53 protein-coding genes (1 of these 53 cut by a window edge) are annotated in these 56,953 nt (G+C 54.8%); 22 read left to right on the top strand and 31 right to left on the bottom strand.

Going from position 1 to position 56,953, the window contains the following annotated elements; all coding sequences use genetic code 11:
• Nucleotides 1-81 precede the first annotated feature (81 nt).
• The 5 genes from RGW60_RS19405 to RGW60_RS19425 all read left to right on the top strand — a co-directional run bounded on the left by RGW60_RS19405 (nt 82) and on the right by RGW60_RS19425 (nt 3,488).
• Nucleotides 82-639 carry a hypothetical protein gene (locus RGW60_RS19405; RefSeq protein ID WP_322206098.1) on the top strand — a complete coding sequence of 186 codons (558 nt, stop codon included), beginning with the start codon at nt 82-84 and terminating at the stop codon, nt 637-639.
• A 240-nt stretch (nt 640-879) separates the two neighbouring features.
• The gene (gene purE, locus RGW60_RS19410; protein ID WP_322206099.1) at nt 880-1,371 is read left to right on the top strand and encodes a 5-(carboxyamino)imidazole ribonucleotide mutase; all 492 of its coding nucleotides are present in this window, start codon (nt 880-882) and stop codon (nt 1,369-1,371) included.
• 9 nt (nt 1,372-1,380) lie between these two features.
• On the top strand, nt 1,381-2,463 hold the full coding sequence (locus RGW60_RS19415; protein ID WP_322206100.1) for a 5-(carboxyamino)imidazole ribonucleotide synthase: 1,083 nt from the start codon (nt 1,381-1,383) through the stop codon (nt 2,461-2,463).
• A 158-nt stretch (nt 2,464-2,621) separates the two neighbouring features.
• Entirely contained in the window at nt 2,622-2,867 is a 246-nt protein-coding gene (locus tag RGW60_RS19420) for a GlsB/YeaQ/YmgE family stress response membrane protein (protein ID WP_322206101.1), read from the top strand.
• A gap of 87 nt (nt 2,868-2,954) precedes the next feature.
• Nucleotides 2,955-3,488: a DUF3299 domain-containing protein gene (locus RGW60_RS19425; RefSeq protein WP_322206102.1), complete on the top strand. Its 534-nt coding sequence runs from the start codon at nt 2,955-2,957 to the stop codon at nt 3,486-3,488.
• A gap of 8 nt (nt 3,489-3,496) precedes the next feature.
• Here RGW60_RS19425 and RGW60_RS19430 read toward each other — a convergent pair whose 3' ends face one another.
• Both RGW60_RS19430 and RGW60_RS19435 read right to left on the bottom strand, forming a co-directional pair.
• A complete protein-coding gene (locus RGW60_RS19430; RefSeq protein ID WP_322206103.1) occupies nt 3,497-4,396 on the bottom strand; it encodes a D-hexose-6-phosphate mutarotase in 900 nt (299 codons plus the stop codon).
• Nucleotides 4,397-4,478: 82 nt separating this feature from the next.
• Nucleotides 4,479-4,880 carry an acyl-CoA thioesterase gene (locus RGW60_RS19435; RefSeq protein ID WP_297839195.1) on the bottom strand — a complete coding sequence of 134 codons (402 nt, stop codon included), beginning with the start codon at nt 4,878-4,880 and terminating at the stop codon, nt 4,479-4,481.
• 430 nt (nt 4,881-5,310) lie between these two features.
• Here RGW60_RS19435 and RGW60_RS19440 point away from each other — a divergent pair, with 430 nt between their 5' ends.
• From RGW60_RS19440 to RGW60_RS19475, 8 genes are all read left to right on the top strand, one after another.
• The gene (locus tag RGW60_RS19440; RefSeq protein ID WP_322206104.1) at nt 5,311-6,600 is read left to right on the top strand and encodes an MFS transporter; all 1,290 of its coding nucleotides are present in this window, start codon (nt 5,311-5,313) and stop codon (nt 6,598-6,600) included.
• 439 nt (nt 6,601-7,039) lie between these two features.
• Nucleotides 7,040-8,041 carry a phosphate ABC transporter substrate-binding protein PstS family protein gene (locus RGW60_RS19445; RefSeq protein WP_322206105.1) on the top strand — a complete coding sequence of 334 codons (1,002 nt, stop codon included), beginning with the start codon at nt 7,040-7,042 and terminating at the stop codon, nt 8,039-8,041.
• 420 nt (nt 8,042-8,461) lie between these two features.
• Entirely contained in the window at nt 8,462-10,495 is a 2,034-nt protein-coding gene (locus tag RGW60_RS19450; protein ID WP_322206976.1) for an ABC transporter permease subunit, read from the top strand.
• Between the two features lie 9 nt (nt 10,496-10,504).
• A complete protein-coding gene (gene pstA, locus RGW60_RS19455) occupies nt 10,505-12,181 on the top strand; it encodes a phosphate ABC transporter permease PstA (protein ID WP_322206106.1) in 1,677 nt (558 codons plus the stop codon).
• 90 nt (nt 12,182-12,271) lie between these two features.
• A complete protein-coding gene (gene pstB, locus RGW60_RS19460) occupies nt 12,272-13,105 on the top strand; it encodes a phosphate ABC transporter ATP-binding protein PstB (RefSeq protein WP_322206107.1) in 834 nt (277 codons plus the stop codon).
• A 121-nt stretch (nt 13,106-13,226) separates the two neighbouring features.
• The gene (phoU, locus tag RGW60_RS19465) at nt 13,227-13,988 is read left to right on the top strand and encodes a phosphate signaling complex protein PhoU (protein WP_322166698.1); all 762 of its coding nucleotides are present in this window, start codon (nt 13,227-13,229) and stop codon (nt 13,986-13,988) included.
• A gap of 158 nt (nt 13,989-14,146) precedes the next feature.
• Nucleotides 14,147-15,052: a response regulator gene (locus tag RGW60_RS19470; RefSeq protein WP_322206108.1), complete on the top strand. Its 906-nt coding sequence runs from the start codon at nt 14,147-14,149 to the stop codon at nt 15,050-15,052.
• A gap of 228 nt (nt 15,053-15,280) precedes the next feature.
• On the top strand, nt 15,281-16,177 hold the full coding sequence (locus RGW60_RS19475; protein WP_322206109.1) for a peptidoglycan DD-metalloendopeptidase family protein: 897 nt from the start codon (nt 15,281-15,283) through the stop codon (nt 16,175-16,177).
• Nucleotides 16,178-16,222: 45 nt separating this feature from the next.
• On the opposite strand, the gene RGW60_RS19480 is transcribed toward RGW60_RS19475, so the two are convergent.
• The 3 genes from RGW60_RS19480 to phoB all read right to left on the bottom strand — a co-directional run bounded on the left by RGW60_RS19480 (nt 16,223) and on the right by phoB (nt 19,731).
• Entirely contained in the window at nt 16,223-17,563 is a 1,341-nt protein-coding gene (locus RGW60_RS19480) for a hemolysin family protein (protein ID WP_322206110.1), read from the bottom strand.
• A 111-nt stretch (nt 17,564-17,674) separates the two neighbouring features.
• The gene (gene phoR / locus RGW60_RS19485) at nt 17,675-18,976 is read right to left on the bottom strand and encodes a phosphate regulon sensor histidine kinase PhoR (RefSeq protein ID WP_322206111.1); all 1,302 of its coding nucleotides are present in this window, start codon (nt 18,974-18,976) and stop codon (nt 17,675-17,677) included.
• 65 nt (nt 18,977-19,041) lie between these two features.
• Complete coding sequence (gene phoB / locus RGW60_RS19490) at nt 19,042-19,731, bottom strand: phosphate regulon transcriptional regulator PhoB (RefSeq protein ID WP_322206112.1); 690 nt, start codon at nt 19,729-19,731, stop codon at nt 19,042-19,044.
• Between the two features lie 150 nt (nt 19,732-19,881).
• Between phoB and RGW60_RS19495 the strand changes: the two genes are divergently transcribed.
• Nucleotides 19,882-20,259, top strand: a complete 378-nt coding sequence (locus tag RGW60_RS19495; protein ID WP_322206113.1) for a hypothetical protein — start codon at nt 19,882-19,884, stop codon at nt 20,257-20,259.
• A gap of 44 nt (nt 20,260-20,303) precedes the next feature.
• On the opposite strand, the gene ubiA is transcribed toward RGW60_RS19495, so the two are convergent.
• Complete coding sequence (gene ubiA / locus RGW60_RS19500; protein ID WP_322206114.1) at nt 20,304-21,194, bottom strand: 4-hydroxybenzoate octaprenyltransferase; 891 nt, start codon at nt 21,192-21,194, stop codon at nt 20,304-20,306.
• Nucleotides 21,194-21,769, bottom strand: coding sequence for a chorismate--pyruvate lyase family protein (locus RGW60_RS19505; protein WP_322206115.1), 576 nt, complete (start codon nt 21,767-21,769; stop codon nt 21,194-21,196). Before RGW60_RS19505 ends, ubiA begins: the two co-directional genes overlap by 1 nt.
• 201 nt (nt 21,770-21,970) lie before the next feature.
• Between RGW60_RS19505 and RGW60_RS19510 the strand changes: the two genes are divergently transcribed.
• From RGW60_RS19510 to RGW60_RS19525, 4 genes are all read left to right on the top strand, one after another.
• On the top strand, nt 21,971-22,141 hold the full coding sequence (locus RGW60_RS19510; RefSeq protein ID WP_322206116.1) for a rubredoxin: 171 nt from the start codon (nt 21,971-21,973) through the stop codon (nt 22,139-22,141).
• A gap of 46 nt (nt 22,142-22,187) precedes the next feature.
• The gene (locus RGW60_RS19515) at nt 22,188-23,336 is read left to right on the top strand and encodes an NAD(P)/FAD-dependent oxidoreductase (protein WP_322206117.1); all 1,149 of its coding nucleotides are present in this window, start codon (nt 22,188-22,190) and stop codon (nt 23,334-23,336) included.
• Nucleotides 23,337-23,530: 194 nt separating this feature from the next.
• Entirely contained in the window at nt 23,531-23,806 is a 276-nt protein-coding gene (locus RGW60_RS19520) for an HU family DNA-binding protein (protein WP_003213368.1), read from the top strand.
• A gap of 132 nt (nt 23,807-23,938) precedes the next feature.
• A complete protein-coding gene (locus RGW60_RS19525) occupies nt 23,939-24,316 on the top strand; it encodes a helicase (RefSeq protein ID WP_322206118.1) in 378 nt (125 codons plus the stop codon).
• Nucleotides 24,317-24,349: 33 nt separating this feature from the next.
• Here the strand turns inward: RGW60_RS19525 and RGW60_RS19530 are convergent, their stop codons facing one another.
• The 6 genes from RGW60_RS19530 to exbB all read right to left on the bottom strand — a co-directional run bounded on the left by RGW60_RS19530 (nt 24,350) and on the right by exbB (nt 31,061).
• Nucleotides 24,350-25,747, bottom strand: a complete 1,398-nt coding sequence (locus RGW60_RS19530) for an aminoacyl-tRNA deacylase and HDOD domain-containing protein (protein ID WP_322206119.1) — start codon at nt 25,745-25,747, stop codon at nt 24,350-24,352.
• A gap of 77 nt (nt 25,748-25,824) precedes the next feature.
• A complete protein-coding gene (recG, locus tag RGW60_RS19535) occupies nt 25,825-27,900 on the bottom strand; it encodes an ATP-dependent DNA helicase RecG (RefSeq protein WP_322206120.1) in 2,076 nt (691 codons plus the stop codon).
• 8 nt (nt 27,901-27,908) lie between these two features.
• Entirely contained in the window at nt 27,909-28,832 is a 924-nt protein-coding gene (locus RGW60_RS19540; protein ID WP_322206121.1) for a hydrogen peroxide-inducible genes activator, read from the bottom strand.
• 79 nt (nt 28,833-28,911) lie between these two features.
• Nucleotides 28,912-29,667: an energy transducer TonB gene (locus RGW60_RS19545; protein WP_322206122.1), complete on the bottom strand. Its 756-nt coding sequence runs from the start codon at nt 29,665-29,667 to the stop codon at nt 28,912-28,914.
• Nucleotides 29,664-30,092, bottom strand: coding sequence for a TonB system transport protein ExbD (gene exbD / locus RGW60_RS19550; protein ID WP_322206123.1), 429 nt, complete (start codon nt 30,090-30,092; stop codon nt 29,664-29,666). Before exbD ends, RGW60_RS19545 begins: the two co-directional genes overlap by 4 nt.
• Before the next feature lie 3 nt (nt 30,093-30,095).
• Nucleotides 30,096-31,061, bottom strand: coding sequence for a tonB-system energizer ExbB (gene exbB / locus RGW60_RS19555; protein WP_322206124.1), 966 nt, complete (start codon nt 31,059-31,061; stop codon nt 30,096-30,098).
• Between the two features lie 221 nt (nt 31,062-31,282).
• Here exbB and RGW60_RS19560 point away from each other — a divergent pair, with 221 nt between their 5' ends.
• Nucleotides 31,283-32,140: an SDR family oxidoreductase gene (locus RGW60_RS19560; RefSeq protein ID WP_322206125.1), complete on the top strand. Its 858-nt coding sequence runs from the start codon at nt 31,283-31,285 to the stop codon at nt 32,138-32,140.
• Between the two features lie 70 nt (nt 32,141-32,210).
• Here RGW60_RS19560 and RGW60_RS19565 read toward each other — a convergent pair whose 3' ends face one another.
• The 6 genes from RGW60_RS19565 to RGW60_RS19590 all read right to left on the bottom strand — a co-directional run bounded on the left by RGW60_RS19565 (nt 32,211) and on the right by RGW60_RS19590 (nt 37,534).
• Complete coding sequence (locus RGW60_RS19565; RefSeq protein WP_322206126.1) at nt 32,211-32,948, bottom strand: hypothetical protein; 738 nt, start codon at nt 32,946-32,948, stop codon at nt 32,211-32,213.
• Between the two features lie 57 nt (nt 32,949-33,005).
• Nucleotides 33,006-33,386 (bottom strand): RidA family protein, encoded by a 381-nt coding sequence (locus RGW60_RS19570; RefSeq protein ID WP_322206127.1) that lies wholly within the window; start codon nt 33,384-33,386, stop codon nt 33,006-33,008.
• A 26-nt stretch (nt 33,387-33,412) separates the two neighbouring features.
• Nucleotides 33,413-35,521, bottom strand: a complete 2,109-nt coding sequence (spoT, locus tag RGW60_RS19575; protein ID WP_322206128.1) for a bifunctional GTP diphosphokinase/guanosine-3',5'-bis pyrophosphate 3'-pyrophosphohydrolase — start codon at nt 35,519-35,521, stop codon at nt 33,413-33,415.
• 60 nt (nt 35,522-35,581) lie between these two features.
• Nucleotides 35,582-35,845: a DNA-directed RNA polymerase subunit omega gene (gene rpoZ / locus RGW60_RS19580; RefSeq protein WP_322206129.1), complete on the bottom strand. Its 264-nt coding sequence runs from the start codon at nt 35,843-35,845 to the stop codon at nt 35,582-35,584.
• 192 nt (nt 35,846-36,037) lie between these two features.
• Nucleotides 36,038-36,658 (bottom strand): guanylate kinase, encoded by a 621-nt coding sequence (gene gmk, locus RGW60_RS19585; protein WP_322206130.1) that lies wholly within the window; start codon nt 36,656-36,658, stop codon nt 36,038-36,040.
• Nucleotides 36,659-36,670: 12 nt separating this feature from the next.
• Nucleotides 36,671-37,534 (bottom strand): YicC/YloC family endoribonuclease, encoded by an 864-nt coding sequence (locus RGW60_RS19590; RefSeq protein WP_322206131.1) that lies wholly within the window; start codon nt 37,532-37,534, stop codon nt 36,671-36,673.
• Nucleotides 37,535-37,808: 274 nt separating this feature from the next.
• Between RGW60_RS19590 and rph the strand changes: the two genes are divergently transcribed.
• Nucleotides 37,809-38,531: a ribonuclease PH gene (rph, locus tag RGW60_RS19595; protein WP_322206132.1), complete on the top strand. Its 723-nt coding sequence runs from the start codon at nt 37,809-37,811 to the stop codon at nt 38,529-38,531.
• A gap of 89 nt (nt 38,532-38,620) precedes the next feature.
• Here the strand turns inward: rph and RGW60_RS19600 are convergent, their stop codons facing one another.
• Complete coding sequence (locus RGW60_RS19600; RefSeq protein WP_219063057.1) at nt 38,621-39,400, bottom strand: exodeoxyribonuclease III; 780 nt, start codon at nt 39,398-39,400, stop codon at nt 38,621-38,623.
• Nucleotides 39,401-39,482: 82 nt separating this feature from the next.
• Between RGW60_RS19600 and pyrE the strand changes: the two genes are divergently transcribed.
• The gene (pyrE, locus tag RGW60_RS19605) at nt 39,483-40,124 is read left to right on the top strand and encodes an orotate phosphoribosyltransferase (RefSeq protein WP_322206133.1); all 642 of its coding nucleotides are present in this window, start codon (nt 39,483-39,485) and stop codon (nt 40,122-40,124) included.
• Nucleotides 40,125-40,137: 13 nt separating this feature from the next.
• On the top strand, nt 40,138-40,728 hold the full coding sequence (locus RGW60_RS19610; RefSeq protein WP_322206134.1) for a DUF4124 domain-containing protein: 591 nt from the start codon (nt 40,138-40,140) through the stop codon (nt 40,726-40,728).
• A 96-nt stretch (nt 40,729-40,824) separates the two neighbouring features.
• Here the strand turns inward: RGW60_RS19610 and RGW60_RS19615 are convergent, their stop codons facing one another.
• From RGW60_RS19615 to dut, 11 genes are all read right to left on the bottom strand, one after another.
• A complete protein-coding gene (locus RGW60_RS19615; RefSeq protein WP_322206135.1) occupies nt 40,825-41,574 on the bottom strand; it encodes a hypothetical protein in 750 nt (249 codons plus the stop codon).
• A 119-nt stretch (nt 41,575-41,693) separates the two neighbouring features.
• Entirely contained in the window at nt 41,694-42,356 is a 663-nt protein-coding gene (locus tag RGW60_RS19620; protein WP_322206136.1) for a hypothetical protein, read from the bottom strand.
• 397 nt (nt 42,357-42,753) lie between these two features.
• Nucleotides 42,754-43,137 (bottom strand): hypothetical protein, encoded by a 384-nt coding sequence (locus RGW60_RS19625; protein WP_322206137.1) that lies wholly within the window; start codon nt 43,135-43,137, stop codon nt 42,754-42,756.
• A 1-nt stretch (nt 43,138) separates the two neighbouring features.
• A complete protein-coding gene (locus tag RGW60_RS19630; protein WP_322206138.1) occupies nt 43,139-45,889 on the bottom strand; it encodes a hypothetical protein in 2,751 nt (916 codons plus the stop codon).
• Nucleotides 45,890-45,921: 32 nt separating this feature from the next.
• A complete protein-coding gene (locus tag RGW60_RS19635) occupies nt 45,922-46,671 on the bottom strand; it encodes a hypothetical protein (protein ID WP_322206139.1) in 750 nt (249 codons plus the stop codon).
• Between the two features lie 2 nt (nt 46,672-46,673).
• Nucleotides 46,674-50,084, bottom strand: a complete 3,411-nt coding sequence (locus RGW60_RS19640) for a T6SS effector BTH_I2691 family protein (RefSeq protein WP_322206140.1) — start codon at nt 50,082-50,084, stop codon at nt 46,674-46,676.
• Nucleotides 50,074-50,955 carry a DUF4123 domain-containing protein gene (locus tag RGW60_RS19645; RefSeq protein WP_322206141.1) on the bottom strand — a complete coding sequence of 294 codons (882 nt, stop codon included), beginning with the start codon at nt 50,953-50,955 and terminating at the stop codon, nt 50,074-50,076. The genes RGW60_RS19640 and RGW60_RS19645 overlap by 11 nt, the downstream gene beginning before the upstream one ends.
• Nucleotides 50,952-53,036 carry a type VI secretion system tip protein TssI/VgrG gene (gene tssI / locus RGW60_RS19650; RefSeq protein ID WP_322206142.1) on the bottom strand — a complete coding sequence of 695 codons (2,085 nt, stop codon included), beginning with the start codon at nt 53,034-53,036 and terminating at the stop codon, nt 50,952-50,954. The genes RGW60_RS19645 and tssI overlap by 4 nt, the downstream gene beginning before the upstream one ends.
• A gap of 194 nt (nt 53,037-53,230) precedes the next feature.
• On the bottom strand, nt 53,231-54,136 hold the full coding sequence (argB, locus tag RGW60_RS19655) for an acetylglutamate kinase (RefSeq protein ID WP_322206143.1): 906 nt from the start codon (nt 54,134-54,136) through the stop codon (nt 53,231-53,233).
• A 28-nt stretch (nt 54,137-54,164) separates the two neighbouring features.
• Nucleotides 54,165-56,768 carry a phosphomannomutase/phosphoglucomutase gene (locus RGW60_RS19660; protein ID WP_407074124.1) on the bottom strand — a complete coding sequence of 868 codons (2,604 nt, stop codon included), beginning with the start codon at nt 56,766-56,768 and terminating at the stop codon, nt 54,165-54,167.
• A gap of 114 nt (nt 56,769-56,882) precedes the next feature.
• Nucleotides 56,883-56,953, bottom strand: partial view of a dUTP diphosphatase gene (gene dut, locus RGW60_RS19665; RefSeq protein WP_322206145.1) — the final stretch only. It continues 385 nt past the right edge of the window; only the last 71 of its 456 coding nucleotides appear in the window; its start codon lies beyond the right edge, outside the window; the stop codon is at nt 56,883-56,885.

Raw genomic sequence — 56,953 nt, forward strand, 5'->3', positions numbered from 1 at the left:
TAACTTTTAGGGAGAGGGTTAATGCCCTCGACCCTACGCCAGTCATGATGATAGGCGATTAAATTTAAAAGGACTTATATAATGTCAACCACCAAGCAGCCCATTTGGTTATTTGTTTTTTTCCACGATGATGTCGATGCCGCCACACAACGTATTGTTCCCCGCAACTACCTGAAAGACTGCATTATTGAAATCCAGAAAATCACCGGGCGTGAATGCATCATCGAGTACAAGCGTTCCATCGCTGGCGTGACCGACATCAACTACAAGGGCGACGCTAAAGCGGCGTTGGACAGTTGGTCCGCCAGTGTGGGGTCCTACGTTGTCCAGAATGGCCTCAGTTGGAGTAAAACCTACAGGTATCTACTGGTCACAATGCACAGTTTGGATGAGACGGTCCTGGGCGTAGCCCGGCATGGAGGAAATTGTTTAATCGCTTCCCTGGTGACGTATCAAACTATTGGCCATGAGTTAGGGCATAGTTTTAGTGCCACCCACGAAGATGCAGAGCTGGGTTACAATTCTTTTGGTATTCTCAGTGAATCCTTTTTATATCCGCATATGAGTACCGCCCGAGGCAATCTCTACCGATACAGCGCGAAGAATCGCGAACGCATCGCTAATTTTTTCAGTGAATAAGCGCAATAAATGGGTGGTTGCGTCAGATATTTGGTCGTCTACGATCTCAAAACCGCGGTTGTAAAACCACTGCGGACGGATGGTCACTAAGGGGGCTGTCTTCCCGTCGCTTTACGGTATACTGCGCGGCCTTTGGCCGGTTCGACCGGTCATTATTCGTACAACAAGCCACGCCGGCCCTCCCGCGTGGCTTGTTGTTTTTTGACGCGCTTGCGGGCGCCCAATAGAAGAGGCACGACGATGAGCGCACTGGTTGGCGTGATCATGGGCTCTAAGTCCGATTGGTCCACCCTTAGCCACACCGCCGATATGCTGGAAAAGCTAGGCATTCCTTACGAAGTCAAAGTGGTGTCAGCTCATCGGACCCCGGACCTACTGTTCCAGTACGCCGAGCAGGCCGAAGCGCGCGGCATTGAAGTCATCATTGCCGGTGCCGGTGGCGCTGCTCACTTGCCGGGCATGTGTGCAGCGAAGACTCATTTGCCCGTCTTGGGCGTTCCCGTGCAGTCGTCGATGCTGTCGGGTGTCGACTCCTTGCTGTCGATTGTCCAAATGCCTGCCGGGATCCCCGTGGCTACGTTGGCGATTGGCAAAGCCGGCGCAATCAACGCTGCGTTGCTGTCGGCCAGCATCCTTGGCGCCAAGCACCCCCAATTCCATACAGTGCTGAAAAAATTCCGCGCTGAGCAGACAGACAGTGTCCTGGATAATCCAGATCCGCGCGACGCCTGAGGTTTTTCCATGAAAATCGGTGTAATCGGTGGCGGCCAGTTGGGCCGCATGTTGGCTCTCGCGGGTACGCCGCTGGGAATGAACTTCGCTTTCCTTGACCCCGCCCCAGACGCTTGTGCGGCTGCGCTGGGCGAGCATTTGCGTGCCGATTATGGCGATCAGGATCACTTGCGTCAGTTGGCCGATGAAGTTGATCTGGTTACCTTTGAATTCGAAAGCGTTCCGGCAGAAACCGTGGCTTTCTTGTCGCAGTTCGTCCCGGTATACCCCAGCGCCGAAGCCCTGCGGATTGCCCGTGATCGCCTGTTCGAAAAGAGCATGTTCAAAGACCTCGGCATTCCGACCCCAGCGTTCGCCGATATCCAGTCGCAAACCGATCTGGATGCAGCAATCGCTGTTATCGGTCTGCCTGCGGTGTTAAAAACCCGTACTCTCGGTTATGACGGCAAGGGCCAAAAAGTCCTGCGCACTTCGGCAGACGTGCTCAACACCTTTGCTGAACTGGGCAGCGTAGCCTGCTTGCTGGAAGGTTTCGTACCCTTCACTGGCGAAGTGTCGCTAATCGCCGTGCGTGGTCGAGATGGCGAGACACGTTTTTACCCGTTGGTTCACAACACCCATGACAACGGCATTCTGCGCCTGTCGATTGCCAGCACGAACCATCCGTTGCAGACCTTGGCCGAAGATTACGCCGGTCGCGTGCTTAAGCAGCTCGATTACGTTGGTGTGTTAGCGTTCGAATATTTCGAGGTTGATGGTGGGCTGAAAGCCAACGAAATTGCACCGCGGGTTCACAACTCCGGGCATTGGACCACCGAAGGTGCCGAATGCAGTCAATTCGAAAATCACCTTCGAGCGGTGGCGGGTTTGCCGCTGGGTTCGACGGCCAAGATCGGTGAGAGCGCGATGCTCAATTTCATTGGTGAAGTGCCAGCCGTTGATAAGGTCATGGCCATTAACGATTGCCACCTTCACCACTATGGCAAGGCGTTCAAGGTCGGGCGTAAAGTCGGGCATGCAACCTTGCGTTGCGTTGATCGGGCGACCCTCGACCAGCAGATCAAGAAGGTTGAAGCACTGATCAAGGCCTGATCCCAGGCCTACTTCATTTATCGTTTAGCGTGCCAGACGCTACGATTGTTTGGCTTCCCCCGCTTCCCAAGGAACCAATAGCGCTCATTGCTCTCAGATGGCAGGATGCCGACGCCTTATCAGGCTCGGCATATCCAGTTCATACAGAGGGAAATGGCATGGGAATTATTGGAACCATCTTTATCGGCCTGATTGTTGGCCTATTGGCGCGATTCATTAAGCCAGGCGATGACAGCATGGGTTGGATCATGACCATTTTGCTGGGTATCGGTGGCTCGCTAGCGGCGACTTACGGTGGTCAGGCACTGGGCATCTATCAAGCGGGCCAAGGTGCTGGCTTCTTGGGTGCATTGGTGGGTGCGGTCATCCTGCTCGTTATTTATGGCATGCTCAAAAAAGACTGACAGTAATTCATCAGCCCTCTGCGCTAATGCAGCGTAGGGGGCTAGAATGTCCGGCATTATTTATTACGTTATGTTGCCGAGCCAATTATGCGTCGCCTGCTCCTAATCACAGTTTTGTTGTCTTGCGGGCTTGCTCACGCCGAATTGCCAGAAACCGATTGGCTCGAATTGATGCCGAAGTCGGATCAAAAAGCCCTCGAAGCCATGCCTGAAATCGACCATAACTCCCCGGAAGCTCAGGGAACGTTTGACAGCAAAGGCGGCTTGAAACAAAGCAAGGGTCTGCCCGCCGTGATGTATTCGGCCAAGACTGTGGCGGCCATGAACGGCAAGGATATTCGTATCGGTGGTTATCCCGTGCCGCTGGAGACGGATGCGAAAGGCCGCAGCACGCTGTTTTTCCTCGTTCCGTACCCAGGCGCTTGCATCCATGTGCCGCCACCGCCACCCAATCAACTGGTACTGGTGCGCTACCCCAAAGGTTTAAAACTCAACGATATCTACACGCCGCTATGGGTGGTGGGTACGTTGAAAGTCGAGAAGGTCAGTAATGACATGGCCGATGCGGCTTATGCGTTGGATGCTTTGAAGGTCCGCGTTGTAGTGGAAGCGGACCTATAGGCCGAACCTTAGAGGGGTTCGCTGCAGATGCTTACCGTCAATCGATGCGAAGCGTCGGGTGCAAGCGTTACGACATCACCCATGACGTTGGCAGTTTCTACACAGACCATATCTTGCCAGCCGTCATTGGCCATATCGCTGAAGCCTTTCGCACGCTCGGTCCAGGGGTTCCAGACCACCGTGGACCTCGAGCCTCGGGTGTTGACGACGATGCGACGATTCCAGCCTGGGTCAACCACGCTCAAATGATTCGGCGTATTGAGGTAGATGCGATCGGTTTCACTGGCGAAATGCAGGGCGCCCGACTGAATGGCCTCCTGCCACCCATGCGCAGTGTCGATATAACGCAGCCCGTCCAGACCGTCTACGCTGACATGGCGCACATCACTCACCGCGAAATAACTGTGCAGCGCTTGGCTTAGCGTGACGTCCTCAGGACCATTGTTGTGGCTGATAAGGCTGACGTGAAGCTGAGTGTCCAAGCGAATACTCAATTTAAGCGCGACGCTGTGGGGCCAGCCGGGCAATTGGCCTTCGGCTTCTGGCAGCACAAATTCTACTAATAGAGCTTCACCGTCATTACTGATTCCTAGCAGCTCCCAGTCTAGGGCACGAACTTCGCCATGGGCCTTTGCCGGTTCAGCGCTTTGACGCATGGCCTGCACGCTGTCGGGATTACGTTCAAAATTGCCAAACCACGGCCAGCAGATCGGAATCCCGGTACGAATCGGCTTGCCCTGTTTGAACGTAGCCTGTTTGTTCAACCAGATCAGCGGCTGCTCGCCCTCTATCTGATAACTCAGGATGTGTGCACCTTGCTGGGCGACAAGTAACTCGGCCCGGCCGTGACGGATGCGCCAGCAGTCCAGTTCATCGAGTTTGATGGTTTCAACGTTGGGCGTTGGCATGCGAGGGCTCTCACTTAAGGACAGTGATAAAAGTAGACCGTGTTGTGGCCAACGAGTTTACCTCGACATGCCTAACCCCGGATTAACGCCGTGCGGGCACCGAACGAGTGCGGCCGCTACCATCGATGGCAACGAACACAAATACCGCTTCGGTGACTTTGCGCCATTCACTGGACAAGGGGTCATCGCTCCATACTTCGACCATCATCTGGATTGAGCTGCGGCCAATTTCCAATGCCTGCGTATAGAACGACAGCTGCGCGCCGACGGCTACCGGAACTAGAAACGTCATGCGGTCAATGGCCACGGTTGCGACGCGGCCGCCAGCGACTTTGCTCGCCATGGCCGTGCCCGCCAAGTCCATCTGCGAGACCAGCCAGCCGCCAAAAATATCGCCGAAACCGTTGGTTTCACGGGGCAACGCCGTAATTTGCAACGCAAGGTCGCCTTGTGGAATCGGATCTTCTTGTTCGAGTTCGATCATGCCTAGGGTGCCTCTGACCCATGACTCTCATTATTTTTTGCCGCGGTGAAAAGACATTAAAAACGCAGATTGTGAACAGACTATGTCCACACGTTTTAGCGCGTCTTATAGGGAAACTCTGCGAAAACGGCTGTTTAAAGCAGCAGCGACTTCGCACAGCACCCCGCAGCTTGTCTTTAGCGGTCCGCGAGTATATCGGGCGATGCGTCACACGACGACCGTTCGGTTCTCATTTCGACAACGTAAACCTTCTTGCTGTGTGCTTTTTTAAGAGTTTGCTATCTTGCCGGACCTAGACAGCTTTGGATCGTCCTGTCTGTCAGGCAATTTTGATGCCTGCGTCAGAGTTTTCTTTAGCGTATGAGTGTGCAGTCCGTCAGGTATTGGCCAGCGTTGCTAATGCCCACCCATCTCAAGAGAAGTCCTTGTTATGTCCACCGTGCCTTCAAATACCGCGCAGGCCTCGCGCCAGTTGACTCGTAACGACTATAAAACCTTGTCGTTATCTGCATTGGGCGGTGCGTTGGAATTTTACGACTTCATCATTTTTGTATTTTTCGCCACTGTGGTTGGCAAATTATTTTTCCCGGCGGACATGCCGGAGTGGCTGCGGCTGATGCAAACCTTCGGTATTTTCGCCGCCGGTTACCTGGCCCGGCCGTTGGGCGGCATCGTCATGGCGCACTTTGGCGACCTTTTGGGGCGCAAGAAGATGTTCACCCTGAGCATTTTTCTGATGGCTGTGCCAACGCTGCTCATGGGTTTACTACCGACTTACGCGCAGATTGGCCTTCTGGCGCCAATGCTGCTGCTATTGATGCGGATTATTCAGGGTGCGGCGATTGGCGGCGAAGTGCCCGGTGCTTGGGTGTTTGTGTCCGAGCATGTGCCTGCGCGCAGCATCGGTTACGCCTGCGGAACCCTAACTGCTGGCCTAACGGCAGGTATCCTGCTGGGCTCACTGGTCGCAACGCTGATCAATAGTCTCTATAACGCGCAGGAAATGCTCGACTACGCATGGCGAATTCCATTCTTACTGGGCGGCGTGTTTGGTCTGCTGTCTGTCTACCTGCGCCGCTGGCTGCACGAAACCCCGGTGTTTGCCGAGCTTCAACTGCGCAAAGCGTTGGCAGAAGAAGTGCCGCTCAAGGCTGTGCTACGCGATCATCGTGGGCCGATTGTGCTGTCAATGCTGCTGACCTGGATGCTCTCGGCGGCCATCATCGTCGTGATTTTGATGACCCCAACCGTGCTGCAAACGGTTTATGGCTTCTCACCGGCGACCGCACTGAAAGCCAACAGCCTGGCAATCGTCTGCCTAAGCCTGGGCTGCGTCGGTGCGGGATGGCTGACGGATCGTTTCGGCGCAGGTTGGGTATTTATTTTCGGTTGCTTAGGTCTGCTGGTCAGCTCGTGGACTTTCTATCACACCCTTCAAGCCCACCCAGATGCGTTGTTTCCGATGTACGCGATAACTGGATTGTTCGTCGGCGTGGTCGGCGCTGTTCCGTTTGTTATGGTCCTTGCGTTTCCTGCTGTCGTGCGGTTTTCAGGGTTGTCGTTTTCTTACAACCTCGCTTACGCAATCTTCGGCGGCCTGACACCGATGGTCGTCACGCTAATGCTCAAGAACAGCCCAATGGGGCCGGCTTGGTATGTAGCGGCTCTGTGTGTGATGGGAATGTTGATTGGGGTGTATTTGTTGCGTAAGCGCGCCTAACTGGATTCGCTTTTGAAGCAGAGGCTGGGCTGGTCGCTAAAGGAGATCTTGAACGCGATCTTGGTGCGCGGCTTGAATAACTAGAGCTGCTGACTCGACTGCATTGGGCGATGTGCTTAGCCACACTTTAGGCGCAGTGACGATGGGAGATGTGGCGAGCAGATAAAAGATCGCCACGACCAAGGCTGCGATGAATTGGACGGCCTATTTTCCATTCAAGCAGCAGGCAAAAATGAATGTCTATTTGTTACGAAAAACCTTGCTGTTGCTGTCCATAAAACCGCTGAGCGCCAATCCCTTCAAAGCCTCCAGCTATTTGCCGCCAATATTAAATCTGCCGATGGTCAGTCATTTTTTTGTCATATTGCTTTCATAGAGTAGTCACCCGGCATTTAGATGAGGCCGATTTAGTACCTATAAAATTTTGCAGGAGCAAGGTATGACTTTTAAGCGATTGATGGCGGTTTTGACTTTCGTCGCCGCAGGCGTAGCCACTGCCCATGCCGTTGCAGCGGTTGACCCCTCAATTCCGGCTTACACCAAGACTTCCGGCGTTTCCGGTAACTTGTCCAGCGTTGGCTCCGATACCTTGGCTAACCTGATGACCTTGTGGGCTGAGGCCTACAAGAAAGAATACCCGAGCGTGAATATTCAGATTCAGGCCGCTGGTTCAGCAACTGCACCGCCTGCGTTGACTGAGGGCACCTCGAACCTGGGGCCGATGAGCCGCAAGATGAAAGACACCGAACTGGCGGCTTTCGAACAGAAATACGGCTACAAGCCCACCGCTATCCCGGTCGCGGTCGATGCGTTGGCTATTTTCGTGCATAAAGACAACCCGATTCAGCACCTGACCATGGAACAAGTAGACGCGATTTTTTCGGCGACCCGTCTGTGCGGCGCCAAGACCGAAGCAAAAACCTGGGGTGAAGTGGGTGTGACCGGCGATTTGGCAAATAAGCCGATTCAGCTTTTTGGTCGTAACTCGGTGTCTGGCACTTACGGTTACTTTAAGGAAGAAGCGCTATGCAAAGGCGACTTCCGCGCTAACGTTAACGAGCAACCTGGATCGGCCTCGGTCGTTAGCTCAATCAGCAGCTCGCTGAACGGTATTGGCTATTCGGGCATAGGTTACAAAACCTCCAGCGTCAAGACCGTAGCCCTGTCGAAGAAGGGCGGCACTGAGTTCATTGAAGACAGCGAAGAAAACGCGCTCAACGGCAAATACCCGCTGTCGCGCTTCCTGTTCATCTATGTGAACAAAGCGCCGAATAAACCGCTAGCACCACTGGAAGCGGAGTTCGTGAAAATGGTCTTGTCGAAACAGGGTCAAGAAGTCGTCATAAAAGACGGGTACATTCCATTGCCAGCCAGAGTTGTCGCTAAAGCACTGGCTGACTTGGGTCTGCAAGAAGGCACTCCCGGTGTAGCGGGCAAGTAGGTAGGGTTGGGCAGATGCTGATCTGCCCTGATTAAAGTCATTAAGCGAAACCCGGTAGACCGGTTTCGTTTCAGGTTTAGTAGTCCGCTGCCAGAAGGTTTGGGCGGCGGATTTTTTGCGTCTCAGAATTGTAATGTTTTTGTCATAAAGGACGGCTAGGGTGAGCGCATGAATGATTTGTCGAACTCCACCATGACCCAAAAGTCACCCCCTGAGCGCATTGATTTCAACACGCCCGACATGAAGCGTAAGCGCCGTGTCCGCGCGTTGAAAGACAAGTTGACCCAGTGGTATGTATTTGTCGGTGGCTTGGCCGTGCTAGCTGCCATTACTTTAATTTTTTTCTACCTCGCTTATGTAGTCGCGCCACTGTTTCAAGGCGCTAAATTGACCGCCCAAACGGCGCTTAGCCCTGCGTGGATGCAGGACGCGGGCAAGCCATTGCTGCTATCTATCGAAGAGCAAAACCAGGTCGCCCTTAGGGTTTCCGACAAAGGTGAGGCGATATTCTTCCGTGTTGAAGACGGCACCGAACTAAAGCGTGTTGTCTTGCCGGTTCCGGTCGGCGCGACCGTAACGTCTATCGGTGAAGATCAGCCGGGCACCCCATTGATGGTGCTGGGTCTGTCCAACGGCCAAGCGCTGGTGTTCAAACACAATTATCTGATCACTTATCCAGACAACAAAAAGACAATCACCCCGACCATCAGCTATCCCTATGGCGAGGCCGCGCTGAGCGTCGATGAGGATGGTCGGCCGCTGGAACACGTCAGCCTTAATGCCACAGATAAAGCGCTGGTGCTGGCGGGCGCAACGGGCGCCCAACTGCATGTTCTGTCCCTGACTCAGGAAGAGAACATGATGACTGGCGAAATTATCCGCGGGCAGACGCGTATAGAACTTCCGCGCATGACCGAGGTGGTCAAAGCGATCTTTATCGATCCTCGTCAGCAATGGTTGTATGTGATCAATGGTCGTGCTCAAGCGGATGTTTTTAACCTGCGTAATCGAAGCCTCAACGGCCGTTATAAATTGCTTGAAGATGCGAATGCTGAAGTGTCTGCCAGTACTCAGCTGGTGGGAGGTGTGTCATTGATTGTCGGTAGTTCCAAGGGGGGGTTGGCCCAATGGTTCATGGCCCGAGATACCGACTCAGAGATGCGCTTCCAGCACATCCGCGATTTTCAGATGGGCTCCGCGCCGATTGTGCGTATCACTGCGGAGCAGCGGCGCAAAGGTTTTGTCGCGCTTGACGCCTCGGGCAAACTCGGCGTGTTTCACAGCACTGCGCACCGCACATTGCTGATCGACCAAGCGGTCGGCGGTCCTGGTATTTTGGCACTGTCGCCACGAGCCGATGAAATCATTATTGAGCAGGGCGGCAAATTGCTGCCAATGACCCTTTCCAACCCACACCCGGAAGTATCGTGGAGCGCGTTGTGGGGCAAGGTCTGGTATGAGAACTATGACTCGCCGCAATATGTCTGGCAGTCCACGGCCTCCAATACCGACTTCGAACCCAAACTGAGTCTGGCGCCGCTGACCTACGGCACCTTGAAAGCCGCTTTCTACGCCATGTTGTTGGCTGCGCCACTGGCCATTGCGGCGGCGATCTATACCGCTTACTTCATGGCACCGAGAATGCGTCGCAAGGTCAAGCCGGTGATCGAACTGATGGAAGCGATGCCAACGGTCATTCTTGGCTTCTTCGCCGGTCTATTTTTAGCGCCGTATCTGGAAGGACATTTGCCTGGAGTTTTTAGCCTGCTGTTGCTGACCCCCTTGGGTATTTTGCTGGCGGGCTTCTTGTGGACCCGCTTACCTGAGTCGATCCGCTTGCGGGTACCGGACGGTTGGGAGTCGGCCATCCTGATTCCGGTAGTGCTGTTGGTGGGTTGGTTGTCGCTGGGCATGAGCTCACACATGGAAAACTGGTTCTTCGGCGGCGACATGCGCATGTGGATTTCTAATGATCTGGGCATCACCTACGATCAGCGCAACGCACTGGTGGTTGGCTTGGCAATGGGCTTTGCGGTGATTCCCAACATCTATTCGATTGCTGAAGACGCGGTATTCAGCGTGCCGCGAGGTTTGACCCTTGGCTCGCTCGCCTTGGGTGCGACGCCTTGGCAGACCTTGACGCGGGTGGTGATTCTCACCGCCAGCCCCGGTATTTTCTCGGCCTTGATGATCGGCATGGGCCGTGCAGTCGGCGAAACCATGATCGTACTGATGGCCACCGGTAACACCCCGATCATGGACATGAACCTGTTTGAAGGCATGCGCACCTTGGCGGCAAACGTTGCGGTGGAGATGCCGGAGTCTGAAGTGGGCGGCAGCCATTATCGGGTGCTGTTCCTCGCGGCATTGGTTCTTCTGATGTTCACCTTCGTGATGAACACGTTCGCGGAGCTGATTCGTCAGCGCCTTCGCAAGAAATACTCATCTCTCTAAGGAAGGTAGATGTCTGTGAAACAGAATTCCGTCAAGAGTTGGATCAAAAGCGGCGCCCCTGGTGTCTGGATGAGCGCCGGCGCGGTGTCCATTGCCGTGATCATGACCCTGGGCCTGTTAATGGTGATTGCCGTCCGTGGCCTGGGTAATTTCTGGCCAGCGGACGTTGTGCTGGCGCAGTACAACGTGCCCGGTCAGGAAAACCATGTCCTGATCGGCGAAGTGGTGCAGAAAGAAGAAGTACCCCGTGCACGGCTCAAAGGCGCAGGCTTGCCGGTGCCGGACGTTGGCCCTGAGTTCATGACCCGTGAGCTGTTCAAGGTGGGGAACCGCGACATCAACCCGAGCGATTTCACTTGGGTAGTCGGTGAGTGGCTGACCGAACAAAGCACGCCCAAAGAAATGATGACTCTGGAACGCCGCGAGTGGGGCAACTTTTACGGTTACCTGGTGAATATCAAGGAGAACGGTAAGGTCATTGCTGAAGGAGACGCGGCCTGGCCAATTCTTCAACAGCGCATCAAGCGCGTTGAACAACTCTCCAATGAGCTGAGCGGTCTTGAGAAGAAAGACATAGGCGCCATTAACCACGGCATCGAACGACTGCGCCTGCACAAACGTAAACTTGAACTCGACGGCAAGCTGGATGCCGCCGCGCAAGCAGACATCGACAGCGAGCGCGCAGAATACGATGCTCAGTACAAACGCATTGAAGGCCGATTGGGCATGCTGCACCAAGCGTTCAACCGCGACAGTCTGACCGCCCGCGATGCCAACGGCAAAGACATTGAAATAAGCGTCGGTAAAGTGGTCCACGCTTACCAACCCAATGCCATGAGTACCGTCAGCAAGCTGGGTTTCTACTTCAAGAAACTTTGGGAGTTTCTCAGCGAAGATCCGCGCGAAGCCAATACCGAAGGCGGGATTTTTCCGGCAATTTTCGGCACAGTGATGATGACTCTGATTATGGCCGTGATCGTCACGCCATTCGGCGTATTGGCGGCGGTTTACCTGCGTGAATACGCAAAACAAGGCCCGGTCACCCGGTTAATTCGAATTGCCGTCAACAACCTCGCTGGGGTGCCAGCCATCGTTTACGGGGTGTTCGGCCTGGGCTTCTTCGTTTATGTTCTAGGCGGCTCGCTCGACAGGCTGTTCTTCCCCGAAGCCTTGCCCGCACCGACGTTCGGTACCCCAGGTTTGCTCTGGGCCTCGTTGACTCTAGCTCTGTTGGCCGTTCCGGTTGTAATCGTTGCCACCGAGGAAGGTTTGGCGCGTATCCCGCGTACGGTTCGCGAGGGATCGTTGGCGCTGGGTGCGACCAAGGCCGAAACGTTATGGAAGATCGTACTGCCCATGGCTAGCCCGGCAATGATGACCGGCCTGATTCTGGCAGTTGCACGTGCTGCGGGTGAGGTTGCCCCGTTGATGCTGGTAGGCGTGGTGAAACTGGCGCCGTCGCTTCCGGTAGACGGCAACTATCCTTATGTACATCTTGATCAGAAAATCATGCATTTGGGCTTCCACATTTACGACGTCGGTTTCCAGAGCCCGAACGTTGAGGCTGCGCGTCCATTGGTTTACGCCACCGCGCTATTGCTAGTGCTGGTCATTGCGTTGCTCAACCTGTCGGCAGTGGCGATGCGCAACCACCTGCGCGAAAAATACAAAGCGCTGGAGAGCTGAACATAAGCCACAAGCGGCGAGCTAAATGCCGCACGTCGTTTTGCGCAACACTTGCAGCCTAGAGCTTGCAGCTACGAACGGAGTGAGATCATGCCACCGAAAGTCCATACCCATGGCGTCAATATGTCGGCTTTGGGGCGCACCAAACAGAGTTTGAGCCTGGCTAATGAATCCGTGGCCATTGAGGTCCCGGGTCTGAACCTGTTCTACGGCGATAAGCAGGCACTGTTCGACGTGGGGATGAACATTCCCAAGCAACGTGTCACCGCTTTTATCGGCCCGTCTGGCTGTGGCAAGTCGACCTTGCTGCGGACCTTTAACCGTATGAACGATCTGGTCGACGGATGCCGAGTAGAGGGTGCAATCAACCTCTATGGACACGATATTTATCGAAAAGGCGAAGACGTTGCCGAGCTGCGTCGTCGCGTTGGTATGGTGTTCCAGAAGCCGAACCCGTTCCCGAAAACTATTTATGAAAACGTCGTCTACGGGTTGCGCATTCAGGGCATCAACAAAAAACGCGTCTTGGATGAAGCCGTTGAATGGGCACTCAAAGGTGCGGCATTGTGGGACGAGGTCAAAGACCGTCTGCACGAGTCGGCACTGGGGCTATCTGGCGGCCAGCAGCAGCGATTAGTAATCGCTCGTACGATTGCGGTGGAGCCTGAAGTATTGTTGCTCGATGAACCGTGTTCGGCCCTCGATCCGATTTCTACGCTGAAAGTTGAAGAGCTGATCTATGAACTGAAATCCAAATACACCATTGTTATCGTCACTCACAACATGCAACAGGCTGCGCGGGTTTCCGATTACACCGCCTTCATGTACATGGGCAAGCTGGTCGAGTTTGGCGACACCGACACGTTGTTCACCAACCCGGCAAAAAAACAGACGGAAGATTACATCACCGGCAGATACGGTTAGGAAGTCAGCGGCGAGCGTCAAGCCGCAAGCTGAACAATCAGAAGCGGCGCTGGTTTTTGGATCACTACATAACTATTTGCAGCTTGAAGCTTGGCGCTTAGAGCTGTCGCGGAGCGACCCCATGATCGATAAAGACAGTCTTACTCACCACATCTCCCAGCAGTTCAATGCTGAACTCGAAGAGGTGCGTAGCCACCTGCTGGCGATGGGCGGCCTGGTGGAAAAGCAGGTCAACGATGCCGTGACGGCTCTGATCGAAGCGGACTCGGGCCTGGCCCAACAGGTTCGTGAGGTCGACGATCAGATTAACCAGATGGAACGCAACATCGACGAAGAGTGCCTGCGTATTTTGGCGCGACGCCAGCCTGCGGCATCGGATCTGCGGTTGATCATCAGTATTTCCAAGTCGGTTATTGATCTGGAGCGTATCGGCGACGAGTCCACGAAAATCGCCAAGCGCGCCATTCTGTTGTGCGAAGAAGGTGAGTCGCCGCGTGGGTATGTCGAGGTGCGACACATCGGCGATCAGGTGCGCAACATGGTTCGTGACGCGCTCGACGCATTTGCCCGTTTCGATGCCGACTTGGCGCTGTCCGTGGCCCAGTACGATAAAACCATCGACCGCGAATACAAAACCGCGTTACGTGAGCTGGTTACCTACATGATGGAAGACCCGCGCTCCATTTCGCGGGTACTGAACGTCATATGGGTACTGCGTTCGCTGGAACGTATCGGTGACCACGCGCGCAATATTTCCGAGCTGGTCATTTATCTCGTACGTGGCACCGATGTACGCCACATCGGCCTAAAGCGCATGAAAGAAGAAGTGCAAGGTATCAGCGGCAAAAACGCTAATGTTTTGGACAAGCCTGACGATAAATAAGACTGCCTGCGAAAAAAACGCCCAGCACGCTGCTGGGCGTTTTTCGTTATAAGCGTTGTATTTTGAAGCCGCCCGCGAACGAAAAGTCCTGGCGTCAAAAATGGACTGAGCAATGGCGATCTGCCAGCGCTATGCTGCCAGGAATTTAAGGAGCGTCGATGAGTAAAGTCAGTGTGTTGGTCGTGGATGACGCGCCGTTTATTCGCGATTTGGTGAAGAAAGGCTTGCGCAATTATTTTCCCGGTATCCATATCGAAGACGCGGTCAACGGACGCAAGGCGCAAACCCTGCTGGAACGTGAGACGTTCGACCTGGTGCTGTGCGATTGGGAAATGCCGGAGATGTCCGGTCTTGAGTTGCTAGCTTGGTGCCGCACGCAGGACAAGCTTAAAGCGATGCCTTTCATCATGGTGACCAGCCGTGGTGACAAGGAAAACGTAGTCCAAGCGATTCAGGCGGGTGTGACCGACTTTATCGGCAAGCCGTTCACCAACGAACAGCTGCTGACCAAAGTTAAAAAAGCCTTGGCCAAGGTCGGCAAGCTCGACACGCTGCTCGCTGGCGCGCCGACCAAGATGAATTCCGCATTCGGTAACGATTCGCTCAGCGCTTTGACTGGCGGCAAAACGGAAGTGGTTCGTCCACCTGCTTCGCCTTCGGTCGCACCGACGAGCCCGGGGTTGCTTAATGCGGTTGCTCGTCCGGCAGCGTCTGCTCCAACGCTGGCTGGTCGTGGCCAAGGTCAATTGCGTCTGCCCAGCGGCAACCAGCAATGCGTGATTAAAGCCTTGAGCCTCAAGGAGGCGCTATTGGTGGTGCGTCGTGGTGATGTCCTGCCACAGATCCTTGACAGCGCAGTGCTAGACCTTGAACAAGGCGAGAATGCTGAAGTCGCGCGCCTCAACGGTTACTTGCACGCCATCGTCGCGTATGAACAAAAGCCAGACAGTGACTGGCTGCAGTTGACGTTCCGTTTCGTCGATCAAGACGCGCAAAAGCTCGATTACGTCTCGCGCCTCATCGCTCGTGGCACCGCACAGAAGCACTTTGTTCCCGGCGGTTGAGAGTACTTTGTGGGAGTGAACTGGTTCGCAAAGAAAGCGAACCAGGCCATCAGCAACCTGTGTCATCGCCATCGCCAACAGTTCGGGCTCACCGCGATTGCCTGGGAGTTGCGTCAGTTACATGACCAGCGGGCTTATCTAGTAACGACTGATTTGATTCAGCGGTGCGCAGCGGTTAGCGAATCGCTGCTACGCTTGCCCTGCCTCCAGCCAACCTGATCAATCACCATGCTTAAACGGCCCCTCTTGCTGTGTGTTCTGCTGCTGACCGCACAAACGGCGTCGGCATTGACCATTTACAAGTTCACCGATGCCAATGGCGTGGTGTCTTTCACCGACAGGCCGACGGCGGGCGCCACGGTGGTGGTACCGCGTGAGCGTATCGTCGAGCACCTGGAACATCAGGTACACCTAGAGACCAGGCGGGACAAGGGCGTGCACAGCCTGTCTGTGCGCAACGATACCTATGCGCCGGTCGAGGTTGAATTGCAGCTCAACGGTCTGAAAAACGTGTTGGGCGCCACCGATAAAGCCATCCATCGAATCGTGCCAGCACGCAGCACGGTTCGCTTTGCGGTGCTGAGCCCGCGGTTACCGGGCAAAGCACTTAGCTACACGCCAAAGCTGCGTTATTCCTTGGGCGATCCGGAGCGTCAGCCCTTCGTTTATAGCTATCCGCTGCCGTGGAAAGGCGGGCCTTTTCGACTAAGTCAGGGGCCCAATGGCAAGTTCAGTCATTTTGGTGCGAAAAGCCGCTATGCAATGGACATCGCCATGCCGGAGGGCACTCAGATTATTGCAGCGCGGGCGGGCACCGTTATAAAAGTTGAAAATGGGCAGTCAGGTCGCGGTTCCGACCCTTCGGGCAACTTTGTGCGAATACTGCACGATGACGGCACTATGGGCGTGTACCTGCACCTGATGCGCGGTTCGGTTAGCGTCACGGAAGGCCAGCGCGTGGTGGTTGGTACTGACTTGGCCAAATCCGGTAACACCGGCAACAGCACCGGACCCCATCTGCACTTCGTCGTACAGCGCAATGTCGGGTTGGGACTGGAATCGATCCCGTATCAATTTGCGGTGCATGTCGCAACCCTGCCCAACTTTGCGTTGGGCGGGAATTGAGCGCGATCCTTGGACAAGCCCCGACAGAGGTTGTTGACTACCCGTTCAATCGATCTTCAGCACCTTGGCCAAGACGATTTTCGGGCCTTTCATCTTTTTGATGATGATGCGCAGGCCTTCAACTTCCAACACTTCTTCTTCGCCGGGAACCCGCTTCAGTGTTTCGTAGATCAAGCCGGCGAGTGTCTCTGCTTCTATGTGATCTAGATCGATGCCCAGCAGGCGCTCGACCTTGAACAGTGGAGTATCCCCTCGTACCAGTAGCTTTCCTGGCTGATAAGCGAGAATGCCGCGCTCAGCTTTGCGGTGTTCATCTTGAATATCACCGACCAATACTTCGAGTACATCTTCCATGGTCAGGTAGCCGATTATGTTGCCGTCAGCCTCCTCAACCAGTGCGAAATGCGAACCGCCTTGGCGAAACTGTTCCAGCAACTTTGACAATGGCATGTGTCTTGAAACGCGTTCCAGCGGCCGGGTTAGCTCTAACAGGTTGAACGATGCAGGCAGGTGATCCAGCGCTGCCAACTCCAATAGCAAATCCTTAATGTGCAGCAGGCCCACAAAGACGCCGCGCTCGGCGTCGTAGACGGGGTAACGGCTGAATTTGTGGCGGCGAAATAGCGCGAGTATTTCCTTTAGCGGTGCGTTGCAGTCCAGAGTGACCAAATCTTCGCGAGAGTTCGCCCAATCTACGACTTCCAACTCCCCCATCTCGACAGCAGAGGCGAGTACCCGCATGCCTTGATCGCTTGGATCCTGGCCGCGACTTGAGTGCAGAATCAGCTTCAATTCTTCACGGTTGTAATGGTGGTCGTGATGCGGGCCAGGCTCTCCCTGACCGGCAATACGCAGAATACCGTTGGCGCTGGCATTGAGCAGATAGATCGCCGGGTACATGCACCAATAGAACAGGTACAGCGGCACGGCCGTCCACAGCGACAGGATCTCTGGTTTACGGATCGCCCAGGATTTAGGCGCCAGTTCACCAACCACAATGTGCAGATACGAGATGATGAAGAATGCGCTGAAAAAGGACGCACCTTTGATTACTTCCTGCGACTGTACGCCGACGGCGTGCAGCACTGGCTGAAGCAAATGTGCAAACGCGGGCTCACCGACCCAGCCCAAGCCTAGTGAGGCAAGGGTGATACCCAACTGACAAGCGGACAGGTATGAGTCCAGCTGGCAGTGGACGGTGCGCAGGATATGCCCGCGCCAACCGTTTTTTTGAGCAATGGATTCGACGCGAGTCGAGCGCAGCTTGACCATGGCGAACTCTGCGGCGACGAAGAAGCCGTTGAGCAGAACCAGAATCATTGCAAAAAGAATCATGCCGAAGTCGGCGAACATCGCGGAGAGGGTGATGCTAGGGGAAGGGTCCATGGTGGAGTTTTAAAGGTTCCGTATCATCTATTGAGTGTGTTGCCGCAGCTAAACCGGCGAATATGAGACCGGCAATGTAGCGGCTACCGGCCAGCTTGACTAGTGGGCTGGTTAAGAATTGATCACTTGAGTGGGCGTGAAATGGCAAGTAAACGTGCAGCCTTTGCCAACTATGCTGATGATTTCCAATGTTCCGCGGTGGCGTAGCAAAACGTGCTTAACAATGGCCAAGCCAAGCCCAGTGCCGCCTGTATTAGAGGCACGACTGGAATCGACGCGGTAGAAACGTTCAGTCAGGCGCGGCAAATGTTTGGTTTCAATTCCCGGTCCCGAATCCTGCACGCTCATGTGTGCGCCCTGTTCGTCATCCCACCAGCGAATGTGAATCGTGCCTTCAGCCGGCGTGTATTTCACCGCATTGAACACCAGATTGGAGAAGGCGCTACGCAGTTCAGGCTCGCTGCCTTTGAGCTTTGCGCTGCTATCGACGGATAACGTGATGTGCTGGTTACGATGCGCAGACAACGCTTCAGCGTCGTTTCGGATACTTTGCAACAACGATGAGACGACAACCGGATGATTATCCGACGGGTAGTCGGTGGCTTCGAGCTTTGCCAGCAGCAGCAGGTCATTGAGCAACGTTTGCATGCGTTCGCCTTGCTGCTGCATTTGTTGCAGCGCTCGAACCCAGCGCGGATTCACGTCCTCAGCGTTGTCAATCAAGGTTTCCAGGTAGCCGCAGATCACCGTCAGCGGCGTACGCAATTCATGGGAAACATTGGCCACAAAGTCTTTGCGCATCTGCTCAAGCTGATGAATACGGGTAACGTCGCGCACCAGCATCAAGTGTTCGTTATTGCCGTAGCGGGTGATCAGTAACTGCACGCGCACCCTGTCGTTGATCGGCGAGGGAATCTCTAGCGGTTCGACGTAGTTGTTCTGTTCGAAATACTCTTTGAAGCGCGGATGGCGTACCAAGTTGGTTACAGGTTGACCACTGTCCTGTGGCGATTTAAGGCCTAGCAAGGTTTCTGCTGCGCGATTCCACCATTCCAGATTCCCGTCACTGTCGAGCATGATCACAGCGTCTTTAAGCGCGGCTGTTGATTCTTGGACGCGATCAATCACCGCTTGCAGACGGCCACGCACGCGTTGGTCACGGCGTTGCAGGTGGTAGATGCTATCGAACACGTCGCCCCACAAGCCGAAACCGTCCGGCGGCGGTTCATCGGGTTGATGCTCACGGAGCCAATCGTGCATGCGCAGCAGTTGCTTTAGCGTCCAGGCGAGGTAAATGCCAAGGCCAACCGCCATGCTCCAGCCGAAATAACCGGTGATCAATCCAACCGACAGACAGGCGGTGACCAACAGCAGCAGGTGGCGGATCAGCGTACCGTGCCAGTTTTGATTCAATTCAAACGCATCCTAGTCGAGTAAACGTCATCATGCTTCCAGCATGCAAAGCGCAAAAACGACGTTTAACTCTTTGTGGAAAAACGGTAGCCCGTGCCGCGCACGGTTTGTACCAGATTTTCGTATGTGTCGCCGAGGGCTTTACGCAGGCGCCGGATGTGTACATCCACTGTGCGTTCTTCGACATAGACGTTGCCGCCCCACACTTGGTCAAGCAGTTGGCCACGGGTATAAGCACGTTCTTGATGGGTCATGAAAAATTGCAGTAGTCGGTATTCAGTCGGGCCCATTTCTGCGGGCTTACCATCAATGGTGACGCGATGGCTGATGGGGTCGAGTAAGAGACCGCCGACTTCGATCGGTGCCTCGCCATCCGTCGGCCCCGCTCGGCGCAATACGGCCTTCAGGCGTGCGACCAGTTCACGTGGCGAAAATGGTTTGGTGATGTAGTCGTCAGCGCCAACTTCGAGACCTTGGATCTTATTGTCTTCTTCGCCCTTGGCAGTGAGCATGATGATCGGAATGTCGCCAGTCAGTTCGTCACGCTTGAGGCGACGAGCCAGTTCGATTCCGGAAGTACCAGGCAGCATCCAGTCGAGCAGGATCAAGTCCGGTTTACGGTCAACGATGATTGCATGGGCCTGCTGAGAGTTTTCTGCTTCCATGCAGTCATAGCCGGCCATTTCTAATGCAACGGCGATCATTTCGCGAATAGGCGCTTCGTCGTCAACGATCAGAATACTCCTGCCAGCCATGCTCAATCCTCTTGTCATTTAACTGTCTTGGAGCGCATTAGATAACGGAATTATTGCAGTCGTGTGACAGCTTGGGTGGTCACTGGCTTCACTGCCCGCTCTAGGTCTAAGCTTAGGCTCCGACTTAAAGCAAATAAGAGGACGTATCCGATGACTAATATTTCTAAGACCTTGCTCGGCTTGTTCACCGTGGCAGCCTTGGCTACTTCGGGAATGGCGTTTGCTATGGACCCTGCCATGATGAAAGGCGGGATGATGGTCGATCAGAAGGGCATGACGCTTTATACCTTCGACAAGGACACCATGGCGGGTAAATCCATGTGTAATGACAAATGCGCTGAAAACTGGCCGCCGTTAATGGCTCCGGCCGATGGTAAAGCCATGGGTAAGTGGTCAATGGTCAAACGTGATGACGGTAAAATGCAATGGGCCTTTGATGGCAAGCCGCTCTACACTTTCAAGATGGACAAAAAAGCGGGTGACATGATGGGTGATGGCAAGGGTAACGTTTGGCACATGGTCAAATAACCCAAACCTATGCAACGCGGCGACCGTCAGCGTGGTGCTGACGGTCAGCGCAGCGCGTAGTCTGCAACGATGCCCAGGAAAATCGCTAGTCCGGCCCAATGGTTATGCAAAAAAGCCTTGAGGCAGCGTTGCGGCTCACGGTTGCGCGTGTACCAGAACTCCCAGGCGAAGCACGCGGCGGCCACCAGCAGTCCCAGGTGAAAATAGGTTCCCAGCTCGAAGCGTGATCCGGCCAGCAGCAGACAGCCTAACGCCAGCGCTTGCAGCGTCAGGATAATCACCCGGTCAGCGTCACCAAACAGCACGGCTGTAGATTTGACGCCGATTTTCAAGTCGTCTTCGCGGTCTGTCATTGCGTAGTAGGTGTCGTAGCCCACCGTCCACAGCAGGTTAGCGATGTAGAGCAACCACGCTGCTGCGGGTAGGTCGCCGGTCTGGGCGGTAAAGGCCATCGGCATCCCCCACGAAAACGCCGCGCCCAGCACCACTTGCGGGTAATAGGTGTAGCGCTTCATGAAGGGGTAACTGGCCGCCAGCAGCAGGCCGCCAAACGACAGCCAGACTGTTATCGAATTGGTGAGCAACACTAACAGAAAGCTCAAACCCACCAGTACCGCGAACAACACCAATGCCTCCCGAGAGCTGACTTTTCCGCTGACTAATGGACGCTGTTCCGTACGTTTGACGTGACCATCGACCTTGCGGTCAGCGAAGTCATTGATCACGCAGCCCGCAGCGCGCATCAAAAACACCCCTCCGACAAAGATCAGCAGATTGCCAACCGACGGCACGCCTTTAGCGGCAATCCACAGCGCCCACAACGTCGGCCATAGCAGTAAATAAATGCCGATGGGTTTGTCGATACGGGTCAATTGAACAAAGTCCCACACCCGAGGGTTAAGGCGATTTAGGGACTTAAGCAAGCTCACGTACATCAATGACGCTCCGTTACAGCGGTGCCGGTAGTTCCGACCGCGCGCCAAAAGTTCGGCAGGAAGACTTCCGCCACCAACAGATTTAACGCTCCCCGGCTAAAGCAAGAGCGCCGCCCCCATAAACCGTTGGCGGTGTCCTCGATGGGCAACCATTCGACTGGATAGCGACAGACTCCAAGTGGGCCACGTTCGAACGCTTCGTCGCAAAACAGTAATTCGCCAAGGGAGCGGGTGCCCAGTTCGTCCATGTTCAAACCGCCTTGTTGCAGGGCACTTTGGGCCGCTACGCTACGGGCAAACACCCACTTCTGGCCGTTGCCCCGCAGATACACCTCCCGTACCCAGCCGATACTCTGGTCGGGCAGCGACAGCGCAGCGCATTCGTCGGGGCGCAAGACTTGCCATCCTTCTAACAATGGCAAAATGCTGAAACCATTGGCCGACTGACGCGTCAGACGACGAGTCAGGGAGTCCTGATTGAATAGCCAATCGAGCACAACAGGCTCGGGCAACTCCATTAGTTGATGTTGCTGACGCCAGTCAGAAGCAACGAGAAGAGTATTTTGTTGGGGCACGGTGGGTAATTATTGGCAACAATCGAGGCGAAGAGCTTAGCATGTTTGATTGCTGGGTCTGAGCCTGCGGTGCAACCCGCCTACATAGATCCCGCTTGCATCTGAGCGCGTCGATCAGTACAAACGCCCTAAGCTTGGCGGCAATTACTTTACTTAAAGACTACTTTGGCCATGAAAGCCTGAGAACCGAGAGAATATACGATGAAGAAGAAGTGGCAATGCATTGTTTGTGGTTTGATTTATAACGAAGCCGATGGCTGGCCGGACGACGGGATTGCGCCAGGGACGTTGTGGCAGGACGTGCCTGCGGATTGGCTGTGCCCGGACTGTGGCGTTGGCAAAATGGATTTTGAAATGATCGAAATCGGCTGATAGCTGTTCGATTCTCTATGCAATGCACTTCAATCGGGAAAACGTAATGAACGCACCTGTCGTGATCGTCGGCACTGGCTTGGCTGGGTATAACCTGGCCAGGGAGTTTCGCAAACTGGATAGCGAAACACCGCTGCTGCTCATTACTGCGGATGACGGGCGTTCTTACTCCAAACCGATGCTTTCTACCGGTTTTGGCAAAAACAAAGAAGCTGATGGTTTTAGCATGGCAGAACCCGGCGCAATGGCTGAGCAACTAAAGGCCGAAGTGCGAACCCACACCCGTGTGACTGGCATCGACCCCGGTCACAAGCGATTGTGGATAGGCGAGGAGGCGGTGTATTACCGCGACTTGATCCTGGCGTGGGGCGCTGAAACAGTGCGGGTTCCTGTTGACGGCGATGCTGGTGAGTCGATTTTCCCAATCAATGACCTGGAGGATTACGCGCGTTTTCGTACAGCGGCAGCGGGCAAGCGCCGGGTAGTGATTTTGGGCGCCGGGTTGATTGGCTGTGAATTTGCTAATGACCTTATTCTGGGCGGTTATGAGGTTGAACTGGTGGCGCCGTGCGAGCAGGTGATGCCGACCCTGCTCCATCCGGCTGCCGCCGCTGCCGTGCAAGCGGGTTTGGAAGGCTTGGGGGCTCGCTTCCACCTTGGCCCCGTGCTGGCTCGACTCTTACGCACAGAGCAAGGGCTTGAGGCGCATTTGTCGGACGGCGAGGTATTGCCCTGTGACCTAGTGATCTCAGCTATAGGTTTGCGTCCACGTATCGACTTGGCAGCGGCGGCCGGTTTGCAAACTGATCGCGGGGTGACCGTTGATCGTCACCTGAAGACTTCTCACGCCAACATTTATGCGCTGGGTGACTGTGCTCAAGTTGATGGCTTGAATCTGCTGTACGTCATGCCATTGATGAGCTGTGCCCGAGCCCTGGCCCAAACGCTTTCGGGCAACGCGACGGCGGTTAGCTATGGTCCGATGCCTATTACGGTAAAAACGCCAGTATGCCCGTTAGTGGTTTCGCCTCCTCCTCGCGGCATAGACGGCGTCTGGACAGTGGAAGGGCGGGGTGCCGATATCAAAGCGCTTTGCCATGACGTTGACGGTAAGTTGCTCGGTTATGCATTGACCGGCACGGCTGTAACGGAAAAATTGGCGTTTAATAAAGTTCTACCTCCACTGTTGGCATAAATACCAGTCGTTCTGTCGGATAAGCCACGGTATCGGCGCGATAAACGTCGCGTCCAGGGTGGCGCGGGTATCAGCAGCATGCCATTCTCATTCCCGTCTGCCGCACCGTAGAGCAGTTGCGGCACTTTGGTCGCCGTTCGGGAAGAACGGCACGGACATAACAACAAAAATCCAAACCGTCAAAGAGGCTTTATATGCGTAAACCAGAACTCGCAGCCGCTATCGCTGAAAAAGCAGATCTAACCAAGGAACAAGCGAACCGCGTTCTTAACGCCGTTCTTGAGGAAATCACGGGTGCCTTACATCGTAAGGACAGCGTAACGCTGGTCGGCTTCGGTACTTTCTTGCAACGACACCGTGGTGCTCGTACCGGCAAAAATCCGCAGACGGGTGAGCCAGTCAAAATAAAGGCAAGTAACACCGTGGCCTTTAAACCCGGAAAGTCCTTGAAAGACAGCGTTAATCCGTAATCTGTCTGACGCCTTAGCGGGAGGCGGATAGCAGCAAAAAATGGGCACGCCGACTCGATCGGGTGCCCTTTTTTATGCGTACACTGCAGCGTTCGCCGCTTTGAATAAACGGTTTTTTACTGAGGTTGTGCAATGAAGTTTCGTTTTCTTTTATGGATGCTCGGCCTGTTGATGGCTAAGGCCAGTCGCAATAATCCGGCTTTTCAAAGTCAGTTGGCCGGTAAAGAGCTGACCTTTCAGCTGGATACCTTTGACGGCAAGATTGCTCGGCATTTCATCGTTAGCGGACAGCGCCTTGTCAGTAAACCAGGAGTGGTTGCCGAGCCGGCGTTCGCGATTTCTTTCAAGGATGCGGCATTTGGTTTCGCCACGATGCAGGCCAAGAACAAGCAATTGGCATTTATGCAGGGCATTCAAAACAAAGATATTTTGATAAAGGGCAACCCTGGATTGGTTATCTGGTTCCAAGGTTTGACCAAATATTTGAAGCCGAAGAAAAAGACGGTTTAGCAGCGAACACATTTTGCTGACATTTCAGTGCTGCTACTGATTGAACTGCGACGCCAGTTCGCGCAGCAGCACTTCGGCCTCCAGCACTTTTTGCACTGACTCTTCGGCTTTTTCCCGCGACAGACCCAAACGTGTGAATAGCTCATCTGGAATGTTTTCTTGCGGCCCAGAGCCGATGCCGTGTTTGCGCAGTAATCGGACTGTCAGGCACACCAAATTTGCGTACTCGCAGTGAGCGCCTGCATAACTTGGATCATGCTGGAAGCGCAATGCTATTGCCAATTCTTCAGGCATGTCCCAATAGCGCATCAGCCAGGCGCCAATTTGTTCACGGCTAATGCCGAGCAGATGCTGTTCGACATAGCTGTGGCACAAGTGTGGGTTGACTTCCAGATGACGGCAAATCAGTGAGAAATGCGGTGGGAACACGTGAGCCAAGAGCAGGTAACCGAAGTTGTGCAGCAGGCCTGCCAGGTAGGTCAACCCAGCTTCCGGGCGTTGAGCTCGGGGCATAGCGCGGGTTAGGCCCTCGATTACGGCGGCAGTGTAAATCGACTGTTGCCAATACGGCGTAGTCTGTTGGGGGTGATCTTTGGGCAAGCTCAGAGTTTTGCCCAACGCCAGGCCCAACGCCAGATTGATTACCAGATCAAAACCCAGCACGCGAACAATGGCGTCTTCCACCGAGCGAATTTTGCCAGGAGACGCGTAATAAGGTGATGCCGCCCAACTGACAACCTGGGCAGCCAGCGCCGGGTCAGTCTCGACCACGCCGGTTATGTCATCGATGGTGGCGTTGGGATCGACGCGCAATTTGATGATCTTTTGTGCAGTTTCCGCCAGAGGCGGTATCTCCAGCGTGGCTTCCAGACGCTGCTGAATACGGCGCGCTGTGAACGCATGCATCGCTTGAATGATTTCTTCGCGGTCATCGTCCGGGCGATCCAGGTTCGGACGGATCGTGATCAGGGGCTCGCCGAAATTCGCGGCGCTGGCTTTGCTCACCATACCTTTGAAGTCTTCGCAAGAAATCTCCAGGAGCACCCCCGTCTCGCCGGAGTTGATCAGCAACGTGGGTTCTTGTAGCAGCCGTTCCTCATACAGACACGGCGAGCCATTCAGCCCTGGCAGGCCGGGCAACAGGCTACGGTTGCTTTTGCCGAGCAAGCGCACAAGGCGCTCTTCATTCATGGCGCTGAGCTTGCGCCCCGTCAATTCGGCCAAGCGATTGAGGTCGAGTAAATGACTCTGTGGGAATAACACCAACAGCGGGCCCACAGCATCGTCGACTAATATCGCCTGAAGTTTTCTAGATGCAGGGAGACTATTGTCATCAATGACTTCGCTGTATCCGATGGCAAGTTTGTCCAGCAACAACCGGATGACAGAGGGGGCGAGCGGGATTGCATCGGCGAAGGCAACTTCTGTCATGGTCCGTATCCAAATTCTTACAATCGAAGGAGTATAACCAGCCTGATTATTTCTGCATTGTTATTGGCGGATGACTCTTAAACTTGCCCATATTGCTGCCCATGACGCAGCCAGCGATCCAGCAGCGGGCTTACATGGTTGGGCCAACGTTCTAGAAGCGCTTGCGCGGCATCACGAACGGCGGGCAATAGATCGGCGTCACGCATCAGGTCTGCAACTTTGAACTGCAACAAACCGGTCTGTCGCGTGCCGAGCATTTCGCCCGGACCACGAAGTTCTAAATCTTTTTCAGCGATGATGAAACCATCATTCGTCTCGCGCATGATGCCTAGGCGTTGACGCCCTATCTGTGACAATGGCGGATGATAGAGCAGTACACAGTGGCTTGCTGCGGTGCCTCGGCCAACACGCCCGCGCAATTGGTGTAATTGTGCCAAGCCAAGGCGTTCAGGATTTTCGATAATCATCAAACTGGCGTTGGGCACATCGACGCCTACTTCGATCACCGTAGTAGCAACCAACAACTGTATTGCGCCTTGCTTGAACTCGGCCATGACCGCTGCTTTATCCGCAGATTTCATGCGGCCATGGACCAGGCCTACGCGTAGCTCACCCAAGGCGCTGGTCAGCTCTTGAAAGGAGGTTTCTGCCGCCTGACAGGTCAGTTCCTCGGACTCTTCAATTAGCGTACACACCCAATAAGCTTGGCGTCCTTCGGCGCAGGCCGCACGAACGCGCTCAACCACTTCGACACGGCGTGTATCAACCACCAGCACGGTATTAACCGGCGTTCGGCCCGGCGGAAGCTCATCCAGGATCGACGTGTCGAGGTCGGCGTAGGCGCTCATGGCCAAGGTCCGCGGAATGGGCGTCGCGGTCATGATCAATTGATGGGGGCACATCAACCCGCCGACGCCTTTTTTGCGCAGGGCCAGACGCTGCTGTACGCCAAAGCGATGCTGTTCATCAATGACCACCAACGCCAGGTTCTTGAACTGCACTTCATCCTGAAACAACGCATGAGTGCCCACGACCATTGGCGTGCCCGTGGCGATTTGCTCCAACGCGGCGATCCGCGCCTTGCCTTTGAGCTTGCCCGCGAGCCAAGCGACATCAATGCCCAGCGGCTCTAGCCAACGCTTGAAATTGACATAGTGCTGTTCGGCAAGAATCTCGGTGGGGGCCATCAGCGCCACTTGATACCCGGCTTCAAGTGCCTGCAAGGCGGCCAAAGCGGCCACCACGGTCTTACCGGCGCCTACGTCGCCCTGAATCAGGCGCAGCATCGGTTCCGGCTGGCTGAGGTCGTAAGCCACTTCCTTGCCCACTCGCTGCTGTGCGCCGGTTGGGGCGAAGCCGAGGTTGGCGAGAAATTGTGCGGGTAGTCGTTTCGCGATGGGTAGGGCCGGTGCGCGCTGGGAGCGAAGGCTTTCACGCAGGCGTTGCTGCGAGAGCTGATGAGTCAACAGTTCCTCAAAAGCCAGGCGGTGTTGAGCCCAGTGATGGCCCAAGGCAAGTTCTTCGAGGTCGGCATCCGCAGGCGGGTGATGCAAATAACGAATGGCCTCGTCCAGCGGGGCCAGTTTGTAGTCGCGTGCCAGTTCTTCAGGCAGCCAATCGGGCAGGCTCTTGGGGCCTAGCAGTGCAAGACTTTGTTGGCACAACTGGCGCAACCGCTGCTGGGTCAGTCCTTCTGTGCTCGGATAGATCGGGGTGAGGGTCTGCTCAACCGGGAGCGGTTCGGCGCCTGCCAACGCACGGTATTCCGGATGGTAGATTTCCAACCCGGATGCGCCAGGCCGGGCTTCACCGAAGCAGCGTAAATGAGAGCCGCGTTTCATGCCGTCTTTCTGCGCGTTGCTGAAATGATAGAAGCGCAAGCTGACGACACCGGTGCCGTCGCCGAGTCGCACCAATAGGCTGCGCCGCTTGCCCATTACCACATCGGCTCCGCTGACTACGCCTTCGATTACCGCGTCCTGTCCCGGACGTAATTGGCCAATTGGCACAACGCGGGTTCGATCTTGATAACGCAATGGCAAATGAAACAAGACGTCCTGAAGGTTTTCAAGGCCAACCTTGCTCAATTTTTCAGCCATGGCATCGCCGACGCCCTTCAGCGCCGTGACGGAGACTTTTGACAGCTCGCTCATGATGGAACTTAGCTCGCTTCAACTTTCGGGCGAGCCACTGAACACAAACGCACGGAATCCGCGAGGATCTCGATCGCTTTAGGGCGAGGGAAGCTTGCACGCCAAGCAATCGCCACTGTACGGAATGGCACTGGAGGCGTGAGAGGACGAACTTCGATGATTCCGGCTGCGTAATGGTGACTGTCGACGGCCGACATCGGCAGAATCGAAATGCCCAGGCCCGACGCTACCATGTGCCGAATAGTTTCCAGAGAGCTGGACTCGACTGTGGTGTGTCGTGCGCCTTCGCTACCCTTTACCAGCGTCGGACAGGCCTCTAACACTTGGTCTCGGAAGCAGTGACCTTCGCCGAGCAGCAGCAGACTTTTGTCGTTCAGAGCCGAGGCATCAATGGTTTCTTTTTTGGTCCACGGATGATTTGCCGGCATCAGAACATAAAACGGTTCGTCGTACAGCGGCAGAGTCAGAACGTCTGCTTCGTTGAACGGCAGCGCAATGATAATCGCGTCAAGTTCACCGTTGCGCAGTTTGTCGCGCAGCACGTGGGTGAAATTTTCTTCGATGTACAACGGCATTTGCGGGGCGACCCGGTGCAGCTGCGGAATCAAGTGCGGGAACAGGTACGGACCGACGGTATAGATCGCCCCGACTTTGAGCGGTGCAACCAGCTGGTTTTTACCGGCTTGCGCGAGTTCTCGAATGCCTTGAGCTTGCTCAAGCACCTTCTGAGCTTGAGCAACAATGCCTTCGCCAACAGGCGTTAAGCGCACGGCACTCTTGCTGCGCTCGAAAATCAGCACGCCAAGTTCATCTTCAAGTTTTTTCACGCCCACAGACAACGTCGGCTGACTGACGTGACAACGTTCGGCCGCATGACCGAAATGTTGTTCTTGGGCGAGCGTAACGATATATCGCAGTTCTGTAAGGGTCATAGCGTGCGTCCATGAAGTTGCGAGCCCAGCATAGCGGCTGCAATCGATAGACGCACGTTATCAACGGACCTCATATCGATCAAAAGCGCGATTTAACGTTCTCGAGCGAGTAGTCGAAGGGCGCAGTGACCTCAATTGAGCCGTTTCTCAAAATTTCGGCCGGTGGTTTCGGCAGCGGCTGGGCTTGACGAATCATCGTCAGAGTTGCCCTGTCCAGCAACGCATGGCCGGATGACTGAGCAACCGAAACCGAGATTACTTTGCCGTCAGCACCCACATCAAAGCGCAGGTGCGTGGAGCCGCTGATGTTCCGACGACGAGCATCTTCAGGATATCTCTGATATTTGGCCAAATGGTTTTGAAGATCGCTTTGCCAAGAGCGTTGAGCGTTGCTGACAGATGGCGGGCTCGCCATCGCAAGCGGTGCACCGGATGTTACCAACTGTGAAGCGATCAACGGAGCTTCGACAGGCTTGGGGTCTACGGGTTCTTCTGGCGGTGGTTTTGGCTTCATTTCTGGTGTGGGCGGCTTCGGTTTTGTCTTCGGCTTGACCGGTTTTGGAATAGCAGTTTCTGGGTTTTCAGCTTTTGCCAGTTTTGGTAGCGGTGTTTCTTCAACCGGAGCTGGGAGCTGCGGTGATTGCACGACTATAGGTGAAGGCATTGGCGAGGCTGCAGGCCTTGGCGCCAGCTGGACCAGCATAGCTGCCGGCGGAAACTCGATGATCTGAGGCGCCGACCAACGCAGCGCGATAATGATCGCTACTGTGTGTGCGGCGAGCACCAACAAAAGACTGCCGCTATAGCGTGTCAGTTTTTGGCGCAAAGTCATCATTGTTCACTAACCGTCTCAAGACCTACGAGGCCAATCTTTAGGTAGCCCGCGCCACGCAGCGCGTTCATGACGCCCATCAAATCGCCGTAATCCAAGCCTTTGTCGGCTTGAAAGAAAATCGTCGTGTCTTTTTTGCCTTTGGTTTTGGCGTCTAGCAACTTACCAAGGTGCTCAAGGCTGACCTTGTCTTCGCCTAGAAACAGGCTCAGATCGGCTTTGACGCTTAGGAACAATGGTTTTTCCGGTCGTGATGCTGGCTTCGACGTTGAAGCAGGCAAATCGACTTTGATGTCGACCGTCGCCAATGGGGCAGCCACCATAAAAATAATCAGCAGTACCAACATGACGTCGATAAAGGGCGTGACGTTAATTTCGTGGTTCTCGATGAGATCATCGCCGCCACTTTCGTTCAGATGCAGGCCCATGACTTACCCCGCTCTCACCACGTGCGGCTGCTGGCCAGGTTGCGCCGGCAGGTGGTCGAGATCACGGCTGACCAGCAGCAGGACTTGGGCAGAGGCATCGCAAACCTGCGCTTTGTAACCCGCGATGGAGCGGGCAAATACGTTGTAGATCACCACGGCAGGAATCGCAGCAACCAGGCCCATCGCGGTTGCTAGCAACGCTTCAGCAATGCCGGGTGCAACAACGGCGAGGTTGGTGGTTTGTGTTCTGGCGATACCGATGAAGCTGTTCATGATGCCCCACACTGTACCGAACAGTCCCACAAACGGTGCGGTGGAGCCAATGGTGGCGAGTACGCCGGTACCGTTGCTCATGTTGCGACCGCACTCAGCCACAAGCCGCTCCAGACGGAAACTGACGCGTTCCTTGATGCCTTCGCGCTCGCGGCTATTGGTAGAAAGGCGCATTTCTTCGAGGGCGTCGTGAACCAGTAAGTGGGCCAGAGTGCCTTCTTTGCTTGCGCCGTCACTGGCTTCTTTAAGGGTGCGGGCTTTTTTCAGCGTAACGATTTCACCGCGCAGGCGACGTTTGGCGCCTACCAGTTCAAACCCTTTGGCGACCCAGATGGTCCAAGTGATTAAAGAAGCAATCGATAGACCGATAAGGACGATTTTTACGATGATATCGGCGTGTTGGTACATACCCCAAGGCGACAAGTCATTAGCCATGCCGAGGCTACTGTCAACAATGGTCGGAACGGTACCCAGTGCGGCTACGGAAAAATCGCTTGCCGCGGCTTGGGCTGTGGGTGAAACAGGAGAAGTCGCCTCCGCTACAAATTGCGTGGTGGGCGTCGCCTCGAATGCGGTCTGATAGGCAAATGCCGTGGGGGCAAGTAGTAAGCTAAGTATCACGACAGCAGTGCAGCACGATGCACGTGGCAAGCTGAACAGTTTGGTTGGCGAAGCGGAGGCTTGAATACATGTCATGCTGGCCGGACCTGGAAAAATGAGAAAATATGTTCTGCACTTGGGCTGGACAAAAAGCCGAGAGAGGAGAGCAAAATAGGCGGGCATTATTGCAAATAATTCTCGTTAGCAACAGCGATGCGTAATCTTTCTATTTGTAGGTGGCGTTAAATTATCTGTATTTAGCGGATATTTTGGGTCGTCTACCGTGCTCTTTTCGCACGCTTATCCGGAGCCCCAGAATGTCTGCCCCTTCTGTTTTAATTGCTGGCTGCGGTGACGTAGGAGGCCGTTTGGCCAACCAACTGCTCGCCCATGGTTGGACGGTTTATGGCCTGCGCCGGTCGATCTCACGACTACCCGCCGGAGTAGTTGGAGTTGCCGGCGATCTTTTCAATGCGGGTTGCCCTGGCGATTGGCCAACTGGGCCCTTGGATTATGTGGTCTACAGCGCGGCCGCGACTGATCATGATGAAGCGGGTTATCAGGCAGCTTATGTGGATGGGCTGAGTCATGTGTTGAACTGGCTCAAGCAACACGGACAACGACCGAAACGTTTGCTGTTTGTGTCCAGCAGCAGTGTGTATGGGCAGCTGCACGGCGAGTGGGTCGATGAATTATCCACCACCCAAGCCGTAGGCTATTCAGGTCGGTTGATGCAGCAGGCCGAGCGGCTTGCATTGGGCAGTGGCATTCCTGCAAGTGTAGTGAGGCTGACCGGTATTTATGGTCCTGGGCGCGAGTGGCTTCTGACTCAAGTACGCCAAGGTTATCGTGTGGCCACCGAGCCACCGTTATATGGCAACCGAATCCACGTCGACGATGCAGCAGGGTTGTTGGCGTACTTGCTACAGGCAGATGCTCGCGGGGTAGCGTTGGATGATTGCTACATAGGCGTTGACGATGCACCTGCGCCACTGGCTGAAGTGGTCGCTTGGCTGCGTGAGTATTTGGGCGTTACCGAGTGGTCCGCCGAAGCGAGCGTTCGCCGTACTGGCAGCAAGCAGTGCAGCAATGTCCGAGCCCGTGCTTTGGGCTGGGTGCCGCGCTATGCGAGTTATCGAGAAGGTTATGCCGCGATTATCGAGGGAAACCTGTAGAGCCAACTTGTGGCGAACGGTTAACGGGTGTAACCGCGTCAAGCCTTTCGCCAAAAGAGGGGAATGCACGTTAGTCGCGCTCAAGCAGCCATCGGCGAGGACCGGGATGCAGGTCGGGCATTTCGTCCGAGCGTGCTTGGTTTACGGCTTGCAGTATTTCAAGCTGATCGCCCTTGCGGACGAATATCCAAGCATTGCCTTGCTTGTTTTTCTCTAGCCAAAGACTGTCGTTTTCACCGCTCATGGCGGCGCAATCGCCGGCCAGGCAGAGTGCATAGCGGTCATCATCAGGCAAGCCATCGACACTACCGTCGGCATGAAATTGCACAATGTTCCCGACACCTTCGCCATCGACAATCTTCCATTTGCCGCCCATGTAAGCCCCATACAGCGCTTTTTCGAAGCTGCTACCCGGTGGTGCAGCAGCAGGTGCGGGGTCTTTTGGCTGTTGGAAGCGTTGTTCTGGACCTGATTCGCTGGCGATTTGGATCAGGTCATCACCTTTGATCTTTAAGTCTTCGAAGAAATTGCCATAAAAATCGACGTGATACTTACCATCGGCTGCGCTAGTGATCTTGCCTTCACTTTGCTCAAAGCCATTGGAAAACGAGGCCTGGGCGGCTTTGGAGTTAACATTCCACTCCAGGTTTGGTCCGTTGGCGAGAAGTGCCTGACGCAGATTACCGCCCTTTACAGCGGCATCGATTGCGGTTTGATTGATCCAGATACCGTCCGGGTTACGGTCGGAGTTGCTGGCACAGCCGCTTATAAGGGCAGCGAGCAGCGAGAGGGCAAGCGCAAAGCGCATGGCGATCATTCCTTTGCGTGGAGTAGGGCGAAACGGTTGACGATCCGCCCGGGAAAATTATTCGATGACGAGAATGGCGTCCATTTCTACCAGCGAGCCTTTTGGCAGCGCAGCAACACCGATCGCAGCCCGAGCCGGGTATGGTTGATCGAAGTATTTGCCCATGATCTCGTTAACCTTAGCGAAGTGGCTCAGGTCCGTCAGAAAGATATTCAGCTTGACGATATCCTTGAACGAACCACCAGCGGCTTCGGCAACGGCTTTCAGGTTCTCGAATACTTGTACCGTTTGAGATTCAAAGCCTTCAACCAATTCCATGGTTTTCGGGTCCAGTGGGATCTGCCCGGACATATAGACGGTGTTGCCAACTTTAATCGCCTGAGAATACGTGCCAATGGCCGCAGGTGCTTTATCGCTGGTGATAACTGTCTTGGTCATGAAAAACTCCTTGGGATAGTTTTTGGCTACGCGCGCATGCGAGTGATGCGAATCACTCCAGTCAGCGCGCGTAGTTTTCTGATTACACGCGCCAGGTGCACACGGTCGTGCACGCTGACTACCAGTTGGACCACGCTTATACGGCCGTCGCGTTCGTCCATGCTGATTTTTTCGATATTGCCGTCTGCGGCGTTCACGCTGCTCGCCAACAACGCGATAAGGCCGCGTTGGTGTTCCAACTCGACGCGCAACTCGACGTTGAATTCGCCGGTGACGTCTTTGGCCCATGACAACTGGATGCATTTTTCCGGGTTGTGTCGGAGTTCACTGATATTGCGGCAGTTGTCCAAGTGCACAACCATGCCTTTGCCTGCAGACAAATGGCCGACAATCGGGTCGCCCGGGATCGGTGTGCAGCACTTGGCATAACTGAGCACCAAGCCTTCGGTGCCGCGAATCGCCAGCGGGCCCTCCGAGCTTGGTAATTGCTCGGCATCACTGGTCAACAAGCGGCGGGCAACAACATAAGCCATGCGATTGCCCAAGCCGATGTCTTCGAGCAGGTCTTCAATAACCTCCACTCGGTACTCGGTGAGGATCAACTGCACTCGCTCTTCCGGAATCTTTTCCAGGGTGCTGTCGAAACCGTTGAGTACCTTGTTCAGCAGGCGTTCGCCCAGGCTGATGGACTCAGAACGGCGTTGAAGCTTAAGGGCGTGGCGAATGTGCGTGCGTGCTTTGCCAGTGACAACAAAGTTCAGCCATGCCGGGTTTGGGCGTGCGCCGGGCGCGCTGACAATTTCAACCGTCGAGCCACTTTGCAACGGCTCGGAGAGCGGTGCCAGGCGACGATTGATCCGACACGCAATGCAGCTGTTGCCGACATCGGTGTGCACCGCGTAAGCAAAGTCCACCGCCGTCGAGCCTTTGGGCAGCTCCATGATTCGGCCTTTAGGCGTGAATACGTAAACCTCGTCCGGAAACAGGTCAATCTTCACGCTTTCAATGAATTCCAGCGAATTACCGGCACGCTGCTGCATTTCCAGCACACCCTTAACCCACTGGCGGGCGCGGGCATGGGTGCTTATCGGCAGCTCATCACCGCTGGATTTGTACAGCCAATGCGCGGCAATCCCGTTGTTCGCCATCTCCTCCATTTCGCGGGTGCGGATCTGGATTTCGATGGGAACGCCGTGCATGCCAAACAGCGTGGTGTGCAGAGATTGGTAACCGTTGGCTTTGGGGATCGCGATGTAATCTTTAAAACGCCCGGGCAGCGGCTTGTACAAATTATGCACAGCACCAAGCACGCGATAACAAGTGTCGACCTTGTCAACGATGACCCGAAATGCGTAAACGTCCATGATTTCGTTGAAAGCCCGGCGTTTGCCGCGCATCTTCTTGTAGATGCCGTACAGGTGTTTTTGTCGACCGCTGACTTCGCCTTCGATACCGTCCACCGCCAGGCAATGGCTCAGGGACTCTTCAATCTTGTTGACCAGCTCTTTGCGGTTGCCCCGTGCGCGCTTGACCGCTTGACCGATACGTGAGGATCGCATCGGGTACATCGCCTTGAAGCCAAGGTCTTCGAACTCGATACGGATGCTGTGCATGCCTAGGCGGTTAGCGATGGGCGCGTAGATTTCCAGCGTTTCTTTGGCAATCCGTCGACGTTTTTCGCCTGACAGGACTTCCAGTGTGCGCATGTTGTGCAGCCGATCGGCCAGCTTGACCAGGATCACCCGAATGTCGCGGGCCATGGCCATGGCCATTTTCTGGAAGTTTTCGGCTTGAGCTTCGGCTTTGGTTTCGAAGTTCATCTGGGTCAGCTTGCTGACGCCATCGACCAGTTCGGCCACGGTCTCACCGAATTGCGCACAGAGCGCTTCTTTGGCGATTCCGGTGTCTTCGATTACGTCATGCAGCATGGCCGCCATCAGGCTTTGATGGTCCATATGCATGTCGGCAAGAATATTCGCAACCGCTAAAGGGTGCGTAACGTAGGCTTCGCCGCTGCGGCGACGTTGGCCGTCGTGGGCTTGTTCGGCGTAGAAATACGCTCGGCGGACCAGGTTGACCTGGTCTTTGCCGAGGTAGGTCGACAGGCGATCGGCGAGGGCGTCTATGCTCGGCAAGGCACTACTCCTCGCTGAAGGCGATAACCCTTTGCCGTACTACGTCGACCGGGCATAGGCTTAAATGGCCTCGTTGGACTCGTCCTCGAAGGCCGCGAACAGTGGCTCATCTTCAACGATTTCGGCTTCAGCGATGACAGCGTAACTCATAAGGCCGGCCGCGATTTCGCGCAGAGCCATAACGGTAGGCTTGTCGTTTTCCCAAGGCAGCTTAGGTTCTTTACCACCGGTAGCCAACTGGCGGGCACGCTTGGTAGAGAGCATGACCAGTTCAAAGCGGTTAACGACGTGGTCTAGGCAGTCTTCAACGGTCACGCGGGCCATGGGTATTCCTCGTAGCAAATGCAGTATGCGCGGTGCCCGGATGGGCGAGCGGACTCGATAGTTTAAAAAAACACCAGCGTTTAGGGAAGGGGAGATTTCATAAGCTTCAAGTTTTAAGGTACAGGCGGCCAGTAAAAGCGTCTTAAACACCGCCAACTTGAGGCTTACAGCTTACGTCTTGATGCTCCTAACCTATGCCAACAACTGAGCGAGCAAATCACCAAAACGCTGCTGTTGCTGTTTCTGATGCAGCTGGTTGGCGCGGAAGATCGCTTTAAGGTCTTCAAGCGCGGTGGCGAAGTCGTCGTTGATCACGATGAAATCGTATTCCACGTAGTGACTCATTTCACTGACGGCTTCATGCATGCGTCCTTCGATGATCTCGTCACTGTCCTGGCCTCGGTTAGTCAAGCGCTGGCGGAGCGCCTGTTGAGTCGGCGGCAAAATGAAGATCGAACGAGCGTCGGGCATTAACTTGCGTACTTGATCCGCGCCCTGCCAGTCGATTTCAAGAATCAGGTCGTGACCTTCATCCAGCGTCTGCTGCAAGCGACTTTGCGATGTGCCATATAGGTTGCCGAACACTTCAGCTTGTTCGAGAAAGTCGCCGTGTTCGATCATTCGCACGAATTCGGCTCGGTCGACGAAGTGATAGTTCACATCGTTGATTTCACCGGGGCGCATGGCCCGCGTGGTGTGTGAGACGGAAACACGAATCTGCGGCTGGGCGTCGATCAGGGCTTTGACCAAGCTGGTTTTGCCCGCGCCAGAGGGTGCAGAAACGATATAAAGGGTGCCGGTGCTGTGGGTCATGTCGGGGTTGCCTTACTCAATATTCTGCACTTGTTCGCGCATCTGCTCGATCAACACCTTGAGGTTGACCGCTGCCTGAGTGCTGCGCGGGTCGAAGGCTTTGGAGCCTAATGTGTTGGCTTCGCGATTGAGTTCCTGCATCAGGAAATCCAGGCGCCGGCCGGCCTGTCCACCTGCCTTCAAGACGCGGCGTACTTCGGAAACATGGGTGGCAAGGCGATCCAGTTCTTCGGCGACATCGCTCTTCTGTGCCAGCAGCACCATTTCTTGCTCAAGGCGCTGCGGATCAAGCTCGGCTTTCATGTCGGCGAAGCGATCCAATACTTTCTGCCGTTGCGTGGCGAGCATCTGCGGAACCAAGACACGCAGGGTCGCTACCTCTTCGGTGATGGATACTAACCGTTCGTCCAGAAGTTTAGCCAAGTCCGCACCTTCACGGCCTCGCCCCGCTTTTAACTCGGTCAGCGCTTCGTTGAATACGGCGATTGCGTCGTTGTTCAACGATTGCGGATCGCTGGCATCTGCCACTAAAACCCCAGGCCAGGCCAACACTTCCAGCGGGTTCAAGGGTGCGGGTTGCTTGATCAGGCTGGCGACCACTTCAGCGGCGGCTACCAATTGCGCTGCGCGATCACGATCTACTTGCAGTGGTTTGCCAGCGGCTTCCTCGGTAAAGCGCAGCGTGCATTCAACCTTGCCCCTCGACAATCCCTGACGCAGGGCTTCGCGGACGGCGCCTTCAAGATCGCGGAACGACTCCGGCAAGCGCAGGTGCGGTTCTAAATAGCGATGATTAACCGAGCGCAGCTCCCAGCTCAGGGTGCCTTGGGCGCCAACCCTTTCGATCCGGGCAAAGGCTGTCATGCTGTGCACCATGGGGAATACCTCTTTTACGCGAGCGGAAGAAAACTGCCATGGCCGGTAAATTGCCCAATAAATGTAATAAAAAGCCGCCAGGCTGTGAAGGCGCGCGATTGTAGCGCAGTGCAGTGGATGCGCCCAAATTGACGCGGTGGCAAGGTGCTGCCAAACGCCGATTCCGACTCCGCAAGCAGGTCAGAATCGGACCAATAGCGTTTTAGCACTGCCCACACCGGGTTGTGATCACTATAATGCTCGGCAGATTTCCGTCTTAGTACAGGTATTTCAAATGAAACGTCCAAGTGGCCGCGCTGCCGATCAGCTGCGCTCGATCCGCATCACCCGTAACTACACCAAGCATGCCGAAGGTTCGGTACTGGTCGAGTTCGGTGACACTAAAGTGATCTGCACAGTCAGCGTCGAAAACGGTGTGCCGCGTTTCCTTAAAGGTCAGGGTCAAGGTTGGTTGACCGCTGAATACGGCATGCTGCCGCGCGCCACTGGCGAACGCAACCAGCGTGAAGCGAGCCGTGGCAAGCAAGGCGGGCGAACGTTGGAAATCCAGCGTTTGATTGGCCGATCCCTGCGCGCAGCGCTAGACATGTCTAAATTGGGTGAAGTCACGCTGTATGTCGATTGCGATGTGATTCAGGCTGACGGCGGCACTCGAACTGCCTCTATCACAGGCGCCATGGTTGCGTTAGTTGACGCCTTGAAAGTGATCAAGAAGCGTGGCGGCCTCAAAGGCGGCGACCCACTCAAGCAGATGATCGCTGCGGTGTCGGTGGGCATGTATCAGGGCGAACCCGTACTCGACCTCGACTACTTGGAAGACTCTGCCGCTGAAACCGACCTCAATGTGGTGATGACCAGCACTGGCGGCTTCATCGAAGTGCAGGGCACGGCTGAAGGTGCACCGTTTCAACCTGAAGAATTGAACGCCATGCTCGCCTTGGCGAACAAAGGCATGACTGAACTGTTCGAACTGCAGCGCGCAGCACTGGCTGACTGATCCGCCTCCTACAGATCAAGTGATCGACAACAGTTGAACGCCCACAAAAAAGCCGACACGAAGTCGGCTTTTTTGTGGGCGACGGAACGTTAAATGGTCAACGTCCAGTCGTAATCCACGATCAATGGAGCATGCTGCGAGAAGCGAGGCTGGCGCGGTAAGCGAGCGCTGCGTACGAAGCGGCGCAGGCCTGGGGTCAGCAACTGGTAATCGAAACGCCAACCGAGGTTGAGCATTTCAGCCTGTTCGTTATCCGGCCACCAGCTGTACTGATCACCTTCGCGACTGACTTCACGCAATGCATCGACATAACCCATGGTGCCGACAATCTCGTCCATCCAGGCGCGTTCTGGCGCAAGGAAACCTGGAGATTGCTGACTGTCGCGCCAGTTCTTGATATCAAGCTTCTGTTGCGCAACGTACAACGAGCCGCAGTAGATGTACTCACGGCGTTTGCGTCGTTGTTTGTCCAGGTAGCGAGCGAAGTCGTCCATGAGCTTGAATTTTTGATTCAAGTCTTCATCACCGTTCATCCCGGAAGGAAGCAGCAAGGTCGCAATACTGACTTTGTCGAAATCTGCTTGCAGGTAACGCCCGTAACGGTCGGCTGTTTCGAAGCCGAGCCCGCTGATTACCGCTTTCGGTTGCAACCGCGAGTAAAGCGCCACGCCACCCTGGGCAGGAACTTCAGCTTCGCAGGCATAAAGGAAATAGCCATCCAGTTGGAAGGCTGGGTCGTCCAGTTCAAAGGCGGAGGCGCGGGTGTCCTGTAGGCAGATGACGTCGGCATTCTGAGCTTGCAGCCAACTGAGCAAACCACGCTCGACTGCGGCCTGAATGCCATTTACGTTCACACTGATGATCCGCATAAATGGCCCCAAAAATCACGTGCGTGTATGATACCCGAGCTCTACCTAATTAGCTAAATCCGTGGTATTTGGGGCTTTTTTCATGCATGAGTATCAACGCGACTTCATCCGTTTTGCCATCGATCGTGGGGTTTTGCGCTTCGGTGAATTCACGCTTAAGTCCGGGCGCATCAGTCCGTATTTCTTCAATGCGGGGCTGTTCAATAGCGGTTCTGCTCTGGCGCAGCTAGGCCGTTTCTATGCCGCAGCAGTGGTCGACAGTGGTATTTCTTTCGATGTTCTGTTCGGCCCGGCGTACAAAGGAATTCCTCTGGCCGCCGCCACAGCCGTGGCGCTGGCTGAACATCATCAGCTGGATCTGCCTTGGTGTTTCAACCGTAAAGAAGCCAAGGCCCACGGCGAAGGCGGAAGCCTGGTTGGTGCACCGCTCACTGGAAATGTGCTGATCGTTGATGATGTGATCACCGCTGGTACCGCCATTCGCGAAGTCATGCACATCATAAAAGACCAAAACGCTACGGCGGCCGGGGTATTAATTGCGTTGAATCGTCAGGAACGAGGCAACGGCGAGCTGTCGGCGATTCAGGAAGTTGAGCGTGACTTTGGCATCCCGGTTGTTAGCATCGTGTCGTTGAATCAAGTCCTGCAATATCTGGCCGATGATGTACAACTAAAGCAGCATTTGCCGGCGGTCGAGGCCTATCGCAAGCAGTACGGAATCTGAGGATAGTGTTTATATGTCCAAGCTGAGCGTGTGCGGATTGGTTCTGGCGTTTTACGTTGTGGCTGGGCAGGCAGCGGAAAAGCCTCAGATCTTGTTCTATCGCTATGTCGACAGCAAAGGTGGGGTCGTCCTTGATCGCCAAGGCGTTCCCACCGAGTACGCGGGCAAAGGCTATCAAGTGCTCAATGAGCGCGGGCGCGTGATGCAAGTAGTGCCCCCCGCGCCGACTGCCGCCGAACTTGTACAGCAGCGTGCCGATAAGGCCCAGGCCGATTCTGACGCTCAATTGCTGCGCCTTTACAGCAGCGTCGCCGACGTCGACAACGCCAAAGCCCGCAAACTCGCCGAGTTGGACGCACTGGTCGCCGTTGCACAAGGCAATCTACAGAACCTGAGCGCTCAGCAAAGCAACCTGCAAAGCCAGGCGGCGGACCAGGAACGAGCGGGGCGGGTTGTGCCGCAATCGTTAGTCGACCAGATGAAAAGCCTGCGAGACGACCAGAACAACATCAAGGCCGAAATTGTTCGCTACCGGGATTCGCGTAAGCAGGTGGACACCAGTTTCGCGGTGGACCGGGTGCGGGTGCAGAAGTTAGTGCCGTGATGGGCGTTGCTGCGGTTATTGGATAAGCCACCACCCGCATGAGCACACACGTAACAGTTGGAGGAGCGAGCCTGCCCGAGATCGGCTGTGCAGCAGTCATTCATTACAGCCATCCCAGTGGCATTGTTCGAAGTGGGTGCATGTTGGGGCGTACAGTTTAGCGATTCTGATTAAGTCATCTATTTGGTCTTTGGGTACAAATGCTTGAAAGCAAACATACTGCTCTTCAAGGGTCCTGCTGGGGTCCCAATGCGCTGTAAATACAACGAGCTTTCGTTTTCTATCAATGACGATCCAATCTAATTGGTCCCAAGTAAATCTAGTGTATTTAATTTCTCTTTTCCAATTTAGAAGGGATTTGGAGGCTAGAATTGCCATGCCTCCGGGGCCTGCCAGTAACCAGATTCCGGACGGCATGACTGCGATCAGGCAAACGACAAGGAATATGCCTATGCCCACCGTCCACCTGAAAAAAATATTGATGTTTTCAGGAATGTCAGCCCAGTAATTGGCTTGCCCGCCAACCTCAGTGATGCGCATCTTATAAACGTTTTTTTGAAGAACTACTTTTTTCCAAAAAAATATCCATATGCAAAGGAACAAAATAGCAGAGTCGGTCTGCGTGTCTTCTGTTATCGCAGGTCGGCCGGTAAAGTATTCGTAGACAATAACTCCAAGGGGTAAGCTGAAAACTACAGCCATCATTATATTACCTGCCAGGGTCGGGTGCGGCAGGGCCTTGGTTGTCCATGCCATAAGCTCTTTCCCTCCAAACAGAACTATTGCATTGAGCGGCGTCCGACTATCTGCTTGAAAGTAGGGCTGATCCTCATCAAGCTTATTCATGCTTTTCTTCCAATGGGGGACGACAAGAACCGTTACTCATTACAGCCGTCCCAGTGGCATTGTTCAAAATGAGTGCGTGTTGGCGCGTGCAGTTTAGCGATTCTGATTAAGTCATCTATTTAGTCTTTGGGTACAAATGCTTGAAAGCAAACATACTGCTCTTCAAATGTCCTGTTGGGATCCCAATGTGCTGTGAATACAATGAGTTTTCGTTTTCTATCAATTACAATCCAATTCACTCTATCCCATTTGAATTTTGTGTAACTTATCTCTCTTTTCCAATTTAGAAGGGATTTGGAGGCTAGAATTGCCATGCCGCCAGGGCCTGCCAGTAACCAGATTCCCGACGGCATGACTGCAATCATGCATACGACAAGGAATACGCTTATACCGACCATCCATCTGAAAAAGAACTTCATGTTTTCAGGAATGTCCGCCCAGTAATTTGCCTGCCCGCCAACCTCTGTGATGCGGATTTTATATACGTTTTTTTGCAGAGCACCTTTTTTCCAGAACAGCAGCCATAGGCAGAGGGCAAAAATACCGCAACCGAGAACTGGGAGGTAACCTATGACGGCCTGGTCGCCAAAATAGCCGTAAAAGACCACCCCGATGATGATGGTGCACACTGCGCCCATCACTATATTGATAGTCCCCACTGGATGCGGCAGCGCCTTCGTGGTCCAAGTTCTGAGCACTTTCCCGCCGAATAGCTCTATGGCGTTCAAGGGTAAGCGGCTATCTGGTTGGAAGAAGGGTCGATCCTCATCAAGCGTGTTCATGCTTTTCTTCCCATGGGGATGACAAAAATTGTTACTCATTACAGCCGTCCCAGTGGCATTGTTCGAAGTGGGTACATGTTGGTGCATGAAATTTAGCGATTCTGATTAAGTCATCTATTTGGTCTTTGGGCACAAATGCTTCAAAGCAGACATACTGCTCTTCAAATGTCCTGCTGGGATCCCAGTGTGCTGTAAATACAACGAGCTTTCGTTTTCTATCGATGACGACCCAGTTAAGCTCTTCCCATTTAAAGTCATTGTAGCGAACTACTCTTTTCCAATTTAGAAGGGATTTGGAGGCTAGAATTGCCATGCCGCCAGGGCCTGCCAGTAACCAGATTCCCGACGGCATGACTGCGATCATACAAACGACAAGGAATACGCTTATACCGACCATTCACCTGAAAAAGAACTTCATGTTTTCAGGAATGTCCGCCCAGTAATTTGCTTGACCGCCTACTTCAGTGATGCGGACTTTATATACGTTTTTTTGCAGAGCACCTTTTTTCCAGAACAGCAGCCATAGGCAGAGGGCAAAAATACCGCAACCGAGAACTGGGAAGTCACCTATGACGGCCTGGTCGCCAAAATATCCGTAAAAGACCACCCCGATGATGATAGTGCACACTGCACCCATCACTATATTGATAGTCCCCACTGGATGCGGCAGGGCCTTCGTGGTCCAAGTTTTAAGCACTTTTCCGCCGAACAGTTCTATGGCGTTCAACGGTAAGCCGCTATCTGGTTGAAAATAAGGCTGTCTGTCTTCACTGTTGTCCATGCTATTCCCAACTCGGTACAGCAAGAGCGCTCGCTTCATCTCGGCCACCCAGAGTTTGAACTTGTATATTTTTGGTATCCAAGCTGCTCATAAGCGTATCTTTTTCATCGGTAACACCTTGTTCTACCAATTCCAACTGGAAGCGAAATCCGCGATCACCCTCGGCGTTGGCCAGAATTTCCGCGGGATACCAAACTTGAGCTTCAATAAACTGGGCTTCTACGGTTAGGGGAACCCAAGCTTGCCAGATAATACCTTCGCCCCCCGAGGGTATGGGGTGACAGCTTTCTATTCGTTTTTTAGGTCCACTCTCGTCTGGCGTATTACCGAGTAACGAGGGGGCGATAATTTCGCCGTTATCGATAAAGGGTTTTTGCAATGAATGACCTGCTTTCTCAACGGTGCCCACGTAATAGGGGCGATGGCTGGCTATCACATTCACTTGGATCACTGATCCCTGAAGTTCCGTTGGGATGAGCAACTGAACCCATGCTCCGTTTTGGATGGGTATCTGTTCATGGCCTTTTTTGTAGGTATATCGTTCAATATATTCATACGTCGGTTTCACATGGAGTGTCGGGCTTAGTTGTATTTCCAAAAATGATCTGTTTTCTTCCAAATGGGTTATTTGACTTCCAGCTAGATCTTCAGGGTGACGTGACCATGAGCCCTGTCGCAGCCATTGACCAACGGCATCGCGTTTCAAGTAATTAAGTGCAAGCGTGGCCAAAAGATAAATTAAACCAACTGCAAGTGCACCCCCAGCGATGTAAGGGTTCATAGCTAGCGCCAGCAACGCAGGGTTTCCAGCGAGAGCCATGCTCCCCGCTGTCAGTTGCAATATCCCTACAAGTGACATCCCCACAACGGCTCCAGCTTTTATCCACAGCAATTTTTTATCGCCCAACGAACTCGCATTTGTTATGTCGTCTGAAATGTCCCAAGTTTCTGTAAAGGTCGCCACCAAAGTAAACGCACCCAATCCCACCAGTCGAGCACCGAAACCACGTATGAGCGTTCCCCACCCTGGTTTTACATTTTTCCAGTAACTAGCACGCTTGTCTGTGATTCTAAAAGTTTTGCCACGAACAACCATACTCAAATCCTTCATCACCCCCCACTTCGTCTCCACAAACAACCCCATCAACGCACTCCCGGTATACGCCGCCGCCGATGTCAGCTTCACCCAGTCTTTCTCACTCAACTCCCTATCTTTCGACAGGTCGCGATAAATCAGTGCGGTATTAATCAAGTTGGAGATGATCACGGCGTAGGTAAACGCTCCAGCGTTGAGGCCGCGTTTTTCGCTCCAGGTGCGGACTCCGTTGAGCCAATTATCGGCAGCGAGGCCGCCGCGGGCGAGGGAAGCGGCGATGCCTTCCTGGATGGATTTGAGGTACGGCGAATGTTCGAACTCAAACAACAGCGGTAGTTTTAGAGCATGGACTTTGAGGGCGTTGTCCGCGTCAGCCACGGCGCGGCCCAGGCTGCGGGCGTTGTAGGTGTCGCGCTGGTAGGTGAAGCGATACTGGGCGCCGTTCAACCCGATGCGTAATTGGTTCATCTCTCGTTTCCACTGCATGAGGCGTTTGGCAAAGTCGGGGACGGACTTGAGTACATCGGGATGCCCCATCAGGAAATTGCCGATGGCCAGGTTGCGCAGCAGGGCGCCCAAGTGCGGACCTTTCCCACTGGCCAAACGGCTGTCCGCAGCCAATAAGGCGAGCAGGGTTTTCTCCAGTACCTGTTTGCCAGCGCCTTTGACCAGATCGCCCATGGCCTTGAAGGTGTTTTGAATCGGCTCGCTCAGGGCCTTCATCCAGGGGTGGCTGGCGATGGCGTCGTGGCCCAGCAACGCGTTCAGTTCGCCCGCACGACTGAACAGCCCGTTGATGTCGTTGTGGTCTTGGATCAGGTCGTTAACTTGCGCATCGAAAGCGGCTTTGAGGCCGACGGAAAAGCCGAAGCGGGCGGCGCCGAACAGCGATTTGGCGTGCAGTTCTTCTTCCATCATCCAGTGCGAGGTCGTCAGGTCCTGGCCGAGGATTTCCAGCAGGCCCGCGATAAGGCTTTGCAGGTAGAGCAGGCTGTCGGGGTGGGTGGTGTCAACGAACAGTTTTAGCGGTTCGGTGCCGATGTGCTCGGCCCACGTCCTGAGGTCGTGCTGGGTTTTTGAGAGCTGCTGGCGCAGGGCATCACGCCGGGGCTGCTGGGTTTCGGCAAAGCTGCGTGCCGCGACATGATCGGCTTGCAGGCGCCACTTTTGCCGGTTCTCCCAACTTTCGCGCAGCTTGGGGTCGGGCCGACTGTGGAATTTCCAGTAGATCTGATTGCCGATTTCGGTGGACGGCAGGGCGTTCAATCCAAGGATCAAGCCGGTGCCGGGGGTCATTGCTCCGGAATCTTCCTCAAGTTTGAGTTGTTCGAAGTATTTTTCAGCCAGGGCGACGTATTCCCGGGTCGCGCTTTCATCCTTGAGCGCCGACTTGGGGAGCAGTGATCGATCGCTGCCGGCGCCGCAGAGTTGCTCGACAATCCCGGCAATACCAAGCTTGTGCCCGTGCTCGTCCTGCCATTCCTGAAGGGCGGCTTGGTCGGCGGCCAGTTGCACCTGGTGCCGGGTTTCGCCTAGGCCGCCGATGGCCTTGGCTGTCCAAGCTTTAAGCTCTTTTCCACTGAATAGTGCCTTGGCGTTCAGCGGTGTATAGCTATCCGCTTGGAAATAGGGTCGATCCTCATCAAGCGTATTCATGCTTGTCTTTCAATAGGGAACGACAAGAACCGTTATTCATTACAGCCATCCCAGTGGCATTGTTCAAAATGAGTGCGTGTTGGCGCGTGCAGTTTAGCGATTCTGATTAGGTCATCTATTTGGTCTTTGGGTACAAATGCTTGAAAGCAAACATACTGCTCTTCAAGGGTCCTACTGGGATCCCAATGTGCTGTAAATACGACGAGTTTTCGTTTTCTATCAATGACGATCCAATCTAATTGGTCCCAAGTAAATCTAGTGTATTTTATTTCTCTTTTCCAATTTAGAAGGGATTTCGAGGCTAGAATTGCCATGCCGCCGGGGCCTGCCAGTAACCAGATTCCCGACGGCATGACTGCGATCAGGCAAACGACAAGGAATATGCCGATACCCACCGTCCACCTGAAAAAAACATTGATATTTTCAGGAATGTCCGTCCAGTAATTTGCTTGCCCGCCAACCTCTGTGATGCGCATCTTATAAACGTTTTTTTGAAGAACTACTTTTTTCCAAAAAAATATCCATATGCAAAGGAACAAAATAGCAGAGTCGGTTTGCGTGTCTTCTGTTATCGCAGGTCGGCCGGTAAAGTATTCGTAGAGAATAACTCCAAGGGGTAAGCTGAAAACTACAGCCATCATTATATTACCTGCCAGGGTCGGGTGCGGCAGGGCCTTGGTTGTCCATGCCATAAGCTCTTTCCCTCCAAACAGAACTATTGCATTCAGCGGTGTCCGACTATCTGCTTGAAAATAAGGTTGACTTGCTTCGATATTGTCCATGTTCATTCCGCTCCTGGTATTGCAATAGTGATTGCTTTTTCTCGACCGCCCAGCGTTTGAACTTGTATGCTGTTAGTATTCAAGCTGCTCACAAGTGTATCTTTCTCATCAGTAACGCCTTTCTCTTCCAACTCTAACTGGAATCGATATCCTCTATCCCCCTCGGCTGCGGCCATAACTTCCATAGGGTACCAGACTTGAACTTCAACAAACTGAGCATCCACTTCTAGTGGAACCCATGTTTGCCAGATAATGCCCGCGCTGTTCTCGGAAACGGGGTGGTAGACATCTTCTGCCTTTGTGGGCCCGTTCTCGTTAGGCGTTTTGCCTAGTAGTGACGGGTCAATTATGTAGCCATTATCGATGAATTCTTCTTTCAACGACTTACCAAGTTTCTTAACCATGCCCACGTAATACGGTTGATGGCTCGCTATCAAATTGACTTGAACCACTGATCCTTGAAGTTCTGCGGGGAGATGTAACTGGACCCACGCGCCGTTCTGAAGTGGAATCTTTTGATGACCTTGTTTATAAGAGTATCGCTCGATGAACGTGTATGTTGGTTTGACGTGAAGTGTTGGGCTCAGTTGTATCTCGAGAAAAGATCGGTACTCCTCTGTATCGCTCAATAATGTTTGAGGTAGGCGTTCTTCTGGGAAACGCGACCAAGAGCCCATACGTAGCCATTGGCCTACGGCATCGCGTTTCAGGTAGTTGAGCGTGAGCGTGGTCGCAAGATAAATTAAACCCATTGCAAGCGCGGCCCATGCGGTGAATGGATTCATGGCTAGCGGCAAAAGCAATGGGTTGCCCGCTACTGCAAGTAGTCCGGCACCTAATTGTAGAACCCCGATCGCCAACATTCCCAAAACTGCTCCGTATTTAAATCTCAGCAGATTTTTATCGGTTAACGAATGTGTGCTTTTGATGTCATCTGAAATGTCCCAGGTCTCGGTGAGCGTCGCCACCAAAGTGAATGCACCCAATCCCACCAGTCGAGCACCGAAACCGCGTATGAGCGTTCCCCACCCTGGTTTTACATTTTTCCAGTAACTAGCAGGCTTGTCTGTGATTCCAAAAGTTTCTCCATGAACAACCGTACTCAAATCCTTCATCCCCCCCCACTTCGTCTCCACAAACAATCCCATCAACGCACTGCCGGTGTACGCCGCGGCCGATGTCAGCTTCACCCAGTCCTTCTCACTCAACTCCCCATCTTTCGACAGGTCGCGATAAACCAGTGCGGTATTAATCAAGTTGGAAATGATCACGGCGTAGGTAAACGCTCCAGCGTTGAGGCCGCGTTTTTCGCTCCACGCGCGGACTCCGTTGAGCCAATTATCGGCAGCGAGGCCGCCGCGGGCGAGGGAGGAAGCGATGCCTTCCTGGATGGATTTGAGGTACGGCGATTGTTCGAACTCAAACAACAGCGGTAGTTTTAGAGCATGGACTTTGAGGGCGTTGTCCGCGTCAGCCACGGCGCGGCCCAGGCTGCGGGCGTTGTAGGTGTCGCGTTGGTAGGTGAAGCGATACTGGGCGCCGTTTAACCCAGCGCGTAATTGGTTCATCTCCTGTTTCCACTGCATGAGGCGTTTGGCAAAGTCAGGGACGGACTTGAGTACATTGGGATGTCCCATCAGGAAATTGCCGATGGCCAGGTTGCGCAGCAGGGCGCCCAAGTGCGGACTTTTCCCACTGGCCAAACGGCTGTCCGCAGCCAATAAGGCGAGCAGGGTTTTCTCCAGAACGTGTTTGCCAGCGCCTTTGACCAGATCGCCCATCGCCGTGAAGGTGTTTTGAATCGGTTCGCTCAGGGCCTTCATCCACGGGTGGCTGGCGATGGCGTCGTGGCCCAGCAACGCGTTCAGTTCGCTGGCACGACTGAACAGCCCATTGATATCGTTATGGTCTTGGATCAGGTCGTTAACTTGCGCATCGAAAGCGGCTTTGAGGCCGACGGAAAAGCCGAAGCGGGCGACGCCGAACAGGGATTTGGCGTGCAGTTCTTCTTCCATCATCCAGTGCGAGGTCGTCAGGTCCTGGCCGAGAATTTCCAGCAGGCCCGCGATAAGGCTTTGCAGGTAAAGCAGGCTGTCGGGGTGGGTGGTGTCAACGAACAGTTTTAGCGGTTCGGTGCCAATGTGCTCGGCCCACGTCCTGAGGTCGTGCTGGGTTTTTGAGAGCTGCTGGCGCAGGGCATCACGCCGGGGCTGCTGGGTTTCGGCAAAGCTGCGTGCCGCAACATGATCGGCTTGCAGGCGCCACTTGTGACGATTCTCCCAACTTTCACGCAGCTTGGGGTCGGGCCGACTGTGGAATTTCCAATAGATCTGATTGCCGATATCGGTGGATGGCAAGCCGTTCAATCCAAGGATCAAGCCGGTGCCTGGGGTCATGGCACCCGCGTCTTCCTCAAGTTTGAGTTGTTCGAAGTATTGTTCAGCCAGGGCGACATACTCCCGGGTCGCGCTTTCATCCTTGAGCGCCGACTTGGGGAGCAGTGATCGATCGCTGCCGGCGCCGCAGAGTTGCTCGACGATCCCGGCAATACCAAGCTTGTGCCCGTGCTCGTCCTGCCATTCCTGAAGGGCGGCTTGGTCGGCGGCCAGTTGCATGCCGAGGTCTTCCATCACTGCCAAGGGGTCGTTGAGAGCGATAAGCACTGAACTGAATTTGTCGTCGACGGTGCCGGTCCAGATCACATCGGCGGCCAGTGGTACCTGGTGTCGGGTTTCACCAAGGCCGCCGATGGCCTTGGGTGGATGGGCCGAATCGGCAAAACGACCGTCGTGGGCAATCGGCCAGGCATCGATGTCCGCTACAGCTTTCTTCGCCAATTGCATCAACGGCAGAGCGTGGGGCACCGACAGGCTGCGGCTGTAATCTTTCAGGTCCAGCGGCTGCATCCACTGTGCGCGATCCTTGGCGTGGGAACGCAAATGCTCACACGTGCGCCAGGTCCATTGCTGGGGCGAAAAGGCGATGTACAGTTGATGGCTGCGCGGGTAAAGCAAGTGTGTCTGGCGAATGCCTCTGTTTGAATTAGAACGTTGATCCAAACCGGTCTCGGACTCGTCCCAAAGGATGCGCGTGAGGAGGGCGGTAACCGCCGAATATTCGTACTCGTGCAGAGTGTTGGCGGTTTCATCAAAGACATAAACATAACCCTCACGCAGTTGGCGCAGGGTGTAGGTGCGGGTTTTTAGCGAGGGTAAACAGGCCCATTTTCCGCGTGGGCTCAGCGGGGTGAGCGCGGCGGGATCGACGTCGTAATGCGAGCGATCCAAGGCGTAGCGCATCGGCACGATGGCGATTTCAGGGTTTTTGAACGGGCATGACGCTTTGGCCGCCGCTGGCGTATCAGTGAACAGAGCGTCGCGCCGTTCTTGCAGATTGCCGGTTTTAGCGAGCATGAATGAAGTCCCTGTGCATATGGCGAAAAATGTCGAATGCTTTGATACGCAACTCGGGTGACAGGCCCGGATGCTCGGGGTCGCGGTCAAGCCAGGTTTGATAGCGGCCGTCCCTTTGATCTGCAAAGTCGGAGCCCATGTCCAGGCTTATTTCGGCCCAAATGATCAGTCCACGTTCGGTGAACAATCCCCAGGCAAGCCCGCTATCGATCGTTGTTTGCATCCAGTCCGATGTTTGCTGATTGTTCATGGCTGCAAAAGAGTCGGGGCGGCGGCTGTTTAACCACTGGTAAAAACGGTCCTCCAGCTGCCAGCGTTGCGCCCGTGCAAGCGCTGCCAGCTGTGGATAGTCGAGAAAGGCAACGTTCGGCGTCCACGACGATTGGGCTTCAACTCGGCTAAACCTCTGCCAGGAACGTGGAGACGGTTCTTGCCAGCTGTGTGTCGGACGGCCTACCCACCAGTGTTCGATAGGCCCCAGCCGTTCAGCCAGTTGTGAGTCCGAGAAGCTCGACAGCCAAAAAGACGCGACCAAGGGATCGGAAAACCGCAGCAAGCCGTTGCCGCCCCATGCGTCGGGGGGGCAAATGAATTGCCGCAGATGGTTGGCCACGACGTTCAGCGGCTTCGTGCTGTACAGCAACGTTGAATCTTGTTGCTTGCGAGGTTCATTGAGCCATTGCGAGACGAGCCGGCTGTCCGCGTCCAGCTGGATCAGAATCGGTCCCTGGTCGCGTAGTTCACTCCAGCGGCCCCCCGAGTACAGCGGATTGGCCTGCGCGGACTGATCGTCCTTGAGTCGCTCAACCAGCGCGCCCGGACGTAGCGCTCCATCGATCAGCAGGTAGTTGGCATGCTCAGGGCTGCTCATGGCGCCTTGTCCTCTTCCATTTCACAGACTTCGCAATGGGGAGGTGCCTGCTCCAAGAGCTGCTCGATGGCCGGCGCTGAAATCGGCGTGACCGGTGGAATAACGTCGGCGCCCAGAGCGTCTACGCCCTCGGGTGGCAACGGCACAGCCGGTGTTCCCGGCAGAGGAACGCCACCCAGCAGGATCGGTACGCTGGAAAATATGCCCGCAGGGCTGAGGAAAAGGTGCTGTCCGCCCGCTTCCAGTGTCAGGGTGGTACCGGCATCAATGATCAAGTTGACGCCTGCCATGAGGTGCACCTCTTGACCCGCCTCTACAGACAGCCCTTCGGTGACTCGGGTGTGGCTCGCACCCGTGACGTGTAGGTGATCACCCGCCGACAACTGCACTTTGCGGTCGCCGCTGACAGTTTGGTGATGTTCGGCTTCCATCACTGAAACGCTGCCACCCTTGATCGTTTCCAAGCGCTGGCCACGCACTTCCAAGCGGCTGTCGTTCTGAACCAGTTGCTCCATGTCGCGTTGGGCACGCAGGTAGACCAACTCAGCGCCATCGCGATCTTCAAAAGAGACTTCGTTAAAGCCCTGACTGGCCGTGGAACTGCGGCTGCGGAACACGCTTTTGGTTTTGTTCGCCGGTAACTCGTAAGGCACTGGATTTCGGCTGTTCGGCAAACAGCCCATGACAATTGGCCGGTCGGCGTCGCCTTCCAGATAAGAAACCAACACCTCCATGCCGACCCGAGGCAGGGTCACCGCGCCATAACTGTTGCCTGCCCAGCTTGATGCCACCCGCACCCAGCAACTGCTGGTTTCGTCATCCGGTTCGCGGCGATCCCAGTGAAACTTGACCTTCACCCGGCCGAATTTATCGCAGTGAATTTCTTCGCCTTCAGGACCCGTGACCTTGGCGGTTTGGGTGCTGTGGATCAGCGGTTTGGGATGGCGCAAGGCGGGACGAAACTGGATCGTTTCCGGAATGGCGGTAAAGGAATTCCGATACCCCTGAGGGATTTTTCCGGCGGCGACCGGAACATCCGCGCCCAATTCCTCCAACACCTGCGGCTGGCGTCCTTCGTGTCGGATCGAAATCAGCACCCACGGGTTATTCCATTTGAACTGCGGATGCTTTTCTAGCTGGATCACCGTCCCGCTGCGCAACAGCGGTTGATCGCTGGTGCCATCAGCCAGTTGAAAATCAGTGCGATGCCGTTGCAGGTCGTGGGTGGATAGTTTTTTGCCGTGATCGTCCTCCAGAAAATGCCCCGGATAGACGTAATGCTCAAGTTTCGGCTCGACACGCAGGACTTCACCCCTTTGCGCTTGGGCTTGGGTTGGCCAGGGCTTTCTCGAAATTTCCAGTAGAGAACCGGCTTTCTGGAAATCGTAATCCCGATGCACCACATGGCTGGTGCGCGCCGCCAAGCGCACGCCAAACTCATGGATCGAATACGTTTCGGGCACCATGCCGTTCAACGGTTTGAACGGCAGCGCCACCTTTGCTTTATGGGGAAACATCCCTTCGTCATCGGCGAAAATCAACCGATGGCCGTCGGCCGAATGCTCGAAACGATAAAACCAGCCGTCTTCTTCGCACAGTCGATTCACGAAGTGCAGGTCGCTTTCGTCGTACTGAACGCAGTATTCACGTGGCGTGGCGCGGCTCACGTCACCGTGGAACTGCACATCCAGGCCGTCAAACAGCCCATGCTCCTTCAATACCTCAAGGATGATCGCGGGCACGCTCATCTGTTGGAACGAGCGGCGGTGGCTGCTGTGTTCCAAATACGCCAGATAGGGTTTCAGCACCGCGACGTAGTGTGTCAGCCGCGCGCCGGAGTTGCTTTTATGGATCGAGTGGATGTGCCCATGCAGACCTTCGCCGTCCGGGCCGAAACTGAGAAAAGCCGCCTTGTGCAGCAGGTCCGAAAGCTCAATATCCCCCGCCCGGCTGACCAGTTCGACGGTAACGGCGTAGGGCGTGCTGACGGCCTCGGCGCCCTCGAACGCAAGCACCTGCAAGCGAGGATCTTCAAGACCTTTGATGCTTAGGGTGAAGGTCGGGTAAGTGGTCTGAGGCATTGGCAGAGTCTCCGCATCAAAAGATGCGGCAACTCTGCAGGACTGAATCGGCGACGCCTATCGGGCGCATCCCACGCGTTGCGTAGGACATGTCCTGCGCACAAGTAAGGTTGGTCTTACGGATTTCGGTCGACAAAAAAGCCCCGTCCCGGCATAACCCTGGACGAGGCTTCTGGTCTCAACCAACTAACCCATCAATGACGCTTGCGATTGGTAATCTGAGTGCCCACGCCGCTGTCGGTAAAGATCTCCAGCAACACGGCATTTGGCACGCGGCCGTCGATGATGTGCGAGCTGTTGACCCCGCCCTGAACCGCTTCCAGCGCGCAGCGAATCTTCGGCAGCATGCCGCCGTAGATGGTGCCATCGGCTATCAGGTGGTCCACTTGCTCGGTGGTCAACCCAGTCAGTACTTCACCCTGTTTGTTCATCAAGCCAGCGATGTTGGTCAGCAATATCAGCTTTTCGGCCTTGAGGGCTTCGGCTACTTTACCGGCCACCAGATCGGCGTTGATGTTGTAAGACTCGCCGTCTGGACCGACACCAATCGGTGCGATGACCGGGATGAAATCACCCTTGACCAGCATGTTCAGCAGGTCGGTATTTACGCCGACAACTTCGCCGACCTGGCCGATGTCGATGATTTCTGGTTTGGTCATGTCAGGCGTCTGTCGGGTAACCGTGAGTTTGCGCGCACGAATCAGCTCAGCGTCTTTGCCGGTCAGGCCGATGGCGCTGCCGCCATGGCGGTTGATCAGGTTAACGATGTCTTTGTTGACCTGGCCGCCCAGCACCATCTCCACCACGTCCATGGTTTGCGCATCGGTCACACGCATACCGTCGATGAAGTGGCTTTCGATCGACAGTCGCTTGAGCAAGTCGCCGATCTGCGGGCCGCCACCGTGAACCACTACCGGGTTGATGCCGACCGCTTTCATCAGCACGATGTCGCGCGCAAAGCCGGTTTTCAGCTCGTCGCTTTCCATGGCATTGCCGCCGTATTTGATCACCAGCGTCTTGCCAACGAATCGGCGAATGTAAGGCAACGCTTCGGACAAAACCTTGGCGACGTTGGCAGCGGCATCACGTTCGAGGGTCATTCAGGGCTCCAGGGAGACTTAGGGTCGGTCAAAACGGTAATTCTAGATCAGGTGCGACGTTCTTTAGTTGGGCATGAAACACGTCTTTGATTCGTTGCAGTTCAGCTTCGGTATCGGCTTCGAAGCGCAATACCAAAACCGGCGTGGTGTTCGAGGCACGCACCAGACCCCAACCTTTCGGGTAATCCACGCGGACGCCGTCGATGCTGGTCAGCTTGGCTTCTTGGCCCCACTGAGCGTCGCGTTGCAAGGTTTCAATGATGCTGAACTTGGTCAGGTCAGTCACATCGATATTGATTTCCGGGGTGGAAATATCGTTCGGAAAGGTGGCGAACACTTCGTCTGCGGTGCCTTTTTCCTGGCTGAGGATTTCCAGCAGACGCGCAGCGCTGTAAATACCATCGTCAAAACCAAACCAGCGCTCTTTGAAGAAGATGTGGCCGCTCATTTCACCGGCCAGCAATGCGCCGCTCTCACGCATTTTCTTTTTGATCAGCGAGTGACCGGTTTTCCACATCACCGGGCGGCCGCCGTATTCAAGAATCAATGGCGTGAGGCGTCGGGTGCATTTGACGTCAAAAATGATATCGGCACCAGGATTGCGGGACACCACATCCTTGGCAAACAACATCAGCAAACGGTCAGGAAACACGATGGCCCCGGTGTTGGTTACGACCCCAACGCGATCACCGTCGCCGTCGAACGCCAAGCCCAGGTCGGCCCCGGTTTCTTTAACTTTGGCGATCAAGTCAACCAGGTTTTCCGGTTTGCCTGGATCGGGGTGATGGTTCGGGAAGTTGCCGTCAACATCGCAAAACAGCGGGATGACTTCGCAATTCAGAGCTTCGATCAACTGCGGAGCGATGACGCCCGCCGCGCCGTTGCCGCAATCGACCACGACTTTCATGCGCCGGGCGAGCACTACGTCTTTAGTGATTTCCTTGAAATAAGATTCAAGGATTTCGATCTTTTCGACGTTGCCCGTGCCCGTGGTCAGGTCGTTGGTTTTTAGGCGGGTATGCAACGCCTGGATCTGTTCATTGGCCAAGGTGTCGCCAGCAATGACGATCTTGAAGCCGTTGTAGTTTGACGGGTTGTGGCTACCGGTCAGCATGACGCCCGATTTACCTGCCAGCACGTTGGCGGCGTAGTAAAGGGCCGGAGTTGGCACGAGCCCGATGTCGCTGACATGGCAGCCGCTGTCATATAAACCCTGAATCAATTGCTGTACCAGCTCAGGTCCAGACAAACGGCCGTCGCGGCCTACAGATACGTGGGGTTCATTCTTGGCCAGGCTTTCTGAGCCGATTGCGCGCCCGATCCAGTAAGCTGTTTGTGCGCTAAGGGTTTCGCCAACAACGCCGCGAATGTCGTAGGCGCGGAAAATGCTGTCAGGAAATGCTGGAGCTACGGTTGCTAGGCTGCTCATGATCTGGGGGTGCTCCATTCTCAGGAAGTCCTGGTTTTCGTCGAGGATGTCGATATCGAGAATATCGGTGTCTTGGAACAGCGGATCAACCCACTCGGCATGCAAGGCCTCGGTTTGGGTCGTCGCTGCGGCATTCACTGTCTCAGAGCTGGCCTTTGCGTTTGAGGTCTCTTGAGCTGCGTTTGCCCCTATCACCGGAGAGGCGCTGCGCATCGAAAATCGCGCAAGACTCTGCGCAAGGCCATTTAGCGCTGGAAGACTCAAGCCGAACGCTTTGACGGCTTTTCCGCCCGAGAGTTCTTGAAGCAGTTGGTCTAACTGTCGGGCATCGGCACTAATGCGTCGGTGCAGTGCTCTATCATTAAGATATAGCCCGAACGCTGCGCCGATAAACGCAAGTACCACGGCCAAGCACAACATTAACCATGGCGTCCCTACGTCGAGTGCCGGACCTGCTGAGAATTCAAGCTTCCAGTTGAGCTGACCGGTGTCGAACATTTGCGCTGCACCAAAAGGTTGGCCGCGCAGTAGCAAGACCTGCCCAGGACCGGAGCCGAATTGCTGGGTCACTTTCACCTCACCGACCTCGGCAGGTAGCATTGGCAAAGCGTTTAATACCCGTTGCAGATCGAATGCCAGTAGCAATGTGCCGGTGACGGGGGCATTCGGGGTAGCGCGCAGCGGGGCTGCACTGTAAACCAACCACCGGTTACCTATTTTGTGCGCCTCGGGCGGCGGAGTCTGGCCTTGGGTAGTTTTGTTGAGCATGTCCAGCGTGGCGAAACTCACTGGCACCGGACCTTGCGTGTTCACCTCTGTCAAGCCCGTATGACTGAGTCGAGCCCCGACCACACCGCTGCGAAAACTCAACTGGGTTTGGGCGTCGCCGATCGCAGAGACATCGTTACTTTGCAGTACCTGAGTCAGCTTGCCATCAAGCGCGGCGGCCTGGGTTTCTGCATTCAATTGCTTAAGCGCCGCGCCGAGTGCTGAGGCTTGGCTGGAGCCCCAAGCTTCGCCAGGCTGAGGTTGCTGCTGGGAATGGTTGGAAAGCGCCCACCACAGCAGCACGCTGGCGGCGATCAAGCTGATGACCACCGAAACAAGACCAAGTGAAAAAAAACGTGGGCGAGCCATTAACGGATCATCGATTACGGGATTCGAGGTGCCGCTTGTTTTGGCTCTACGGTTAAGACCCTTCAAATAACCTCTCCCCCATATTCAACCTGAATGGCAACGTATTGTTCCTGATCCGATTTCGCGCAGTGCGAATCGCAAGCGATCGGGGCAAGCTCAAGTGGTTATCTAGCCAAGCTTTTAGTGGCTGCCGGAATGTCCGAAGCCGCCTGCGCCGCGCTGGCTTTCGTCGAACTCGTCTACCAGCTCGA

The organism is Pseudomonas sp. AB6 (assembly GCF_034314105.1).
In the GTDB taxonomy this organism is placed as follows: Bacteria; Pseudomonadota; Gammaproteobacteria; order Pseudomonadales; family Pseudomonadaceae; genus Aquipseudomonas.

What these genes read in the sequence shown, in the direction of transcription:
- RGW60_RS19405 (WP_322206098.1), top strand. Translation starts at nt 82, where the DNA reads ATGTCAACCACCAAGCAGCCCATTTGGTTATTTGTTTTTTTCCACGAT.
- purE (WP_322206099.1), top strand. Translation starts at nt 880, where the DNA reads ATGAGCGCACTGGTTGGCGTGATCATGGGCTCTAAGTCCGATTGGTCC.
- RGW60_RS19415 (WP_322206100.1), top strand. Translation starts at nt 1,381, where the DNA reads ATGAAAATCGGTGTAATCGGTGGCGGCCAGTTGGGCCGCATGTTGGCT.
- RGW60_RS19420 (WP_322206101.1), top strand. Translation starts at nt 2,622, where the DNA reads ATGGGAATTATTGGAACCATCTTTATCGGCCTGATTGTTGGCCTATTG.
- RGW60_RS19425 (WP_322206102.1), top strand. Translation starts at nt 2,955, where the DNA reads ATGCGTCGCCTGCTCCTAATCACAGTTTTGTTGTCTTGCGGGCTTGCT.
- RGW60_RS19430 (WP_322206103.1), bottom strand. Translation starts at nt 4,396, where the DNA reads ATGCCAACGCCCAACGTTGAAACCATCAAACTCGATGAACTGGACTGC.
- RGW60_RS19435 (WP_297839195.1), bottom strand. Translation starts at nt 4,880, where the DNA reads ATGATCGAACTCGAACAAGAAGATCCGATTCCACAAGGCGACCTTGCG.
- RGW60_RS19440 (WP_322206104.1), top strand. Translation starts at nt 5,311, where the DNA reads ATGTCCACCGTGCCTTCAAATACCGCGCAGGCCTCGCGCCAGTTGACT.
- RGW60_RS19445 (WP_322206105.1), top strand. Translation starts at nt 7,040, where the DNA reads ATGACTTTTAAGCGATTGATGGCGGTTTTGACTTTCGTCGCCGCAGGC.
- RGW60_RS19450 (WP_322206976.1), top strand. Translation starts at nt 8,462, where the DNA reads ATGCAGGACGCGGGCAAGCCATTGCTGCTATCTATCGAAGAGCAAAAC.
- pstA (WP_322206106.1), top strand. Translation starts at nt 10,505, where the DNA reads ATGTCTGTGAAACAGAATTCCGTCAAGAGTTGGATCAAAAGCGGCGCC.
- pstB (WP_322206107.1), top strand. Translation starts at nt 12,272, where the DNA reads ATGCCACCGAAAGTCCATACCCATGGCGTCAATATGTCGGCTTTGGGG.
- phoU (WP_322166698.1), top strand. Translation starts at nt 13,227, where the DNA reads ATGATCGATAAAGACAGTCTTACTCACCACATCTCCCAGCAGTTCAAT.
- RGW60_RS19470 (WP_322206108.1), top strand. Translation starts at nt 14,147, where the DNA reads ATGAGTAAAGTCAGTGTGTTGGTCGTGGATGACGCGCCGTTTATTCGC.
- RGW60_RS19475 (WP_322206109.1), top strand. Translation starts at nt 15,281, where the DNA reads ATGCTTAAACGGCCCCTCTTGCTGTGTGTTCTGCTGCTGACCGCACAA.
- RGW60_RS19480 (WP_322206110.1), bottom strand. Translation starts at nt 17,563, where the DNA reads ATGGACCCTTCCCCTAGCATCACCCTCTCCGCGATGTTCGCCGACTTC.
- phoB (WP_322206112.1), bottom strand. Translation starts at nt 19,731, where the DNA reads ATGGCTGGCAGGAGTATTCTGATCGTTGACGACGAAGCGCCTATTCGC.
- RGW60_RS19495 (WP_322206113.1), top strand. Translation starts at nt 19,882, where the DNA reads ATGACTAATATTTCTAAGACCTTGCTCGGCTTGTTCACCGTGGCAGCC.
- ubiA (WP_322206114.1), bottom strand. Translation starts at nt 21,194, where the DNA reads ATGTACGTGAGCTTGCTTAAGTCCCTAAATCGCCTTAACCCTCGGGTG.
- RGW60_RS19510 (WP_322206116.1), top strand. Translation starts at nt 21,971, where the DNA reads ATGAAGAAGAAGTGGCAATGCATTGTTTGTGGTTTGATTTATAACGAA.
- RGW60_RS19515 (WP_322206117.1), top strand. Translation starts at nt 22,188, where the DNA reads ATGAACGCACCTGTCGTGATCGTCGGCACTGGCTTGGCTGGGTATAAC.
- RGW60_RS19520 (WP_003213368.1), top strand. Translation starts at nt 23,531, where the DNA reads ATGCGTAAACCAGAACTCGCAGCCGCTATCGCTGAAAAAGCAGATCTA.
- RGW60_RS19525 (WP_322206118.1), top strand. Translation starts at nt 23,939, where the DNA reads ATGAAGTTTCGTTTTCTTTTATGGATGCTCGGCCTGTTGATGGCTAAG.
- RGW60_RS19530 (WP_322206119.1), bottom strand. Translation starts at nt 25,747, where the DNA reads ATGACAGAAGTTGCCTTCGCCGATGCAATCCCGCTCGCCCCCTCTGTC.
- recG (WP_322206120.1), bottom strand. Translation starts at nt 27,900, where the DNA reads ATGAGCGAGCTGTCAAAAGTCTCCGTCACGGCGCTGAAGGGCGTCGGC.
- RGW60_RS19540 (WP_322206121.1), bottom strand. Translation starts at nt 28,832, where the DNA reads ATGACCCTTACAGAACTGCGATATATCGTTACGCTCGCCCAAGAACAA.
- RGW60_RS19545 (WP_322206122.1), bottom strand. Translation starts at nt 29,667, where the DNA reads ATGATGACTTTGCGCCAAAAACTGACACGCTATAGCGGCAGTCTTTTG.
- exbD (WP_322206123.1), bottom strand. Translation starts at nt 30,092, where the DNA reads ATGGGCCTGCATCTGAACGAAAGTGGCGGCGATGATCTCATCGAGAAC.
- exbB (WP_322206124.1), bottom strand. Translation starts at nt 31,061, where the DNA reads ATGACATGTATTCAAGCCTCCGCTTCGCCAACCAAACTGTTCAGCTTG.
- RGW60_RS19560 (WP_322206125.1), top strand. Translation starts at nt 31,283, where the DNA reads ATGTCTGCCCCTTCTGTTTTAATTGCTGGCTGCGGTGACGTAGGAGGC.
- RGW60_RS19565 (WP_322206126.1), bottom strand. Translation starts at nt 32,948, where the DNA reads ATGCGCTTTGCGCTTGCCCTCTCGCTGCTCGCTGCCCTTATAAGCGGC.
- RGW60_RS19570 (WP_322206127.1), bottom strand. Translation starts at nt 33,386, where the DNA reads ATGACCAAGACAGTTATCACCAGCGATAAAGCACCTGCGGCCATTGGC.
- rpoZ (WP_322206129.1), bottom strand. Translation starts at nt 35,845, where the DNA reads ATGGCCCGCGTGACCGTTGAAGACTGCCTAGACCACGTCGTTAACCGC.
- gmk (WP_322206130.1), bottom strand. Translation starts at nt 36,658, where the DNA reads ATGACCCACAGCACCGGCACCCTTTATATCGTTTCTGCACCCTCTGGC.
- RGW60_RS19590 (WP_322206131.1), bottom strand. Translation starts at nt 37,534, where the DNA reads ATGGTGCACAGCATGACAGCCTTTGCCCGGATCGAAAGGGTTGGCGCC.
- rph (WP_322206132.1), top strand. Translation starts at nt 37,809, where the DNA reads ATGAAACGTCCAAGTGGCCGCGCTGCCGATCAGCTGCGCTCGATCCGC.
- RGW60_RS19600 (WP_219063057.1), bottom strand. Translation starts at nt 39,400, where the DNA reads ATGCGGATCATCAGTGTGAACGTAAATGGCATTCAGGCCGCAGTCGAG.
- pyrE (WP_322206133.1), top strand. Translation starts at nt 39,483, where the DNA reads ATGCATGAGTATCAACGCGACTTCATCCGTTTTGCCATCGATCGTGGG.
- RGW60_RS19610 (WP_322206134.1), top strand. Translation starts at nt 40,138, where the DNA reads ATGTCCAAGCTGAGCGTGTGCGGATTGGTTCTGGCGTTTTACGTTGTG.
- RGW60_RS19615 (WP_322206135.1), bottom strand. Translation starts at nt 41,574, where the DNA reads ATGAATAAGCTTGATGAGGATCAGCCCTACTTTCAAGCAGATAGTCGG.
- RGW60_RS19620 (WP_322206136.1), bottom strand. Translation starts at nt 42,356, where the DNA reads ATGAACACGCTTGATGAGGATCGACCCTTCTTCCAACCAGATAGCCGC.
- RGW60_RS19625 (WP_322206137.1), bottom strand. Translation starts at nt 43,137, where the DNA reads ATGGACAACAGTGAAGACAGACAGCCTTATTTTCAACCAGATAGCGGC.
- RGW60_RS19630 (WP_322206138.1), bottom strand. Translation starts at nt 45,889, where the DNA reads ATGAATACGCTTGATGAGGATCGACCCTATTTCCAAGCGGATAGCTAT.
- RGW60_RS19635 (WP_322206139.1), bottom strand. Translation starts at nt 46,671, where the DNA reads ATGGACAATATCGAAGCAAGTCAACCTTATTTTCAAGCAGATAGTCGG.
- RGW60_RS19640 (WP_322206140.1), bottom strand. Translation starts at nt 50,084, where the DNA reads ATGCTCGCTAAAACCGGCAATCTGCAAGAACGGCGCGACGCTCTGTTC.
- RGW60_RS19645 (WP_322206141.1), bottom strand. Translation starts at nt 50,955, where the DNA reads ATGAGCAGCCCTGAGCATGCCAACTACCTGCTGATCGATGGAGCGCTA.
- tssI (WP_322206142.1), bottom strand. Translation starts at nt 53,036, where the DNA reads ATGCCTCAGACCACTTACCCGACCTTCACCCTAAGCATCAAAGGTCTT.
- argB (WP_322206143.1), bottom strand. Translation starts at nt 54,136, where the DNA reads ATGACCCTCGAACGTGATGCCGCTGCCAACGTCGCCAAGGTTTTGTCC.